Source organism: Ruegeria sp. E1 (genome assembly GCF_056534225.1).
Genome location: NZ_JBQFPE010000005.1, coordinates 1 through 56,206 on the forward strand (window position 1 = coordinate 1; position 56,206 = coordinate 56,206).

Below are 56,206 nucleotides of genomic sequence, written 5' to 3' on the forward strand. Positions count from 1 at the left end.
CGTGATCCAATGGGCCCCAGGCCTGCCCAAAACCCGCTCGGGCAAAATCATGCGCCGCATCCTGCGCAAAATCGCCGAGAACGACTTTGGCTCGCTGGGTGATACCTCAACACTCGCAGACCCGTCGGTTGTTGATGATCTGATCCAGAACCGCGCGGTGAAATGATGGGTGCGGTAACGACGACGACCCCCGCGGTTCTGATACTGCTCGGCCCTCCGGGGGCGGGGAAAGGTACACAGGCGCGGATGCTTGAGGACAAGTTGGGTCTGGTCCAGCTCAGCACCGGCGACCTGTTGCGTGACGCAGTGGCCGCCGGGACCGAGGCGGGTCTCGCCGCCAAGGCAGTGATGGAGGCCGGTGATCTGGTCAGCGACGGTATCGTCATCGCAATCTTACGCGACCGCATGGCGCAACCGGACTGCGCCAAGGGCGTTATTCTGGACGGCTTTCCGCGCACCACGGTTCAGGCCGAGGCGCTGGATGGTCTGCTGGCAACCAGTGACCAGAAAATCAATGCAGCGATCAGCCTTGAGGTTGAGGACGCCGAAATGGTCACTCGCATCTCGGGCCGCTACACCTGTGCGGGCTGTGGCGAAGGGTTCCACGATAGTTTCAAGGTGCCCGCCGTCGAAGGCAGATGCGACAAGTGCGGTCATACCGAATTCAAGCGGCGGGCAGATGACAATGCCGAAACGGTGGCTTCTCGACTGGCAGCTTATCATGCGCAAACGGCACCGCTGATTGATTACTACCAGTCTCAGGGCGTGCTGAAAGGCGTCAACGCCATGGGGCAGATTGATGAAATTGCTCGCGACCTGCATGGGCTTGTGAGCGAGGTAACGAGTTAAAGGGGATAAAGCCCCAAGGCTTTGATCCTGAAACAGAATACTTCAACGGAACCGCCCTGGCGGATCAGAGAAGTTATGCCTGATGCCACCCGGCGTCTGGCGCAAAAGAAACGCGGCCCCGCGTGCCGGAGGATTAGGATAACGGGCCGCCCTAGGAGGAAGCGAAGGAGGACCGCAATGGCGGATCAATCAACAAACTCCGCGCAGACTGCCCAAGCCGATAAGGGCTATTGGCAGGCCAACCTGCGTCTTATCTACATCAGCCTCATCATATGGGCGCTGGTGTCATTTGGATTCGGCATTCTGCTGCGTCCGCTGCTGTCGGGTATCGCCGTCGGCGGCACCGATCTGGGCTTTTGGTTCGCTCAGCAAGGATCAATCCTGGTCTTTCTGGTGCTGATCTTCAACTACGCCTGGCGCATGAACAAGCTGGACGCTGAATACGGCGTGGACGAGGAGTAACAGCATGGACCAGTTTACCATCAACCTGCTGTTTGTCGGCGCGTCCTTTGCGCTGTACATCGGCATCGCGATCTGGGCCCGTGCGGGTTCCACATCGGAATTCTACGCCGCCGGTCGCGGCGTTCACCCGGTCACCAACGGTATGGCGACAGCGGCAGACTGGATGTCTGCGGCCTCGTTCATCTCGATGGCGGGCCTGATTGCCTTTACCGGCTATGACAACTCGACCTTCCTGATGGGTTGGACCGGTGGCTACGTGCTGCTGGCGCTGCTGCTTGCGCCTTACCTGCGTAAGTTCGGCAAGTTCACCGTGTCGGAATTCATCGGCGATCGTTTCTACAGCCCGACCGCTCGCTTGGTGGCCGTAATCTGCCTGCTTGTTGCTTCGATCACTTATGTAATCGGTCAGATGCAGGGCGTGGGTATTGCCTTTGGCCGCTTCCTTGAGATCGACGCTTTCTGGGGTCTGCTGATCGGCGCTTGTGTGGTTTTCGCCTATGCAGTGTTCGGGGGTATGAAGGGCGTGACCTATACCCAGGTTGCCCAATATTGCGTGCTGATCACCGCTTATACCATTCCGGCGATCTTTATTTCGCTGCAACTAACGGGTACGCCTGTTCCGGCGCTTGGTCTGTTCAGCGATACTGCCAGTGGTGAGCCCCTGCTGACCAAGCTGGATGCGATCGTGACCGATCTTGGTTTTAACGAATATACGGCCCATCATTCGAACACACTGAACATGGTGCTGTTCACACTGTCACTGATGATCGGCACCGCTGGCCTACCGCATGTGATCATGCGATTTTTCACGGTTCCGCGTGTGTCTGACGCCCGCTGGTCCGCTGGCTGGACGTTGGTGTTCATCGCGCTGCTGTATCTGACCGCCCCTGCGGTCGGCGCTATGGCCCGACTAAACATCACTGACATGATGTGGCCCAATGGCGGCATCGACGGTGGCGCAGTTTCGGTCGAAGAAATCGATACCGATCCACGCTATGACTGGATGCAGACATGGCAGAAAACCGGTCTGCTAGACTGGGAAGACAAGAACGGCGACGGCAAGATTCAGTACTACAACGACAAGTCTGAAGCTATGACCGCAATCGCGGAAGAAAAAGGCTGGGTCGGGAACGAGCTGACCAAGTTCAACCGCGACATCCTGGTTCTGGCCAACCCCGAGATTGCTAACCTGCCGGGTTGGGTGATCGGTCTGGTTGCTGCCGGTGGTCTTGCGGCCGCTCTGTCGACCGCTGCGGGCCTGCTGCTGGCGATCTCGTCGGCTGTATCCCACGATCTGCTCAAGGGGCAGCTCACACCAAATATGTCCGAGCGTTCCGAACTTCTCGCGGCACGTCTGTCTATGGCCGCTGCAATCGTAGTAGCAGTGTTCCTGGGCCTGAATCCTCCGGGCTTCGCTGCGCAGACTGTTGCTCTGGCCTTCGGTCTTGCGGCTGCCTCGATCTTCCCGGCGCTGATGATGGGGATCTTCTCGACCCGCATCAACAACACCGGCGCGGTTGCTGGTATGCTGGCCGGTCTGGTCGTCACACTGGTCTACATCTTCCTGCACAAGGGCTGGCTGTTCATTCCGGGCACCAACTCGTTCACCGATGCTGACCCACTGCTGGGTCCGATCAAGTCGACCTCGTTCGGCGCCATCGGTGCAATGGTCAACTTCGGTGTCGCCTATGTGGTCGCCGGAATGACCAAAGAGACTCCGCAGGAGATCAAGGATATGGTCGAAAGCATTCGCATTCCCCGTGGTGCGGGCGCAGCTCAGGATCACTGAGTTTGATGGGGCCGGAACCCTCCGTATCCGGTCCCGTCTTTCGATCGACTGCTCCCGCCCGGCATTCCACCGGGCGGGGCTTTTCATTCAGACACCCGAGGCCCACCCATGCCCCTGTCCCATGATGAGATCACCCGGTTTCTGAAATCCGTACACCCCTATGACGCCCTGCCCCCAGCGGTTCTGGAGGATCTGGCTGGCCAGATCGAGGTTTGGGAACTGGATGAGGATAGCTCGATTTACGAGTTGGGCCACACGATGCCTGGGGTCTTTGTAATCTACGAAGGACAGGTCGAAATCACCGATGAGAATGACGCCGTTGTCTCTCATCTCGGGCTCAGGAATTCTTTTGGCGAACGTGGGTTGCTGAAGGATGGCAAGGCCGCCACCCGGGCTCGTGCGCATACGCCCTCGGTCCTGATCCTGCTACCGCCCGATCTGGTGCGCTCGCTGATCGACGGGCACGAGGTCGTGTCGAAATTCTTCAACCGGACGCGCGGCAACCGGGCTGGCCCGCACAGTCTGGCAACCAGCGCAATCGACATCCTGATGGCACACAACCCGGCCACCTGCCCGCCCGACACGCCGGTTCAGACCGCGGCGCAAATCATGCGCGACCTTCATATCTCATCCCTGTGTGTGACCGAAGGGGATGCCTTGCTGGGTATTGCGACGCTGCGCGACATTTCAGGCAAGTTCGTAGCCGATGCGATGCCCTCTGATACGTCCGTGGTGTCCATCATGACCGCCAATCCGATCACGCTGTCCCCCACCGATATCGGATCGGATGTGCTGCATGTGATGATGGAACGCGGCATCGGCCATATCCCGATATCCGAGGCCGGACGGCTGGTTGGTATCGTCACGCAAACCGACCTGACCCATTATCAGGCCGTGAATTCTGCCGAACTGGTGCGCCGGATTGCTCGCGCCAACACCGCGCAAGAAATGGCCGTCGTGACCGCCGAGATACCGCAGCTGTTGGTCCAGCTTGTTGCGGGCGGCAACCGGCATGAAATCGTGACGCGGCTGATCACCGACATCGCTGACACCGCGACGCGGCGGTTGTTGGCACTGGCCGAACTGGAATTGGGATCGCCACCGGTGCCTTATCTGTGGCTGGCCTGCGGCTCACAAGGCAGACAAGAACAGACCGGCGTATCGGATCAGGACAATTGCCTGATGCTGGATGACAGCGTAACCGATGGAGATATGGCCTATTTCGCAGCGCTGGCCAAATTCGTTTCGGACGGTCTGGACACATGCGGGTATTTCTATTGCCCCGGCGAAATGATGGCGACCAATCCGCGCTGGTGTCAGCCGGTGCGCGTCTGGCGCGACTATTTCAAAGGTTGGATATCCAAGCCCAACCCCGAGGCGCAGATGCTTGCCTCGGTCATGTTCGACCTGCGGCCCATCGGTGGCGCGTTCGATTTGTTTACCGACCTGCAGGCGGATACGTTGGCGGCGGCCAATGCGAATTCGATCTTCCTGGCGCACATGATCTCGAACTCGCTGAAACACACGCCGCCGCTGGGCCTGTTGCGCGGCTTTGCCACCATCCGGTCGGGCGAGCATCGCAACACGCTGGACCTGAAGCATAACGGCGTGGTTCCGGTGGTTGATCTGGCCCGCGTCTACAGCCTGCAGGGGCAACTGACCGAGGCCAACACCCGCGCGCGTCTCAGCGCTGCTGAGGCAGCGGGGGTTCTCAGCCCATCCGGCGCACGCGATCTGTTGGACGCCTACGACCTGATCGCGGAAACCCGTCTGGAACATCAGGTGCGGCTGGTGAAATCCGGCGGTGCGCCCGACAATTACCTGCCACCGGCCGAGTTGTCCGACTTTGAGCGAAGTCATCTGCGCGATGCCTTTGTCGTGGTAAAAACGATGCAATCGGCAGTGGGTCATGGCAAAGGGATGCTGGGCTGATTTGCGCCTGAGTAACGGAGAGACGACATGTTTCTGGAACTGATTGCCACGGTATTTGCAGGCTTTGCCTTTGCAGGCGTCGTGATGGTGCTGAACAAGCTGACCGGAGGCCGCCTGCCCCGCTGGGCCGCCCCCGTCGCTGCAGGTTTGGGTATGATCGGCATGACCATCGCCAGCGAATATTCATGGTTCGACCGGACCAAGGATTCTCTGCCCGACAGTCTTGCTATCGTGCAAACTGTCGAAAGCCGCGCCTTCTACCGGCCCTGGACCTACGCGGTTCCCTTCGTCGACCGTTTTGCCGCGATTGACACCATATCTGTTAGGACCAATGACAGCGTCCCCGAGCAGCGTCTGGTTGACCTCTACTTCTTCGGCCGCTGGGCCCCGGTTTCGAAAGTTCCCGTCGCCGTCAACTGCGCCGACAACAGCCGGGCCAATCTGGCCGACGGGGCCGAATTCGGCGAAGACGGGCGCTTGCTGAATGCCAGCTGGATCAAACTTGCCGCCGATGACCCAGTAATTGAGGCAACCTGCGGGGTCTGACAGTGTTAAGCCACCTGAGTCTACGCATACGAGTATTCCTGTTCTTTTGCCTGCTGGCCGCAGGTGGTCTTGTCGTCAGCTCGGGCTCTCTTTGGATCAGTTATGCCCGCGCAGATGATCCGGCGCTGATCAACGCTTATGTGTTTGCCGGAATACTTACTGCCTTTGGATGGCTTGCCTTGATCGTTGGAATTTGGCTGCTCTTTGACGACAACGTGGCCAAGCCGATTGAACGCCTGTCGGCACAGCTGCGGGCACGGGCTCATGCAGGGGTCAGCGCCGACCTTGACCTCGACGCTGCCCGATATCTTGGAGATCTGGCCCCTGCCGCTGCCGGGCTGGCTGACCAACTGACCCATACAGCACTGAACACAGCGCAGGCGGTTGCGGCGGAAACCGCGCATCTTGCCGCCGAGAAACAGCGCCTGACTGCCTTGCTAACCGAAATCCCGGTGGCCATGCTTCTGGCAAGCCCCAAACACCAGATCGTTTTGTATGATGCGCAAGCAGCCGAGGTTCTGGCCCAGATCGCGCACCCCCGGCTCAACGCTTCGCTTTTTGACTACATCGACCGCACCGGACTGACCGCTGCCTACGCGAAAATGGGCAAAACCGGGCTGGAGGTCGCATGTACGCTCAGGAGCGTTGATGGTGCACAATCCTATTCGGCGCGAATGAAACCTCTCGGTGATGCGCCCGGATATATGCTGATTTTCGATGACAACGCCGCACATATCGAACCTGATGCCTCTCGGCCCTTGATCTATGACTTTGATCTGCTGGACGCTCCGGTTGATCAGGCGTTTGATAACCGCCCCCTGAACGACCTGTGCTTTGTCGTTTTCGATACGGAAACCACAGGTCTACTGCCACACAAGGATGAGATCGTTCAGATCGGCGCAGTGCGCGTTGTAAAGGGCAGGATCGTGACAGGCGAGCAGCTGGACATGCTGGTCGATCCGGGCATTCCGATCCCCGCCGCCTCGACCCGGGTCCACAAGGTCAGCAATGCAATGGTTGAGGGTGCTCCTCATATTGCCGAGGCTGGCCGAACCCTTCATCAATTCGCTCGCGATGCTGTTATTGTTGCCCATAACGCGCCATTTGATATGGCATTCCTGCATCGCCACGCGACCCGAATGGGGGTCGAATGGAACCATCCCATTCTGGACACCGTGCTGCTGTCAGCGGTTCTGTTCGGTGCCAGCGAAACCCATACTCTGGACGCTGTGAGCGAGCGGTTGGACATAACAATTCCCGACGCCCTGCGCCATACTGCACTGGGCGATGCCACCGCCACAGCTGAGGTTCTAGTCAGAATGCTGCCTATGCTGAATGCACGCGGAATAACCACTTTCGGCGCGGTGATTTCCGAGACCCGCAAACATGGTCGGCTGCTTGAGGACCTGAACTGATCAAAAACCCCGAACAAGCGCAGCTTACCATAGACAATCCCCGCGCCGCGTGGCACCTGAGACAGGACCATTCAACGAGCACGCGATGACGGAAACAACATTCACTCCCGGTCCTGAACAAAACCTGGAATTCCGCGAAGCGCTTGGCTGTTTCGGAACGGGTGTCACCGTTGTGACGACCCAAACGTCCGACGGGCCCGTTGCGATCACGGTCAATTCCTTTGCGTCGGTATCGCTGGACCCTCCTTTGGTCCTTTGGTGTCTGGGCAAGGATTCAAACCGCTATGACGCATTCAGTCAGTGCCAGCATTATGCCATTCACGTGATGGCCCAGGAACAGCATGATCAAGCATTGAAGTTTGCCCGGAACGGGTTCGATTTCTCTCATGCAGACTGGCAAAGCGACGAAGCGGGCAGGCCGAGGCTGGCCGAGTGTCTCGCCCGCTTTGATTGCCGCCTGTCAGATATTCACGACGCTGGTGATCATCTGATTTTGGTGGGTCATGTTGAAACCGTCATGCATCGCCCGGGCCAAGGGCTGATATTCAAACGCGGCCAGTTTGGCGGGTTTGCCGATCTGATCTGATCACTCGTCCAGTGATCCGTGAACGGCCAACGCCTCAAGCTGGGTTTCCTGCGGCGTGATCACGCGAAACGCTTCGTGCACCCCTGCCCCCGTCAATTCCCGCGCAACGGTCAACAACGTGTTTGGGGCGTGATCCTCGCACATCTCAGACATATGATCGATCTCGGCCTGCGCCACATCCAGCGCCGCCTCGACCGAAGGCGCGCCGTATAGTTGCACGAAATGCTCGGCCAGATTCTGCCGGACCTGCTCGATCTCGCCGGGTTCGATTTGGGTCACCGCAACAAACGTCACGCGCCCAAAGGTCTCAAGCCCCAGCCAACCGTTGGCAAAGGCTTGTCGCGCCTTGCCTTCCAGATCACCCTCGCCCCAGTTCGAAAACTCGAAACCGCCCGATATGCACCATTCCCCGGTCCGTGCCGGAGAGTGGAAGACATTTATGTCGCTTTCATCGAAATGGATTGCGCGGGCCAGTTTCATCAGGTGTTCTCCAACAAGTCTGTCAATGGGCGCAGGCGCGTTTCACCACCATCCCGGATCAGCATTCCGAACCGCTCATCGGCCCCCACAAACACGCCATGTTCACCCAACGGTTCACCCACACCGCGCAGCAGACCCATCCATTCCCGGTGCAAAGGGGCGTTTCCTTCGTCCTGCCAACGATTGAGCCATGTCAGCATGTGACGCGACCAGCTTTCGACCAGTTGTGGGGGCGAAACGTCGGCGCATCCCTCGTTGTAAAGCGCAGTAATATCCGGGGTGGCACCGGGCGCGTCACCGGTCTGAATCAGCGCCAATTCCCAACCGACGACCAGCCAATCCGGTATTTCCGCCGCGTCGTCGGACGAAGCCGCGACCTGAAACTGACCGCATTTGGCCCCATTCACGCAAATCAGCCCGTCCCAGCCCAGATGCACAGCCACTTCGGGCGGGGCAAGCGCGCCCAGCGCATTCTGAAACCCGACAGCACATAGCGGCAGCATCGCCATTGCATCCTGCAACGGAACCTCGGGTGCGAAAACAATGGCAACGCGCAGACGGTCGGCCTGAATGTTGTAGATAACCGACCCCGCATCGCATCCCAAAGCCGCCATCGCCTGCGCGCGCTCAAAGGGATCCTCCGCCCCCTGAACCGGGTGGCCAGTCAGCAACGGAGGGAAGACCGGTTGGCTCATGCGTTGCCTTCGGCGATCAAGTCGCGGGCGATCTTGCGGAACGCCTCGGCCTGCGCACTGTCAGGTTTGCTGACAACAATGGGCGCACCTCCGTCAGCGGCAACGCGAATGTCCAGATGCAGCGGGATCTCACCCAGCAAAGGAACGCCCAGCGCTTCGGCCTCGGACTTGACGCCGCCATGGCCAAACACGTGTTCTTCATGTCCGCAGTTCGAGCAGATATGGGTCGACATGTTCTCGATCATGCCGACAATCGGCGTCTTGAGTTGATTGAACATGTCAATCCCCTTGCGGGCGTCGATCAGGGCAACGTCTTGCGGGGTCGAGACAACAATAGCGCCGTCCACTTTGAATTTCTGGCTCAGCGTCAGTTGCACGTCACCGGTGCCGGGCGGCAGATCGACGATCAGCACGTCCAGCGCGCCCCATTGCACTTGCCCCATCATCTGCTGCAAAGCCCCCATTAGCATCGGGCCACGCCAGACAACGGCCTGACCTTCGTTGGTCATCAAGCCCATCGACATCATGGTGACGCCATGATTGCGCAGCGGCAGGATCGTTTTGCCGTCGGGGCTGGCCGGACGGCCCGACACACCCAGCATTCGGGGCTGCGATGGGCCATAGACGTCAGCATCCAGCAAACCAACGCGCCGCCCTTCAGCGGCCAAAGCACAGGCAAGGTTGGCTGATACAGTGGACTTGCCCACCCCGCCTTTACCTGAAGCAATCGCAATGATCCGATCCACGCCGGGAACTGCCTGCGGCCCGGTCTGGGATGGCTTGGGTTTGGGCTTCAGGTCGGGCGGGGCCTTATCCGAATGCGCCGTCATCATGGCCGAGACATTAGAAACGCCATCGACCAATTTCGCAGCCTGCTCGGCCGCAGCACGTACCGGCTCCATGCGTTCAGCCGTTTTCGGATCGATCTCGAGAACAAAGCGCACTGTGTCGCCTTCAACGTTCAGCGCGCGTACGACACCAGCGCTTACAATATCCTGCCCCGATACCGGATCGGTAATTTTCTTGAGGTTGGCAAGAACCGCATCACGAACACTCATGCGTTATTACCTTTTACAAAGCCCTGTCCGCGGGCGTTGCGTGTCGACATTTCGTAGTCGCCGCTCATTGCATGTGTCTCCGTCTCATTCTGTTCATTTGACGCATTTGGTCATCGCCCGTTAGGTTTGGCCATGCGCCGTGTACTCTTGTGCCTGAGCCTGACGCTCGCCGCCACCCCCTCTTGGTCCCAAGAGGCACTTGGCCTTGCGGCCCCGGACGAGCTTTCGGACTCGGGTCTCTTGCAACATATTCTTCCGCGCTTTTCTCTCAAGACCGGGATACGCGTGATCGCCGACGAAAACGGCGTTATGACCCTGTCTCCGGATGCTCCGGGCGACCCGGTATTCCAACGGAGCGGCATAATCTACCATCTGCAAACGCAAGAGGACGCTCGCCAGATTCGCTTCCGCGATTGGCTGTTGTCCGATATCGGCAAAAGAACGGTCGAAAGCTTTGCACCCGCGCAAGGCGATCCGTTCAGCACCAATATCGAAGTTACAGTTACCAAAACCGAAGAGGTTCTGGACGGAGACGCGGCATTGGGTCAGAAACTGTCCTTTTCTCTCTGCGGTCGCTGTCACGTGATCGGACCCCAGAACCGCATGAACGGACTGGGCTCGACCCCGTCCTTTGCCGTTCTGCGATCCCTGCCTGACTGGTCTGAAAGGTTCGAAGCTTTCTTTGCCCTGAACCCGCACCCGGCCTTTACGCAGATCGAAGACGTGACCCCACCTTTCGCGGTGGATCGCCCGTCGCCCATTCACCCGGTTGAAATGACACTGGACGATCTTGAGGCCATCCTTGCCTTTGTCTCGGGGATGGCCGCAGCAGACCTTGGTGATCCGCTGCAATTTCAGTGATCCTTTCGTTTTGAGAAATAGTCGTCCGTTGTAACCACACGCGGCTTGGGCGCGGCCTGGAACGGGTTGTCCTGACTGTGAAACTGCGCATTTACCCTGCAATCGTCGCACATCTGGATCAATCGCGCCTGATCCGAGGTGGCAAACATCGGATGCGTTCCCGAAAGCTTCTCCATAATCCGCTCAACGGTGGATTTGACACCAAACGCCGCACCGCATTCCACGCATTCGAACGGTTCTTCTTCGTTCAGAACCTGTTGCGACAGTGCAGCGTCGGACAGATCGAATTGCGGTACAAGCTGTATCGCGTTTTCGGGACAGATCGTGCGGCACATTCCGCATTGCAGGCAGGCGTCTTGCTGAAAGTTCAATTGCGGCTTGTCCGGATTGTCGATCAACGCACCCGAAGGGCATAGCGATACGCAGCTCAGGCACAACGTGCAGGCGTCGGTGTTTACCGCAATGGCGCCATAAGGCGCCTTGTCCGGCAGTGGCAAGGGCGCGGTCGCATCTGGGTTCAGTGCTTGGGCGGCGAGCCTTGCGATTTGACGCCTATTGCCCAGCGGCAGAACAGGATCGGTCAACGGCGCTGGCACCTTCTGCGCATAGAGCAAATCAGACAAAGCGTCTGGATCACCCTCATCAATCAGGCCAAGCGCGTCGTTCCCGGCAATAGCCTGCGCCAGCGTCACTTCGCGATCCAGCGCATCGCGTTCAGTTTTCGGGGCCAGCAGTACATCGACACGGGCAAACCCATGGGCCAATCCGGCCAGTAATTCGGCATGACCAAATCCCGAGATGGTACTCAGTTCCAATGGAATGACATCCGCCGGCAAACCCCGCCCGAACCGCGCAGCCAATCGGATCATCTGCGCGCCATGTGCGTCATGCACCAACAGGCGCGGAGCGGTTCCGCCTGCCCGTCGATAGGTGCGCGCCAAGATATGCATACGCGCCAGAATGGCCGAGACCGGCGGATCCTCGTATGTGATTGCCGTGGATGGACACAACGCAGCACAGGACCCGCACCCAGCACAGACCATCGGATCGATCGCAACATGCTCACCTGCAGGCGTAATCGCTCCGGTCGGGCATACGTCAAGACAGTTGGTGCAGCCAACCTGTTCGGCTCTGGAATGGGCACACAAAGTTTCATCCAGGCGCACGTATAACGGTTTCTCGAACGTACCGACAAGTTGCGCGGCCTCAAAAGCAAGGTTTGCTACGGCCACAGCATCTCGCGGATCGGCCTTCAGATAGCCTTCGCGCTTTTCCGGGGCGCTGACAAAGGGTGTTCCTCCGGCCAGATCGATTACGATATCGCAGCGCGAGGTCGCGCCGTCGCGAGGTTCGGACCATGAAAAGGCACCGCGCCCGCCCGGCTCAAGCTGTTGCACCTGATCCAAACGCAGAGTGAACCCACCAAGCGCACCCGACAGATTGAGCAATTTCGCCCTGACCACATCATAGTCGCGGCTGAGCGGTTCTGCATCATCTGCCACCAAAACGGTCACGGCCAAAACCTGAGACAAACGCTCAGCCAGATCAAAAGCGACTGAGCCGGGGCCGATGATACAACATGTCCCCTCGCTGATGACATCGACGCTGGGCGTCACCGGTTGCGGCAGAAGGGATTCGGCCGCCAAAGCCGCCATTTTTGGTGCTGCGTTCTCAGCGTCCTCGGACCAACCCGCGCGATCCCTCAAATCAATATATCCCGGACGATCCAGACCAAGCTCGTCCGCGAGGTCATTGAAAACAGATGTTTCCTGTCCGCAGGCAATCACAATCTGATCGTCTTGATGCAACAGGTCCGCCGCCGCGCGAAGCTCGGTCGTGCATAGTGCTGTATGAACCTTCGAGCACGCAGCCTCGCAGGATTGGGAAATCTGATCCGCATCCAACGATTGCGTTCCCCCGCAATCGCATAACAAAAACTTGCTGGCCATCTCCTCCCCCGAGACTGCTTGCTGTTACCCAGCACATTAGACCTAAACGGGACGGTGGCAATGCAAACCGCGATGATCTGTTCAGATTTATGCATTATTTCACACAACCCTGACGGCGGTCGCAAAATCAAAGCGACATTTCCGAATAATATTTTGGTGAAAGCGGCATTTTCCCTCGGAAACAGGCTTGGCAGAGCGCCGCTTTGTGTAACATAGTACATCATACAGAGGACAGGCGAGAGCCTTGTCGGGGAGGAGCCAGTGGCCAAGGCCGCAAGCCAGATTGAAATGCCGGTTGGCGTCATTGTGCGCAAAACCCCGGGTGTAACCCGTTGGGCCAAATGGAACTGGCGTGCGGTTGCCGTGCTGCCCGGTGCAGGCCCCGCGGACTGGTTAGAGCTACGACGCGAAGGGGATGCGGTTGAATATCATGCAGCCACCCTGCCCCTGACCCTTTGGATCGATGAGACAGAAGCCTACATGGTTAACCTGTCCGACGGGCAACCCTCGCTTTACCTTGTGCTACGAAATGAGTTGAAGGGCGAAACGCCGTTGAATGCCGTGCTGATCACTGCCTCTCCTTTCGAAGGGCAGGACTATGCCGACACCGGCGAGGAGATCGTCGAGAAAATCCCGATGAGCGAAGGGTTGATCGCCTGGGTTCGCGACTTTGCGCTCCAGCACCACAAAGACGAAGTTTTCATCAAACGCCGTCGCGACAAGAAACGCACGGATTTGGTGGAAGACGGTAAAGGCGATGCCCGTATCCGGCAGGAGTCGGACGTCTATCGCGCGCCACGGAGGGTTCTGCAATGAACCGCCCCAGCGATTTCTGGTCCCGACGCAAAGCTGCTGTACAGGCCGAGGCCGAAGCAGAGCGGGCAGAGATCGAGGCCCAAGCGCTTGCTGAGCATCACGCAGAGATCGAGGAAAAGACCGACGCAGAAATTCTTGCCGAATACGATCTACCCGACCCCGACAACCTGCAACCTGGCGACGATGTGTCCGGCTTCATGTCCAAGGCGATCCCAGACAGGTTGCGTCGCCGTGCATTGCGTCGATTCTGGCGTTTGAACCCGGTTCTGGCGAATGTTGATGGTCTGGTCGACTATGGTGAAGACTATACCGATGCGGCCTGCGTCATCGAAAACATCCAGACCGCTTATCAGGTCGGCAAGGGAATGCTCGCCCATATCGAGGCACTGGCCGCAGCCGAGGAAGAAGACCTTGCCGAATTGGAAGCCGCACCTTCCGAGGAGGAACCTCCTGTCATTGTCGCCGATTTAGAAGACACCGTTCAGCCGGTGGAGCTGACAATAAACAATGTCGAGGACGAAGTGCCCGACACCACCCCGGCCCCGCGCCGCATGGTATTTGAATTCGAAGGATAACCGAATGACCGCAAGTGATGCGCAAACAATAGACGTCTCGGCCGAGGATCGTCTGCGTGCGGATTTCTATAACTTTCTGGGCCTTCTGCTTGCTGGCCCTCCTGATCAGATGCTGCTGGATCAGATGGCGGGATTGACCGGCGACGACACGGATTTGGGGCAAGCCATTCAAGCCATGGCCCGCGTTGCCAAGGTCACCAAACCATCCGCAGCCGAGCGCGAATTCAACGCCCTGTTCATTGGCTTGGGGCGTGGTGAACTATTGCCCTATGCCAGCTTCTATCTCACCGGTTTCCTGAACGAGAAACCTTTGGCCCAGCTTCGCAACGACATGGCCGCACGAGGGATCACCCGGGCAAAGAACGTGTTTGAACCCGAAGACAACATCGCCTCGCTGATGGAGATGATGGCGGGCATGATTGTCGGTCGCTTTGGGTCAGCCACTTCGTTGGATGAACAACGCGCGTTCTGGAACAAGCATATCGGCCCATGGGCCGCGCATTTCTATTCTGATTTGGAAGGTGCCGAGAACTCGGTTCTCTATGCATCCGTCGGCACTGCCGGTCGGGTGTTCATGGAGATCGAACGTGAGGCGTTCCGAATGACGGCGGCCTAGCTCGCCATTCGCCGGTGCCTTATGGCGCCAAACCGCAATTGGGACAGGAGGAGCCCATGAGCAAGACCAAGGAAGAAGGCGCAACCCGCCGCGACTTCCTCAAACTGGCCGGAACCGCAGCGCCTGCTGCCGTCGCCGCTGCCAGCCTGACCGGGAAAGCCGAAGCAGCCGAGCTGCCGACGGATGAAACCCGGATGCAGGATACTGCGCACACCCGCGCATACATAGAAAGCACCCGGTTCTAGGATCGGACGTTTTCACCACCCGACAGAAGGTTGCGATTGGCCCTGACGTCGGTTTTTCGAAGTACCAAGCCAGCCGTGGCTAACACGGCGCGCAAGGGAGGAAAGAAATGCTTAGGAAAAAGACCAACGGGGTTGCGAGACGCCCCCAGCGGACAAGTATCCTGTCCCAGGTCGGCGAGAAAACCGTCGATCGCCGCGCGTTCCTGCGTGGCTCGGGCCTGACGATCGGCGGCCTTGCCGCGATCAGCGCCACGGGTGGAACCGTGACGCAAGCCAGCGCCCAGACAGCGGCCAATCAGGCCGTTGAAAACATCAAATCCGTATGCACCCACTGCTCGGTCGGCTGTACGGTCGTTGCCGAAGTACAAAACGGCGTCTGGGTCGGGCAGGAACCCGGCTGGGACAGCCCGTTCAACCTGGGTGCACACTGCGCCAAGGGGGCCTCGGTCCGCGAGCACGCCCATGGTGAGCGCCGCCTGAAGTACCCAATGAAAAAGGAAGGCGGAGAGTGGAAGCGCATCAGCTGGGAACAGGCGATCGACGAGATCGGCGACGGCATGATGAACATCCGCGAAGAATCCGGACCAGACAGTGTGTACTGGCTGGGTTCTGCGAAACACAATAACGAACAGGCCTATCTGTTCCGCAAGTTCGCCGCCTACTGGGGCACGAACAACGTGGACCATCAGGCCCGTATCTGCCACTCGACCACTGTTGCGGGCGTTGCGAACACATGGGGCTACGGCGCCATGACCAACTCGTACAACGACATGCACAACAGCCGGGCCATCTTTATCATCGGAGGCAACCCGGCCGAGGCGCACCCCGTCTCGCTGCTGCATATCCTGCGGGCGAAAGAGCAGAACAACGCCCCTCTGATCGTTTGCGATCCGCGCTTTACGCGCACCGCGGCCCATGCGGATGAATATGTCCGTTTCCGCCCCGGCACTGATGTCGCACTGATCTGGGGTATCCTGTGGCATATCTTCGACAACGGCTGGGAGGACAAAGAGTTCATCCGCACCCGTGTCTGGGGTATGGACCAGATCCGCGAAGAGGTTGCCAAGTGGAACCCGGATGAGGTCGAGCGCGTCACCGGCACGCCCGGTTCGCAGCTACGCCGCGTCGCCCGGACCATGGTCAACAACCGCCCCGGCACCGTTGTGTGGTGCATGGGTGGTACGCAGCACACCAACGGCAACAACAACACCCGCGCCTACTGCGTGCTTCAGCTTGCGCTGGGCAACATGGGCACCTCGGGTGGTGGCACCAACATCTTCCGTGGTCATGACAACGTGCAGGGCGCGACGGACCTTGGTGTTCTGTCCCACACCCTGCCCGGCTACTACGGTTTGTCGAAAGGGGCTTGGGGTCACTGGGCCCGTGTCTGGGGTGAAGATCCCGAATGGCTGGCGGGTCAGTTCGCCACGATAAAGGACAAGGAAGGCAAGGATAAACCGCTCCAGAACGAGCGCGGCATCCCTGTTTCCCGCTGGATCGACGGCGTTCTGGAAGACCCGGCCAACATGGATCAGGACAACAATGTCCGCGCCATGGTTCTGTGGGGCCACGCGCCCAACTCGCAGACCCGGATGACGGAAATGAAGACGGCGATGGAAAAGCTGGACATGCTGGTCGTGATCGACCCGTATCCCACCGTTTCGGCCGTTCTGCATGACCGCACCGACGGCGTCTATCTGTTGCCGGCCTGTACGCAGTTCGAAACCCGGGGATCCGCCACAGCCTCGAACCGGTCGCTGCAGTGGCGCGACAAGGTGGTTGATCCGCTGTTCGAAAGCCTGCCGGACGAGGTCATCATGGCCAAGTTCGCCAACAAGTTCGGCTGGGCAGATCGGTTCTTCCGAAATATCGAGATGGAAGACCCGGAAACCCCGAATGTTGAAAGCATCACGCGTGAGTTCAACTCGGGCCTCTGGACCATCGGCTATACCGGTCAATCGCCGGAACGTCTAAAAAGCCATATGGCCAACCAGCACACGTTCGACAGAACCACGCTGCAAGCTATTGGCGGACCAAACGACGGCGAGTACTACGGTCTGCCCTGGCCCTGCTGGGGCACACCGGAAATGGGTCATACGGGGACACCGAACCTGTATGATATGTCCAAACCGGTGGCCGAGGGTGGCCTGACCTTCCGCGCGCGCTTCGGCGTGGAACGAGATGGTGACAACCTACTGGCCGAAGGGGTCTACAGCGTTGGATCGGAAATTCAGGATGGATACCCTGAATTCACGATGCAGATGCTGATGGATCTTGGCTGGGATGGTGATCTGACCGCCGAGGAACGCGCGGCAATCGACGCCGTTGCGGGACCAGAAACCAACTGGAAAACCGACCTGTCCGGCGGTATCCAGCGGGTTGCGATCAAGCATGGTTGTGCGCCCTTCGGGAACGCCAAAGCCCGCGCGGTCGTCTGGACCTTCCCGGATCCGATCCCACTGCACCGCGAGCCGCTCTATACCAACCGGCGCGATCTGGTGGAGGACTATCCGACCTACGAGGACCGTCAGGCCTATCGCCTGCCCACCCTTTATGCTTCGATCCAAAAGAACGACTTTTCAAAGGATTACCCGATAATCCTGACGTCTGGTCGTCTGGTCGAATATGAAGGCGGCGGAGATGAAAGCCGGTCGAACCCATGGCTGGCAGAGTTGCAGCAGGACATGTTCGTCGAGATCAACCCGCGCGATGCCAACAACCTTGGTATTCGTGACGGGGCGCAGGTCTGGGTCGAAGGTCCCGAAGGCGGCAAGGTTAAAGTGATGGCAATGCTGACCAACAGGGTCGGCGCTGGCGTGGCCTTCATGCCCTTCCACTTTGGCGGCCATTTCCAGGGCGCGGACCTGCGGGAGAAATACCCCGCCGGTGCAGACCCCTATGTCTTGGGCGAAAGTTCCAACACCGCCCAGACCTATGGCTATGATTCAGTAACCCAGATGCAGGAGTCCAAATGTACTCTCTGCAAAATCTGGGCAGCGTAAAGGAGGACGATAATGGCTAGAGCAAAGTTTCTCTGCGACGCTGAACGCTGCATCGAGTGCAACGCCTGTGTCACCGCGTGTAAGAACGAGCACGAAGTGCCATGGGGCATCAACCGCCGCAGGGTGGTGACGATCAATGACGGCAACCCGGGCGAACGCTCGATCTCGGTGGCTTGTATGCATTGTTCGGATGCTCCTTGCATGGCGGTGTGCCCGGTCGACTGCTTCTATCAGAACGAGGAAGGTGTCGTCCTGCACTCCAAGGACCTGTGCATTGGCTGCGGCTATTGCTTCTACGCGTGCCCCTTCGGCGCGCCGCAATACCCGCAAGCGGGCAACTTCGGATCACGCGGCAAGATGGACAAATGTACCTTCTGCGCTGGCGGCCCCGAAGAAACGCACTCGACCGCAGAGTTCGCCAAATACGGTCGCAACCGGATCGCCGAGGGCAAACTGCCCATCTGCGCCGAGATGTGTTCCACCAAGGCCTTGCTTGCCGGTGACGGCGACGTGGTGTCCGCCGTTTACCGCGAACGCGTTGTGGCGCGCGGCTTCGGCTCAGGCGCCTGGGGTTGGGGCACGGCCTACGATCAGAAAGACGGCTGATCACGCACCATCCGCCCCGGCGCTACACGCTTGCGCCGGGGCGAGACAAGATTTTTCGACGAAAAACTCGGCCCGCCCGGTTTCGGACGGAGCGCCATTTAACTGGCATAGAGGCTCTCATGGCATTTCTGCGACTTCTGTTCTGTCTCATAGTCCTGACCGTCCCTGCCCTTGCGCAGGACGCCCCCGACCGCGCCACAACCGGCGGCGCGACAACGCTCGAAGATATTCTGGCCCGTCAGCGCGGCGAAAAGGTGGACAATAGCTATCGGTCCCAAAATACCGGGCAAGGAAATGTCGAAGGTCTGATGGGTCAGCTGGGTACGCAAGGCGTCGCCTCGGACAGCGACGTGTACCGGGCGCTGCGGTATGGATCGGCAGATGTCACCGTGTCGTCGCAAGGCCCCGCCGCAAGCGTCCTGATTCAGGACGGCGGCATGTGGTGGCTGAATTTCCGCACGGGTCTGCTGCGGGAATATGGCACTTACATCATTGGTGGTATGCTGGTCGTGATTTTGCTGTTTTTCGTCATCCGCGGGAAAATCCGCATTGATGGGGAAAAATCCGGCCGAACGGTGATCCGCTTCAACGGGTTCGAACGGTTCGGCCATTGGCTCTTTGCGGGATCGTTCCTGATCCTCGGCATTACCGGATTGCTTACACTTTATGGCCGAGATTTCCTGATCCCGATCTTCGGCAAAGAAGGGTTCGCAGTAATCGCCCAAGGTTGCAAATGGTTGCACAACAATCTGGCCTGGGCGTTCATGCTGGGGCTGATAATCGTCACTTTGAACTGGATCGCCCACAATATTCCAAACCGCGTTGACCTGAAATGGCTTGCTGCGGGCGGTGGTCTATTCACAAAGGGCAGCCACCCACCCGCCAAGAAATTCAACGCAGGCCAAAAGATCATCTTCTGGGCCTGCATCCTGCTGGGCGTCTCGATCAGCCTGTCCGGCCTTTCGCTGCTGTTTCCGTTTGAGATGCCTTTGTTCGCCAAGACGTTCTCAATTGCCAACGCCACTGGCATCCCACAAACACTGGGCCTGAACCTGCCCGTGCAGATGTCCCCTCAAGAGGAAATGCAATACGCCCAGATCTGGCACGTCATGGTCGCCTACGCCTTTATCGCGATTATTCTGGCCCATATCTACCTGGGGTCGGTCGGCATGGAAGGCGCATTTGACGCCATGGGAACCGGCCAGGTTGAAGAGCAATGGGCGCGCGAGCATCACTCTCTTTGGCTGGAAGAGGTGCAGGCAAAAGAGGCCGGCAAAGGCGCGGCCTCACCTGCGGAATAGATGCGCAAACTGCTTCTGGCTCTGGTTCTGGTGCCCCTGCCCGCATGGTCCGAGTTCTTTACGCTCAAGGGTCATGGCGGACCAATCATGGGTATCGCTGCAGCCCCGGACGGTCGCATTGCCACGGCCAGCTTTGACAATTCGGTGGGGTTGTGGACTGGGCAATCCCCGCAATGGCTGGAAGGCCACGAGGCTGCGGTCAATTCCGTCGTCTTCAACGGTACCGCCATTTACTCGGCAGGCGATGACTTCACTCTGCGCCGGTGGCCCGGGGGGCAAATTGTCGGGCAACACAAGGGCAAGATTGTCGGCATCGCCGCATCAAAAGCCCATGTGGCAACGGCCAGTTGGGATGGCACAATCGGCTTGTGGCCTGTCGATGGCGCAATGCCCGTGACGCTGGGTCCTACAGGCAGCGGTGTGAACGCCGTTGTCTTCTCGCCGGACGGATCGCAGTTGTATTCTGCCGGAGTCGACGGTGTGCTGCGCATCTGGGATGTCGCCAGCGGTCAGGAAATCAACCGTTTGGTCGAGCACGGTTTTGGCATAAACGAACTGGTCCTGAATGCACAAGATAACTGGATCGCCTACGGAGCGGTGGACGGTGTCACACGTATTCTTGACCTGATGACGCGGGAGGAACGGGACTTCACGCTCGGTCGCCGTCCGATCCTTGCGCTGGCCCTCAGCCCCGACCGCCGGTTGTTGGCCGTCGGCGATGGCGAGGGATACATCATGGTCATCGATACGACCGAATGGCGCATCGCACAGGATTTTCGCGCGACTTTGCGTGGCCCAGTTTGGGCGCTGGCATTCTCGGCTGATGGTCAGAACATCCATGCCGGAGGCATTGACGAAGCGATGTACAGTTGGCCTGTCTCGGCGTTATCGGATCAGGATCAGATGGCCGCATCCGAGCCCAGCTATCTCAAGAATCCCGAAGAAATGGAAAACGGAGAACGGCAGTTCGTGCGAAAATGCTCAATCTGCCATAGCCTGACGCCTGACGGCCAACGCCGCGCAGGCCCGACGCTGTATCGAATTTTCGACCGAAAGGCAGGCAGCCTTCCTGAATATTTATACTCGGATACGCTACAAGACTCTGATATCATTTGGAATGACGAAACAATAAACGCTCTGTTCGACGAAGGGCCGGATCACTATATTCCGGGGTCCAAAATGCCGATGCAACGCATTGCTCAGGCGCAGGACCGTGCGGATTTGATTGCCTTTCTGCGCCGTGCTACTGCGCCCTGAAACAGAACCGGAGGAAACGATGAAGGCTTTTCTCGCCGCGGTCGCTGCAATGGCCGTGATTACAGTCGCCGCACCAATTGCTCTGGATCAGATCGGGTTCAGCGCTGCTGATACAACATCCGGCCAAGCCGTTCGTCTCGATTGAATGTCGCAATACCTGACTACCCGGGAATTGGCCGAGATGCTGCGTATCGGCGAACGCAAAGCCTATGATCTGGCATCTTCGGGCGAAATTCCCTGCGTGCGGGCGATGGGAAAGCTGTTGTTTCCAAAGGACGAGATCATCGCTTGGCTCAACGCCTCGCGTTCCGGTCCACAAGTCGCAGAACCGCCCCTGCCGCCGATCGTCGCCGGCAGTCATGATCCCCTGCTCGACTGGGCCTTACGCGAAAGCGGTTCGGGGCTGGCGACCTACTATGACGGTTCATTTGATGGCCTGACCCGACTGAGCAACCGCAGCGCACAGGCGACCGCCCTGCATATTCACGAGACAGACGGGTTCAACTCCGGGTCGTTACGAGATGCGGTCGGCGAAGCCCCGGTGATCCTGTACGAAATCGCGCAGCGTCAGCGCGGGCTGCTGCTTGCACCCGGCGTCACTGGTATCGCTGGATTTTCCGATATCAAGGGCCGCCGCGTGATCCTGCGGCAGGACAGTGCCGCAAGTCAGCACCTGTTCGACGCGCAGCTCAAAGTCCATGGCCTCACACGCGACGATCTTGAAACCCTGCCCGTCTGCGCCCGCACCGAAGAGGAACTGGCTCTAGCCCTGCGTGATGGCAAAGCCGAAATCGGCTTTGGTCTGGGTGCGTTGGCCGGGTTCTACGGCCTGAACTTTCACCCCACCCATGCCGAGCGCCTGGATCTGGCCGTATGGCGACGGGCCTTCTTTGAGGCACCCATGTTAACCCTGATCGATTTCCTGCACGGCCCTCGTTTCAGCCAACGCGCGGCAGAACTGGGCGGTTATGACCTGTCTGGCCTGGGCCAAATCCACCACAATGGTGCAAATGGCTGAATCTCTTCATCTTTTCAAAAATACTCTCGCCGAAGGCGAAACTACTGCGCGTTGGGAAAGAACAATTGCTGCCCATCCAGCGTATAAGACGCAACCGCAGCCTGTCCGTCCGGGCCAGTCAGCCAATCGATGAACCTCTGCCCCGCCGCGGCGCGTACACCCGCATGTCTTTCGGGGTTCACAAGAATCACGCCATACTGGTTGAACAGGCGCGGATCGCCTTCCACCAAAACCTCAAGATCGCCGCGATTGCCGAATGACAGCCACGTAGCGCGATCCGTCAGAACATAAGCGCCCATACCGCTGGCTACATTCAGCGTCGCGCCCATGCCCGAGCCGGTTTCCCGATACCAGGTTCCGGATGCACCTGTTGGGTCAATCGCTGCACTCTGCCAATGCGCCATTTCTGACTTGTGCGTGCCGCTGTCATCCCCACGAGATGCAAACGGAACCTCAGCCTCCGCAATCGCGGTAAGCGCAGCCACGATATCATCACCCCCTCTGATCCCTGCGGGATCAGATTTGGGCCCCACCAGCACAAAATCATTGTACATGACATCAAACCGCTCAACGCCCCAGCCATCCGCCACAAACTGCTCTTCTGCGGGTTTTGAATGCACCAGCAGAACGTCCCCGTCCCCATTGATGGCGTTCCGAATGGCCTGCCCGGTGCCAACTGCAACAACACGTACGTCAATACCGGTTTCCGCCTCAAATCCCGGAAGAATATAGTCCAACAGGCCCGAATTTTGCGTCGATGTCGTGGATTGCACCACGATAAACGGCTCTTCCGCTGCCGCAGGCAAAACCGAAAGGCCAAAGATTGCCAACATGGTCCCGATCAAATTTCGGATCATCAAAGATCTCCGTAAAATCAAAATAGACTCTGCATTATGTGACCAACCCACCGGCCAGATAGCGACGGGATGCTTCGCTTACGGGGGTGTTCAATACCTGCTGTGCTGTGCCGTGTTCAACCACATTCCCGCCCTGCATCATGACAATATCCGCAGCCAACCTACGGGCCTGACCGATGTCATGCGTAACCATCACGATACGCACCCCACGAGCCGAAGCACGCAGTACCATCCGCTCGATCATCTGCGTTGCCGCCGGATCAAGCGCGCTGGTGGGTTCGTCCAGAAACAGCGTGTCCGGTGACAATGCGAGCGCGCGCAATATCGCCAATCGCTGTGCTTCGCCACCCGACAAGGAACGGGCCGATTGTCTGGCCTTGTCAGCCAAGCCACCCTCGGACAGCAGGTCCACGATCTTCTGCTTGCGCGCTGCCCGGGCCAAACCCAGGCGTTTCAGGACAAAATCCAGATTTGCAGCCACCGATCGTCGCAATAAAACCGGCTGTTGAAACACCATCGCCTGTCTCGCTTTGTGCCCCGCATTCAGCGCGATACCACCCTGCAGAACGCGCCCGCGATCCGGTGATATCAGACCGTGCAAACACCTTAGCAACAGGCTTTTCCCCGCCCCGTTCGGCCCAAGGATCAGCGTTGGTCCCGGTTCGTCCAGAAGCAGTTCAGAGACATCCAGCAAGACCTTGCCCTTGCGGGCAATTTGCACATCGCGCACCTCAAGACGACCGATATTTTCGTGCATCAGATCACGCATGGCGCAGGCCCTCCTGCTCGGCGCGGATGGTCAAGGTGCTGACCATTGCGTTCACGGCGATGGCAATCCCGATCAGGATCGCGCCCAAAGCCAGCGCCAACGCAAGGTTCCCTTTCGACGTTTCCAACGCGATGGTCGTCGTCATCACGCGCGTGACGTGGTTGATGTTGCCCCCGACGATGATCACCGCACCAACCTCGGCGATGGCCCGTCCAAATCCGGCCAGCAGCGCTGTGACCAGCGCAAGCCGCGCATCCCACAACAGCACAGGAACCGAGGCCAACCGGGATACCCCCAGCGAGCGCAGTTGTTCGGCATATTCCTCGGCCAACATCTCAACCACCTGCCGCGTCAGCGCAGCAATGATTGGCGTCACCAGAACGACCTGCGCGATGATCATCGCGGTGGGCGTATAAAGCAGTTCAAGCACGCCCAGCGGGCCGGAGCGTGACAGCATCAGGTAAACCAACAAGCCCACCACAACCGGCGGGAACCCCATCAGCGCATTCATCAGAACGATCAGGACGCGTCGTCCCGGAAACCGGGCTACGGCAAGCGCTGCGCCGACAGGCATCCCGATCAGCGCAGAAATCAGCACCGCAAAGACGGAAACACGCAGGGAAAGCAGCACAATGGACCAAAGCTCTGCATCCCCTTGAAGGATCAGAGACATCGCCATTTTGAATTCTGATGCAAATCCCTGCATTTTCTACACACGCCCGCATTTGATGCACATAATGCGCCAAATTACAGTGAAATAGTAAGTCGTTCGGCCGTCAAGTGCAGTCACGTTTACGGCAAAACAAACAAGAAACGCGGCCCCGAAAGGGGCCGCGTTGCATTTTGCTAATGTGCTTTGGATCAGTTCAAAGCTGCATCCGTGATCTGATGCGTCCAGGCGCCTTCGGGCTCTTTGGTGATGACGGGGTCGGAACCGCCCGCCAGCAGAGTGCTGACAGTCCGATCAAAATCAGCCGGATCCAGCGCGCCGTTTGAACCAGCGGTCAACTTGGCAATTTCGCCCATCATGCGGTTTTGATGTTCTTCGGTCTGTGCACCGGTTTCATCGTTTTCCAACACGATCTCGGCGGCCTCTGCCGGGTTCTCCTCGGCATATTTCCAACCCTTCATCGAGGCGCGAACAAACCGCTCCATTTTGTCAACAAATGCGGCGTCGCTCAGGTTCTCTTCAAGAACATAAAGACCGTCTTCCAGCGTCGCGACGCCCTGATCTTCGTATTTGAATGTCACCAGTTCGTCCGGGCTGACCCCGGCGTCGATCACCTGCCAATATTCGTTGTAGGTCATCGTACTGATGCAATCGGCCTGACGCTGCAGCAGAGGATCAACATTGAAACCTTGTTTCAACACTTCGACGCCGCTGTCGCTTTTTCCATCAGTCGAAATCCCCAACTGGCTCATCCAGCTCATGAACGGGAATTCGTTGCCAAAGAACCAAACGCCCAAGGTGCGATTCTTCAGGTCATCAGGTGATGAGATACCCGCATCTTTCCAACACGTCAGCATCATGCCCGAGCTTTTGAACGGCTGCGCGATGTTCACCAACGGCAACCCCTTTTCACGCGCGGCAAGTGCGGCGGGCATCCATTCAACGGTCACGTCAGCGCCGCCACCTGCAATCACCTGCGTCGGTGCGATGTCAGGACCACCGGGAAGGATCGTGACATCCAGCCCTTCTTCTTCGTAGAACCCCTTGTCCTTGGCGACGTAATAGCCTGCGAACTGCGCTTGGGTGACCCATTTCAGCTGCAACGTCACTTCATCCGCGGCAAAGGCCGTACCGGCTGCCAGACCAAAGGCTGCAATGGCCCCGCTAAGTAGCTTGTTCATCTTCACTTCTCCTAGTTGCTTTTGGTTGCCCCGTTGTTTGGGGTCTTTGGAATTATTCCCTCTTTATCCACGTTGTGATGGGTGCCAGAACGTCACGGTTTTTTCGATCCCGGCTACCAGTCCATAGAAAGCCGTACCGGACAACGCGGCCACGACGATCTCGGCCCAGACCATGTCCAGCGACAACTGACCAACGCTTGTCGAAATCCGGAACCCCATGCCCACAGTGGGCGAGCCGAAGAACTCGGCCACAATAGCGCCGATCAGTGCCAAAGTCGTCGAAATCTTCAGGCCGTTGAAAACAAACGGCATTGCCGCAGGCAGGCGCAGCTTCAGAAAGCTTTGCCAGTAGGTTGCAGCATAGGTCTCCATCAGATCGCGCTGCATTGCGGAGGCTTCTCGCAGACCGGCAACCGTGTTGACCAGCATGGGAAAGAACACCATCACCACGACCACCGCGGCCTTTGAGTGCCAGTCAAAGCCGAACCACATAACAAGGATGGGCGCGGTCCCGACGATGGGCAGAGCGGCCACGAAATTGCCCACAGGAAGCAACCCCAGACGCAGGAAATCCCATCGATCAACAGCAATTGCCGTCAGAAACGCTGCGCCACACCCAATGACATATCCGCTGAGCGCACCTTTGAGGATCGTCTGCACAAAATCCGCCCAGAGTATCGGCAGGCTGTCGCCAAATCGATGGGCAATGACGGTTGGCGCAGGAAGGATAACCAGAGGCACCTCAAGTCCGCGCACCAGCAGTTCCCAGACAATAATGATGGTCAGACCAAAGATCAGCGGAGCAAGAAACCGAACCATTCGACTGTTTGCCTGCGGTCCGCTGGCCAGTCGCGTGTTCAGCCACCAGCCTCCAATCCAGATGAGCAGAGCGAGTAACACAAACATCATTGCGCCATTCCCATCCGCCTTAGCACCACACGCTCGATCAGCCCCAGCAGTCCCACCAGGCACGCCGCCAAAATGGCGGCACCAAACAGGGCCGACCAAATTTGCACGGTCTGGCCGTAATAGCTGCCCGCCAGCAGACGCGCGCCCAATCCGGCAACCGCGCCAGTTGGAAGCTCACCCACAATGGCGCCGACCAGCGATGCTGCAACGCCGATTTTCAGCGACGTAAACAGGTAAGGCATCGACGCAGGCAAGCGCAGTTTCCAGAAGCCCTGCGCGCGGCTCGCATTGTAAGTGCGTAACAGGTCAAGTTGCATCGCATCCGGGCTGCGCAGCCCTTTCACCATGCCCACAACGACAGGAAAAAAGCTGAGATAGGCCGAGATGATCGCTTTGGGAATAAGCCCCTGAACACCCACCGAATACAAAACCACGATAATCATCGGCGCCAGTGCAATAATCGGGATTGTCTGGCTGACAATGGCCCATGGCATGACCGACAGGTCCATCACGCGGCTATGCACAATACCGATTGCCAGCAAAATGCCCAGCCCGGTGCCTATCGCGAATCCAAGCATCGTCGCACTTAGTGTGATCCATCCGTGATAGACCAGTGACCGCTTGGATGTGATCTTCTTATTGATGGTCGAGTCCCACAGCTCCAGGATAACGTCATGCGGTGCGGGCAATCGCGGACGGTCCTGCTCCCAGGTTTCCGGGATGGCAAAGCTGTTGTCCCAAACCAGAACAATATCGTATTCCAGCAACCTTTCTTTGGCCGTCGGCGGATCAACCTCTTCCCCTGCACGTTCAGCCGCGTTCAGCGCACTGTCGATATTCATCGGGATACAAGCGATGTACCAGATCGCAATGATCGCGGCGATCACCCACATTACGGCTGTGAACTGCTTCATGCCCGCCACTCCATCCGGATGACCGGCACCGTGTCCGGCGGCGTCGGAGGCTCGGTGCCCGTCGCCATGAACCCTTCACGCCGATAGAATTTCTGCGCAGACGTATTGGGCACGTGAGTAGTAAGCCAAAGCTGATCGCGCCCGGATTTTGCCAGGTCCAACAGTTGCTTGCCAATTCCTTGACCCGTCCGCAGGCAATATAAGGCCCCAACTTTCTGCGACTTGGGATCGACCGACATATAACAATCCACCGGATCACCCGCGACCCAGATTTCGCGTTCTGGAAAAGCCTCAAGGATCAGCGCCGCCAGTTCTTCCTCCGACAATTCCTCGGGCATCCAGTCGGTCTGCGCCATCCACTTTGCGATGACATGCGCACAGGCTGGTACATCGTCCGGCGTGGCTCTTCTGATAGCGTCACCCGGCATCAGACTTCATCCCCATGACCGGCACGTAACCCTTCACGTACACGATGGGCGACCTCAATGAACTCTGGCGTGTCGCGAATGTCCAGAGGCCGCTCTTTCGGCAAAGGGCTGTCGATCACATCGGTGATCCGCCCGGGTCGCGGGCTCATGACCACAATTTTTGTGCTCAGATACACGGCCTCGGGGATTGAATGCGTCACAAAGCCGATTGTCTTTTGGGTTCGCGACCACAGCGCCAAAAGCTGTTCGTTCAGATGATCGCGTACAATTTCGTCCAATGCGCCGAACGGCTCATCCATCAGCAGAATATCCGCATCGAATGCAAGCGCGCGCGCGATACTGGCCCGTTGTTGCATCCCGCCCGACAACTGCCAGGGGAACTTACCCCCAAACCCTTCTAGATCAACAAGTTCCAGCACATTCTTGACACGCTCATCCTGCTCGGCGGCCGAATAACCCATGATCTCAAGCGGCAGTTTGATGTTCTTTGCAATCGTTCGCCAAGGATACAATCCCGCCGCCTGAAAGACATAGCCATAGGCCCGGTTTCGCCGCGCGTCATCCGGTGACATCCCGTTGACGGTCAGCGATCCACCAGTTGGCGTCTCAAGTGCTGCGATGCATCGCAAGAACGTTGTCTTGCCGCAACCGGACGGTCCGATGAAACTCACGAACTCACCCTTGTCGATACTCAGATCTACGTTCTTGAGCGCATGGACCGGCCCGTCATTGGTTTGGAAGGTGAGGTCCAGCTGCCTTGCTTCGATGACAGGCTGGGTCGTACTTTCAATTGTCATTCCATTGCCTTGAAAAGATTTGGCTTTGGGCCGCCGCGCTGGCGGCCCGTATGCATCAAACACCCGTCGCCGGAATACCCGACCGTTCTATTGGCTGCGGCGCGGTCAGTTCTTTCCAGGTGCTCAAAGCCTTGTTCACATGGCTGTTGGCTTCACGCGCAACAAACTCACCGTGACCTTCCTGCGTTCGGATTTCGCCGTCATGAACCGCGACCTGTCCACGTGTCAGGGTAAAGCGCGGCAACCCTTTGACATCTTTGCCTTCAAACACGTTGTAGTCGATCGCGGATTGCTGCGTGTCAGCGGTGATCGTCTTGGATTTCTCAGGATCCCAAACCACGATATCAGCATCCGCACCAACCAGAATGGCACCTTTTTTCGGGTAACAATTCAATATCTTGGCAATGTTTGTTGAGGTGACGGCCACAAACTCCTGAGGCGTCAACCGCCCGGTATTCACCCCATGCGTCCACAGCATCGGTAGCCGGTCTTCCAGCCCTCCGGTACCGTTCGGTATCTTGGTGAAATCACCGACGCCGTATCGCTTTTGCTCGGTCGTAAACGCACAATGATCGGTAGCCACAACGCTAAGTGTACCCGAATGCAGACCCGCCCACAGGCTGTCCTGATGCTGCTTGTTCCGGAACGGAGGGCTCATCACCCGCCGCGCGGCGTGGTCCCAATCTTGGTGGAAATACTCGCTCTCATCCAGCGTCAGGTGTTGGATCAAGGGCTCTCCCCAGACCCGCTTGCCCTGCATTTTGGCCCGCCGGATCGCTTCATGCGCCTCTTCACACGAGGTATGCACGACATAAAGCGGCACACCCGCCATGTCCGCGATCATGATGGCGCGGTTGGTCGCCTCACCCTCAACCTGCGGCGGACGGGAATAGGCGTGTGCCTCGGGCCCGGTATTCCCTTCGGCCAGCAGCTTGGCGCTGAGTTCGGCGACAACATCTCCGTTCTCGGCATGGACCATTGCCACCCCACCCAATTCGGCCAGTCGCGTGAAGGATGCGAATAGCTCATCGTCATTCACCATCAACGCACCTTTGTAGGCAAGGAAATGCTTGAATGTGTTGATCCCACGCTCCTCAACAACGGTTTTCATGTCGTTGAAAACCTGCTCCCCCCACCATGTCACCGCCATATGAAACGAATAGTCGCAATTCGCGCGCGTCGACTTGTTGTCCCAGCGCTTCAACGCATCCAGCAGGCTTTCGCCCGGATTTGGCAGCGCAAAATCAACCACCATAGTCGTACCGCCCGCCAGCGCCGCCCGCGTGCCGCTTTCGAAATCATCGCTGGAATAGGTTCCCATGAACGGCATCTCAAGATGCGTATGCGGATCAATTCCGCCCGGCATGACATAGCACCCGGTTGCGTCCAACTCCTTGTCACCTTTCAGGTTCGGTCCGATCTCAGTGATCACGCCACCTTCGACCTTCACATCTGCCTTATAGGTCAAATCCGCCGTCAGGACGGTCCCGTTCTTGATAACAGTGCTCATTTTAAACTCCCTGATGCGGTCTGCGCCGCTTGCTTCATCTGTCTAAAAATATCCCGGGGGAGTCGCCCATCGGGCGACGGGGGCAGAGCCCCCTATTCCACGATCTCCGCCGTCTCGACGACCGCGTGAAACAGAACATCCGCCCCGGCAGCAGCCCAGTCTTTGCTGATTTCTTCGGCCTCGTTGTGGCTCAACCCATCCACACAGGGGCACATCACCATCGCCGTCGGCGCAACCCGGTTGATCCAGCAGGCATCATGCCCCGCGCCTGAAATGATATCCGTGTGCGAATACCCCAACCGCTCGGCCGCGTCGCGCACAGCGGCCACGCAGCCATCGTCAAACTTCACAGGATCAAAGCCACCGACTTTCTCGAATTCGATCTGCAGACCCATCTCGTTAACGATGTCTTCTGCAGCAACACGCAACCGGTTTTCCATATCCGTAATGACCTCCAACTCGGGCGAGCGGAAATCGACCGTAACCACTGCCTTACCCGGGATCACGTTGCGCGAGTTCGGATATACGTCGATATGCCCCGCTGCACCCACCGCATGAGGCGCATGAGACCACGCGATCTCATCCACTTTCTCCAATATCCGCGCCATCGCCAACCCGGCGTTCTTGCGCATGGGCATCGGGGTCGAGCCGGTATGCGCATCCTTGCCGGTGACAGTTATCTGAGTCCAGCTCAGCCCCTGCCCATGTGTGACCACCCCGATATCTTTGTCTTCGGCTTCAAGGATTGGTCCCTGTTCAATATGCAGTTCGAAAAACGCATGCATCTTGCGCGCACCAACCTCTTCGTCACCGCGCCAGCCAATACGTTGTAGCTCATCGCCGAACTTCTTCCCTTCCGCATCCTCGCGATCATAGGCCCAGTCCTGAGTATGCATCCCGGCAAACACACCCGAAGACAGCATCGCAGGTGCGTACCGAGTGCCTTCCTCGTTGGTCCAGTTGGTCGCGACAATCGGGTGTTTGGTCTTAATGCCCAGATCGTTGAGTGTTCGGATGATTTCCAAACCGCCCAGAACGCCCAACACCCCGTCATACTTGCCACCCGTAGGCTGCGTATCCAGATGTGATCCAACATAAACCGGCAGCGCATCGGGATCCGTCCCTTCGCGACGAGCGAACATATTGCCCATCTGGTCCAGCCCCATCGAACAGCCCGCATCTTCACACCATTTTTGAAACAGTGCGCGCCCTTCGGCATCTTCATCCGTCAGCGTCTGGCGATTGTTGCCACCTGCCACGCCGGGGCCGATCTTGGCCATCTCCATCAGGCTGTCCCACAGCCTGTCGCCATTGATCCTGAGGTTCTGCGCCGGAGCTGCCATCTTGATTTTCCCTGTCGCTTGCGATTTGGCTCGCTTTTGGTGTCTTGATTTGACCATCTGGTCAAACTAACGCTATCACGGGTTCTACATCAGTCAAGAAATTGCGTGGCGTCGCTGGAAATTTCGGCATATTTGGCGCCAGCATCTCGGGAAATCAGACGATCAGGAACCATGCCCAAAGACCGCGCCCCAACCAGAATACAAAAAAAGAATCGCGCCGCGATACTCGAGGCCGCCCTGAACGTGTTTTCAGCGCATGGGTTTCGCGGCGCCACAGTTGACCAGATCGCCGCTGAATCGGGCCTGAGCAAACCTAACCTGCTGTACTATTTCCCATCGAAAGAAGCGATCCACACGGCACTTTTGTCCGGGTTGCTTGAGATCTGGCTGGCCCCCCTACACGAACTGGACGCTGATGGTGACCCGATGCAGGAAATCCTGTCCTACATTCATCGCAAGCTACAGATGAGCCGCGAGTTGCCGCGCGAAAGCCGCCTGTTCGCCAACGAACTGGTTCAGGGCGCCCCGCGCATTCACGACGCACTGTCCAACGATCTGAGAATGCTGGTGGATGAAAAGGCGACCATCCTGACAAATTGGATGGATCAGGGCAAAATCGCCAGGCTGCACCCACATCACCTGATTTTCTCGATCTGGGCACTGACCCAGCACTATGCCGATTTTGATGTACAGGTGCGGGCGATATTGGGGGAAGAAGACCCGTTTGACGGGGCCGGTCCGTTTATCGACACGCTCTACCGTAAATTGCTGACGCCATAAGCACCGGTTAACCTCGCTGCCTCAGAGTCGCAGCATGATTTCCCCACGCCCCAACCCTGACCCCTGGATTGCTCAGATGTTTTCAATAAAATCTGGCCGTCGCGGCGCGGTTGTTCGCAGGTCGATTGCTGGGTTGAGCGGGAGGTTGGGCAAGAACGGTTTCAGCAGGAAATAAGGCGGCGCGGATACCATCTGATCCGCACCGCCAATCAATACATCGTCACCCGCCACAACGGACCCATCGACATTCTGTTCTGAGAAAATTCAAAGAATTTTCTCGGTCGAGATTTTTCGACGAAGAATCTCCTATTCCGCCGCCCGCGCCATTGGGTTGTTCGGATGTGTCGTCCAATTGGCATACTCCTCCTGCACGGCGTTTCCGGTTCGCGGGTCAACTTCGCCAGCTTTCATCGGTACCATCGAGATGCAGCCCTCAACCGGGCAAACATCAACACAAAGGTTACAAGCGACGCATTCGTCGTCCAGCACCTCAAACACGCGGTCTGCAGACATCGAGATTGCCTGATGGCTGGTATCCTCACACGCGGCATAGCAACGACCGCATTTGATGCACTGATCCTGATCGATCTTGGCTTTGGCCACATAGTTGAGGTTCAGATATTGCCAATCCGTGACATTCGGCACCGCGCGCCCAACAATTTCAGACACGTTTGAATAGCCCTTTTGGTCCATCCATTCAGACAGTCCAGAAGTCAGTTCGTCGATGATCTTGAACCCATAGGTCATCGCCGCCGTACACACCTGAACCGTACCGCAGCCCAGCGACATGAACTCGGCCGCGTCCCGCCAAGTGGTGACGCCGCCGATCCCAGAAATCGGCAGACCATGTGTCGCCTCGGCCCGCGCAATCTCGGATACCATCGACAGGGCGATTGGCTTCACCGCAGGGCCGCAATAGCCGCCATGACTGCCCTTGCCATCGATCGACGGTTCGGGGCTGAACGTGTCCAGATCAACGCTGGTGATCGAGTTGATCGTGTTGATCAGCGACACCGCATCCGCCCCGCCATTTCTGGCCGCCGCGGCAGGCTTGCGAATATCTGTGATATTGGGCGTCAGTTTCACGATCACCGGACGGTCATAGTATTGCTTGCACCAACGTGTAACCATCTCGATGTATTCCGGCACCTGCCCAACTGCAGATCCCATGCCGCGCTCGCTCATCCCGTGCGGGCAGCCAAAGTTCAACTCGATCCCGTCGGCACCGGTCTCGGCGACGCGTGGCAGAATGGCTTTCCACGCCGCTTCCTCACACGGAACCATGATCGAAGCGATCAGCGCGCGATCCGGGTAGTCGGCCTTGACCCGCGCCATCTCCTCAAGGTTCACCTCCAAGGGCCGGTCGGTGATCAGTTCGATGTTGTTCAGACCCAACAGCCGCCGATCCGCGCCGTAGATTGCGCCGTAGCGCGGGCCGTTCACATTGACGACCGGCGGGCCCTCTGATCCCAGCGTTTTCCAGACCACGCCACCCCAACCGGCCTCAAACGCGCGGCGCACGTTGTATTCCTTGTCCGTTGGTGGAGCAGACGCCAGCCAATACGGATTCGGGCTGGAAATTCCCAGAAAGTTTGTCGTTAAATCAGCCATTTGTACGGCCTCCCTGATGTAAATCTACATCTTTAGATAGTGAGTTTCACGCGCTCAGGTTTGCGTGGATGTCCATTGCTGCATCGCGCCCTTCGGCGACGGCCGTAACAGTCAGGTCATCGCCACCCGCTGCACAATCCCCACCGGCCCAGACGCCTTGCAGAGAGGTCCGACCACCCTGCGTGACAGCGATTTTGCTGCCGTCCAGCGTCAAGCCGTCCGGCGTGCCTTCCAACGTCTGGCCAATCGCTTTGAGGACCTGATCAGCAGGCAAACGAACCATCTCGCCCGTGCCGGTCAAAGTTCCGTTCTGACTGGATGTATACTCCAGTTCGATCTCAGCGGACGCGCCGTTTCCGTGCACCGCGACGGGTTGAACATTCGTCATGATCCGAACGCCGTGCGAGGCGGCCAGATCCTGTTCATACCGGCTGGCCCCCATGGCATCGCGATCACGGCGGTAGGCGATGGTCACATGCTCGGCCCCCAGCAGCTTGGACTTCACCGCCGCATCAACTGCAGTCATACCACCGCCGATGACAACCACATTCCGCCCCACTGGCAGATGCGCAAGGTCACTCGCCTGCCGCACGTCCGAGATGAAGTCGACCGCGTTTCGAACACCATCCTTGTCCGACCCCGGCGCGCGCAGAGCATTTACGCCCGCAAGACCGATGGACAGGAATACCGCATCATAGTTCTCGGCCAGCCCATCCAGCGAGATTGTCTCACCCAGAACCGAACCTGTCTCAATCGCGATGCCACCGATTTTCAGCAGCCAGTCGACCTCGGCCTGTGCAAAGTCGTTGGTCGATTTGTACGCGGCAATTCCGTATTCGTTCAGCCCCCCCGGCTTGGGCTTGGATTCGTGGATCACAACGTCATGACCCAGCATCGCTAGCCTGTGCGCACAGGCAAGCCCGGCAGGGCCCGCACCCACCACCGCAACGGTTTTACCCGTCGCCTGGGCACGTTCGAACGGATGTTCACCCGAGGCCATAACATCGTCGGTTGCAAACCGCTGCAGACGACCGATCTCGACCGGCTTGCCCTCGGCAGCCTCACGCACGCACGCCTCTTCGCACAGCGTTTCGGTCGGACAGACGCGCGCGCACATGCCGCCCAGAATGTTTTGTTCCAGAATGGTTTGCCCTGCCGCCTTGGGCTGTCCGGCCTGAATCTGCCGAATGAACAGAGGAATATCGATATCCGTCGGACAGGCCGTCACGCATGGTGCGTCATAGCAGAAATAGCATCGATCAGCGGCAACCGCGGCCTCATGCGGGGCCAGTGGCGGATGCAGATCGGTGAAATTCGAGGTCAGCTCATCGCTGGAAAGCCGCCCTGGGACAATCCCGGGTGCCATCTGGCCCTGTGCCATCGCTCTACTCCCTGTAGATATGTTCGTTATGAGCTCCAGCTTGCCACAAATTGATTTTTTATCAATTGGTAAAATTTGCCAAATGGTCAAAAAATGAAAAATCCGGACGAAATGGCCCGGATTCTTATGAAGTTTGCCATATTTTGAGGCGTTTCGGCGTCAGACCATGCCGCCAAGATGACCGGATTTGATCCAGACCCGTGCGCCCGCCTCACCCGCCGTGGCGGTTGATTGGGTTCCGGGCGGCAGCCGAAGCCAATCCCATTTGCCAAATTCCTCGCCAGCTTCGGTGTAGTCACCGTCAATAACAAAAATTTCAAGCCCGTGTTCGGCATCAAGTGTCACTACCTCTCCCGCAAGCCAGTCCTGCACCTGAACATCCTCGTTCGCATCCTGAAACAGCTTCAGGTTGCCCGCTCCGTTGATCGAGCGTCGCACTTCGGTACGGTCTTCAGGATCGAACTGATGCAGCTTGACCAGTATTGTTGCCCCCTCGCTTGCGGATGGGGTATGCGACGAGGTCGGCGGGTTGCGCACATAGCTGCCAACCGGGAAATCCCCGGTCTCATCCTGAAAAACCCCATCGAGAACCAGATATTCTTCGCCACCATCATGGGTATGGGCCGCAAAGGCGCTGCCAGGTGCAAAGCGGACAATGGTCGTGGCGCGCGCGACTTCTTCTCCGATCCGGTCCAGCATCTTACGCTCGACCCCCGCCGCCGGAGAAGCGACCCATTCGTTGTCGTCAAAGTGAACCGCGACGCGTTTGCTGAAATCTGCATTGACCCGCATGAGTGATCTCCTGATTGACCGATGCTGTACTACATGGTCCCGATACCATGTTTTTCAAACCTTAGCGTGTATCGGGTTTTGACGGCTCACCCCAGTTGCTGTAATTGCGGTTCAACACTGCCCGGACAAGGCCAGAAGAAGAAAGCACGTAAATGCAGGCGAACCCCACCGAGTTTAATGTCGTCGTCGTCGGGCAGAACAACCGAGTTCAGTTCGAAGCCGTGCTATTCGCTGCCTCTCTGCGTCAGTCTTCTCCGCAGTTTTCAGGACGGTTGATCGTTGCGGTTCCGCAGGCGGGACCGCGATGGAGCAGCGATCCAAGCATCAAGAACCCGGATGTCCTGAACGCGCTTGCGCATCTCGGCGTCGAAATCATTCCCTTCGAAAACCACGTCTTTGGCGAAAGCTATCCGCACGGCAACAAAATCGAGGCATTGATGGCCCTGCCCGAGGGTGAGCCGTTTGTGTTTTTTGACAGCGACACGCTGATCACTGGTGAACTTGCAGAAGTGCCCTTTGACTTTGATCGCCCCTGCGCGTCGTTGAAAGTTGAAGGCACCTGGCCCAAGCCAACACTTTATGGCCCCGGCTATGAAGGCATCTGGCGAGCGCTATATGATCGGTTTGGGCTGGATTTCGAAAGCTCTTTGGATACCAGCCAGCCCGAAAACTACTGGCGCAGATTTCTGTACTTTAATGCAGGCTATTTCTATTACAGATGCCCGCGTGAGTTTGGCGCGCGTTATCTGGATTACGCCCGAACCATTCGCGACGAAGATATCCCCGAATTGACCGGGCAAAAGCTGGATCCTTGGTTGGATCAGGCCGCTCTGCCTTTGGTGATCCATTCATTCGGTGGTGGCCGTGATGCCTTACCAGCCAGGTATCTGGATGGTTCGGTCAGTTGCCACTATCGCCTGTTCCCCTTGCTCTATGCGCGGGAACGCGATCAGGTGATCGAGACGCTGGAAAAGGCCAGCGCACCGAACAAGATCAAGAAGGTTCTCAAGACCTATGATCCGATGAAAAAGCTGATCTATCAGGGCAAGGGTCGCAAAATCCGCGATATGTTTGACCGTGAAAACCTGCCCCAGCGCGAGCAGATCATTCGCAAGGCCATCAAGTCCAAGGGATTGTGGCAACGCTGACGCCAGCGTTGTGCGCGGCCTGCCAATGCCCTAGACATTCAAACAACACTATAATCCAACAGGAGATTTGAAGATGTCCGACGGCCCCCAATATGGCTTTGATACGCTGCAAATTCACGCAGGTGCCCGCCCCGATCCGGCGACCGGAGCGCGGCAGACACCGATCTATCAAACTACCGCGTATGTGTTCCGCGACGCCGATCACGCGGCGGCGTTGTTCAACCTGCAAGAGGTCGGGTTCATCTATTCGCGCCTGACCAACCCCACGGTTGCCGTTCTGCAGGAACGCGTCGCAACGCTGGAAGGCGGCGTAGGCGCGGTCTGCTGTTCCTCGGGTCACGCAGCGCAGATCATGGCGCTGTTCCCGCTTATGGGTCCGGGCTGCAACGTGGTGGCCTCGACCCGTCTGTATGGCGGCACGGTCACGCAGTTCAGCCAGACGATCAAACGCTTTGGCTGGTCAGCAAAGTTTGTTGACACCGATGATCTGGATGCCGTCAAGGACGCCATCGACGAAAACACCCGTGCAGTGTTCTGCGAATCCATTGCCAACCCCGGCGGCTATGTCACGGATATCCGTGCGTTGGCAGATGTGGCCGATGGTGCGGGCATTCCGCTGATCGTAGACAACACCTCGGCCACGCCCTACCTGTGCCGCCCGATCGAACATGGCGCGACGCTGGTAGTGCATTCGACCACCAAATATCTGACCGGCAACGGCACCGTCACCGGCGGTTGCATCGTCGACTCAGGCAAATTCGACTGGTCGGCAAATGACAAGTTCCCCTCGCTCAGTGAACCGGAACCCGCCTATCACGGCTTGAAATTCCACGAGACGTTCGGCCCGCTGGCCTTCACCTTCCACAGCATCGCCATCGGCCTGCGCGATCTGGGCATGACCATGAACCCACAAGCGGCCCATTACACGCTGATGGGAATCGAAACCCTGTCCTTGCGGATGGAACGGCATGTTGAGAACGCGCAAAAGATCGCGGCCTGGCTTGAGGCGGACGACCGCGTCGATTACGTGACCTATGCCGGTCTGCCCTCTTCGCCCTATCATGATCGCGTCAAATCGCACTATCCGCGCGGCGCGGGTGCCCTGTTCACCTTTGCCGTTAAGGGTGGCTATGACGCGTGCATCAAACTGGTCAATGCGCTGGAGATTTTCAGCCATGTTGCCAATCTGGGCGACGCGCGATCGCTGATTATCCATTCGGCATCGACCACGCACCGCCAGCTGACGCCGGAACAGCAAGAAGCCGCAGGTGCAAGCCCGAATGTGGTGCGCGTATCAATCGGGATCGAAGATGCAAACGATCTGATCGCTGATCTGGATCAAGCGTTGTCCAAGGCCGGCGCATAGGTCATGGCCGCGCACGACACAAACGAATTGGGCCAACCCATTGGCAAGCCTGTGCTGGGTGAGTTTCCTCGCCCAACACCGCCTTATACGCCGATGGAAGGCCGGTTTTGTTCGGTCGTGCCGCTGGATGTAAACAGACATGCGCCCGGGCTTTACCGGGCGTTTGCCAAGGACTTGGATGGGCGAAACTGGACCTACTTGCCCTACGGTCCATTTGATGCCGAGGCGGATTTCATCGAATGGACACGGTCCAACTGCATGGATGCCGATCCGATGTTCCACACCGTGCTGGACAACGATGAGGTTCCGGTCGGCATGGCGTCATATCTTCGCGTCGACCCCGCAGCCGGAGCGATTGAAGTCGGCCATATCCACTTTTCACCCCTGCTGCAGCGCAAACCGCAATCGACCGAGACAATGTTTCTGATGATGCGGCGCGCGTTCGATGAGTTGGGCTATCGCCGCTACGAATGGAAATGCGATGCACTGAACGCGCCCTCAAAACAAGCGGCCGAGCGGTTGGGGTTCACCTTCGAAGGTATCTTTCGGCAGGCGACCCACTACAAAGGCCGCAATCGGGATACCGCTTGGTATTCGATCACGGATTCCGAATGGCCCCGCATTCGTGCCGCTTTTGAAAACTGGCTGGCTCCGGGTAATTTCGATGCGACGGGCCAACAGCGACAATCGCTGCAGGCCCGCACCAACGCCTGAACTATTCGGCGATTTCAAATTCCATCGTCACGTTGACCGACACCGAAACCTCACCACCCGCAACGGGTACGCTAGCAGCGTCAGCCATGTTGATCCGGCTAAACTCGGCGACCGGTCTGACACCACCAACCTGTTCATTGATCTCCTGCACGGGACCAAGGGTCACATTGGCGGCCTGCGCCAGTTGTTCGGCCTTTGCAATTGCGTCTGCCACCGCTTTGGCGCGTGCATCCGCTTCCATGGGCTTAGGCTCCTGAACGCTGAAACTCAGCCCGCCAAAGACGTTCGCCCCATCCTCGATCACAGCGTCCATGATGCTCCCGAGGTTTTCCAGATCGCGCACCCGGACCAGAACGCGGTTCGATGCGGTAAAGCCGGTGATCTCGGGCGCTTCTCCACTTTGGCCAGCGCGATTGGCCCAAACGGGCGACAGCGACAGATCACGGGTCTGCACATCTCGCGCCTCAAGCCCCATGTCCTCAAGGCGTTTCAGGATTGCTGTGACAGCGGCCGAGGTTTCATCCATCGCCGCAGAAGCCTGTGCATCCTGGTTCGTGACACCCAAAGTGATGGTGGCCATATCCGGGGTGGCCAGCGCAGTTCCGGTGCCGCTGACAGTGATGCGACGTTCTTCCGCATGGGCGGGCAGTGTCGCCACAGCGACGGTCATCGCGGTCAAAAAAGCAAGTGTCTTCAAGGCGATCTCTCCTGATTGCTTGACCTCAACATGGGAACTTAGGACCATACACGGCAAGGGGGAAAGGTGGCTTTTTCTTTCCCTCGGCAGGTTCCTGCTCTATCCTCTTGCGGCGGACCCCAAAGCGTTTGCATTGAAACTGACAATTATGGTTCATCCGGATTATGAAACCCGCCTTTGCGCTGTCTTTTTCTGAAAACGGGATTTCACTGCATCACCAGTCGGATGGCGATTGGTACAGCATTGGAACCGTCCCGCTGGATACGCCGCACCTGGCCGAGCAGATGCAGGCGCTGCGCGATCAGGGATTCGCACTGGCCAATCATCTGGGATGCGCACTGATCATACCGCCAGATCAGGTTCGATTGCTTTCAGTCGATACCAACGATCTGGATGCCGAAGCGGCAGATCAGAAGATACGGCAAACCCTGACCGAGGCGACGCCGTATGCGTTGTCGGAACTGGCTTACACAACCCGCGCCGATGGAACCGCAACTCAGGTTGCGGCGGTTGCAAGGCAAACGCTTTCCGAGGCGCAGACCTTTGCCGCGTCGCACGGGTTTATCGCCGAGACCTTCTGCGCAAGTGCAACTGGCGAGGATGCGCTGAGCGGGCCGGTCTTTGAATGGCCGGTTGATACGTCGGACATAATTGCACCCGAGAGCGCAATTCAGGACGCATCAATTGGGGATAGCGAAGAATTTGACGCCCCGACCCCGCTGCCGGACCCAGCGGTCGAAGATCAGCCTGATAAAGCAGAGACAACGACCGGCGATGAAACTGAGGATGCGCCCGCGATTGTCACCGCGCCTGAAGCACCGAAGCAAGAAGTAGTAGAAGACGCGCCCGAGGCATCAGAGCCTGAGCAGGCAGAAAACACTACATCGGAAGCACTTGCAGAACCCGAGACCGAAAGCGTGCCAGAAGCGCCGGTAGCCGAGGATCCGGTCACCGAAGAAGCAGCGCCCGAGATCAAAGCGGAAACGCCTCCGGACGCATTGCCTGAAGCGGATGGAACCGAGAACGAGCCCGACATGCCGGTTCACGCGATTGCCGGGGCCGCCGATCCGGCAGCGTTCCGGTCCACGCCGCAAGCCAAGCCGGAATCGACAGCATCGTCCCAGGGCTTAAAGCGATTTGCCATTCCAGCCGTCGCAGCTTCGGTCCTTCTGGGCATGGCTATCGGGGCGTGGTCTGTCATAGGACCGGACGCTACGGTGCCCGAGCAAGACACAGCGCAAGCCCCGCCCGGGGTTTCAGCACCCGAACCTGAAGCCATTGCTGCGACCGAGCAACCGGATCCCGCGCCTCAAGCGGCGACGGATGAGAGCGATGATCTGTCGCCAACCGATACTGCCATCCTCGAAGCTCTGGGCGTCAGCCCAGAAGCGCAGCCCGAACAACCCGGCGATACCTCGGCAACCGATGTTGCCATTCTTGAGGCGCTTAAGGTCGAACCGGAACAGGTTGAACCGATCACGCAGGTACCCAGCGCTGATGCGATATTCAACGATTTCACCGGAACTGCGCCGTCGGCACCGCCCGCACTAACCCCACCTGCACCGGTTGAGGCGGACGATATATACCTGACCTCGATCGACCCGACGGATCTGTCGCTGGATGCTTTGGCCCTGCCCACCGTTCAAAGCCTTGATACGGACCGGCCCTTTGATGACAGCACCCTGCCCGGCGGCAGTCAGGCGCAGTTCGAATTGGACGACCGCGGCCTTGTCACAGCCAGCCCAGACGGTACGCTGAACCCAGATGGCATCATGATATATGCGGGCCGCCCGTCGAAGGTGCCGCCAGAACCGCCGGTACGGTTCGAAGCCGAGCCCGAACCCAATCAGGCTGATCAGCGCCTGGCGGGTCTACGCCCCAGGCCTCGTCCCGACAATCTGGTTGATCAGTTCGAAAGATCGCAACTGGGCGGACGCTCGCGCGAGGAATTGGCCATCGTGCGCCCCAAAGCGCGCCCCGAATCTTTGAAGGTCGAACCACAGGTCGACCATACGCCCACCGCGCTGGCGGTTGTGCTTGTTCCCCGGCCAAAGGCAAGACCGGCCAACCTGCGACCACGAACGGCAAGTGCAGGAACGGCGACGCTCGGCTCAACCGCAAATGTCGCCACTGGCGGGGATGAAGCCGGTTCGTTTCAGCCCAAAACGGTCAAGCCTAAAATCCCGACCACTGCCTCGGTCGCAAGGCAGGCAACGATTGACAACGCAATCAACCTGCGTCGGTTGAACCTGATTGGCGTCTATGGCACACCCGCCAACCGCCGAGCGCTGGTGCGTCTGCCCAGCGGACGATACAAAAAACTGAAAGTGGGCGACAGGCTCGATGGCGGCAAGGTGGTGGCGATCGGGGACAGCGAATTACGCTATCAAAAGCGCGGCCAGAACGTGACCCTGAAGATGCCGCGCGGCTAAAAAACCAGAGCATCGACAGACGACGCTCTGGCCTTTGCAAGTACTACGATGAGGATCAGGCAGCCGAAATCTCGCCGCTTTCGATCTGCTCACGCTCGATGGATTCGAACAGGGCCTTAAAGTTGCCCTCACCAAAGCCGTCATCGCCTTTGCGCTGGATGAACTCGAAGAAAATCGGACCGATCACGGTTTTCGAGAAGATCTGCAGCAAAATCTTGGTCTCACCGCCATCCAGGACACCTTCGCCGTCGATCAGGATGCCATGCTTCATCAGACGATCTTTAGGCTCATCATGGCCCGAGACACGATCATAGGACATGTCGTAATAGGTCTCGTTCGGGCCGGGCATGAATTTCAGACCCTTCTCGGCAATCGCATCGGTCGATGCATAGATGTCGTCGCTGCCCACCGCGATATGCTGGATGCCTTCGCCGTTGTACTTCTTCAGATAAGACACGATCTGACCGGTTTCGCCCCGATCTTCGTTGATCGGAATACGGATGCGGCCACAGGGCGAGGTCAACGCACGGCTATACAGCCCGGTATGCTTGCCCTGAATGTCGAAAAAGCGGATTTCCTTGAAATTGAACAGATCGCCATAGAACTTGAACCACTTGTCCATGTTGCCCTTGAACACATTGTGGGTCAGGTGATCGAGGTAAAAGAACCCGTCGCCGCGCGGTTTGGATTGCTTGAGCCACTCGAACTCTTCGTTGTAGGGCGATGTGTCGTAATATTGGTCGACGAAATACAGCAACGACCCGCCAATGCCCTTGATCGCAGGCACTTTCATGGTTTTGTCTGCCCCTTCATAGGGCTCGGCCCCCATGGCAACCGCATGATCGAACGCCTTTTGCGCATCCACCACCCGCCAGCCCATCGACGGGGCACAAGGGCCATGATCAGCCACAAACTTGGCAGCAAAGCTGTCGGGGTCAGCGTTCAGGATATAGGTTACGTCGCCCTGCTGCCACAACTCGACCTTGGGAGAATTGCGGTGATAGCCGACATAGTCGAACCCCATCCGTGCAAACAGATCACGCAACTCCTGCGGATCGGGGTGGGCGAATTCGACAAATTCAAACCCATCTGTACCGGCGGGGTTATCATCGCTGATGACTGATTTCGGGGCGTTATGCGGGAAAGGGCCCATGGCGCGTCTCCTTGGAAAACAGGAATTTCTTTGCTGATTCAAAAATACGCCTTAACGCACGCTGTTTCTGCGCGTTGTTTTCGTGTAACCTGAATGGCAGCGCGGACAAACCGCATGATTTGAGCAGAAACCGGAGATTCACCGCACATGCTGGATGCAACCGATACGCGGCTGTTGTCAGCTTTGCAAAAAGATGCACACCTGACCGCGCATCAACTGGGCGAGATGCTGAACCTGTCGGCCAGTCAGGCGGGACGCCGACGACAGCGGCTTGAGGCCGAGGGCTACATCACAGGTTACACCGCGAAGCTTGATCCGGTGAAGCTGGGCCTGCAGGTGCAGGGCTTCATTCAGGTTCATCTGGGCACACACGGGCCCGAACAATCCGCCAGCTTTGCCCGTATGGTCAATACCCGCCCCGAGATCAGCAGCGCCTGGACCATGACAGGCGAGGCCGATTACCTTTTACATGTCTATTGCGACGACCTGTCCGCCCTCAACAGCTTGCTTCACGAGGTCATCCTGCCGCATCCTGCGGTTGCGCGGGTGCAAAGCCAGATCGTGATGGATCAACTAAAGCGCGACGCACCATTGCCGACATAACGGCCCAGAAAGGACAGAGATGAACGAGTTCCTTTATCAGGCATCCATCTACCTCGCCGCTGCCGTGATCGCCGTGCCCCTATCGGCGCGCCTGGGGTTGGGATCCGTGCTGGGCTATCTGGCGGCAGGTATTGCGATTGGCCCGATCCTCGGTCTGGTCGGGGCCGAAACCGAGAACCTTCAGCATGTCGCAGAATTCGGCGTTGTCATGATGCTGTTCCTCATCGGGCTCGAGCTGGAACCTCGCGCCCTGTGGGACATGCGCGACAAGCTTCTGGGCCTTGGTGGTTTGCAGGTCGGCCTGTCGACGCTGTCCATCGCGGCCGTTGCGTTTTATGCCGGTCACCCTTGGTCGGTTTCGCTGGCGGTTGGGCTTACATTGTCGCTGTCCTCGACCGCGATCGTGCTGCAGACCCTGTCGGAAAAGGGCCTGATGCAGACGAATGGTGGTCGCGCGACCTTTTCGGTTCTACTGACGCAAGACATCGCGGTGATCCCGATTCTGGCCTTCCTGCCTCTTCTGGCACTCCCAGCCGTGGTTCACCTCAATCAGGATGGTTCAATCGACCGCGGGGTCGAGACAAGCCATGGTCATGACGCGCACCACGCTCTGTCGCTGGTCGATGGCTTGCCTGGTTGGGCCGTTACCCTCGTCACGATCGGAGCGATTGTTTTCGTGGTTCTGGCGGGCATCTACCTGACCCGCCCCCTGTTCCGCTTCATCCACACAACGCGCCTGCGCGAGATGTATACGGCGCTGGCACTGATGATCGTAGTTGGCATTTCCTTCCTGATGACGCTGGTGGGACTATCCCCTGCCCTCGGCGCGTTTCTGGCGGGCGTTGTTCTGGCCAGCTCCGAGTTCCGGCACGAGATGGAAAGCGATCTTGAGCCCTTCAAAGGGCTATTCCTCGGGCTCTTCTTCATCACCGTCGGTGCGGGCATCAATCTGGGATATTTCTTCGACGATCCACTGGATTTGCTGGGGCTTGCGCTGTTGGTCATCCTCGCCAAGGGAATCATCCTGTTCCTTGTCGGGCGCGCTTTCAAATTGCGCGGACGCGATCATTGGTTGTTTACGCTGGGCTTGGCGCAGGCGGGTGAGTTCGGCTTTGTCCTGCTGGCATTTTCGACGCAGCAGAACGTCATTCCGCCGGATCTGTCGCAAAAGCTGCTGATGATCATTGCGCTGACCATGCTGATCACGCCAGCCCTGTTCATCATCTATGACCAGATCTCCCGCTTCACCGGCGAATCCGGCCCCGCTGTTCAGGCCGATGAAATCGATGAAAAAGGCCCCGTCATCATCGCCGGGATCGGCCGCTTTGGTCAGATCGTGAATCGCCTTGTGCAGGCCAGCGGCTTCAAGACGATCGTCCTGGATCATGACATCGAAACCATCCAGCTTATGCGACGGTTCGGCGTCAAAGGGTTCTTGGGTGACCCAACTCGGCCCGAACTTCTGCGCGCCGCCGGGATCGACAAGGCATCCGTTCTGGTTGCGGCCATGGATGATCGGAAACAGGTCACGCGGCTGGTCGGCTATGCCCGCCGTCAGCGGCCCGATCTGCATATCGTCGCCCGCGCCCGCGACCGGACCCATGTTTACGAGCTATATCAGGCAGGCGCGAATGACATCGTTCGCGAAATGTTTGACGGGTCACTGCGCGCGGGCCGCTACGTGCTCGAGAATATCGGCCTCAGCGATTACGAGGCCGCACAGGCCGAGCAGACTTTCTACCACCACGACCGTAGCTCGGTGCGGGAGCTGGCCGAGCTTTGGATTCCCGGAATGCCAACCGCAGACAACAAAAAGTATATCGAGCGGGCGCAGAAGCTTGAAAAAGATCTGGAAACCGCACTGCTGGAACTGGCCGAGGAACACGCCAAGAAATCGGCCTGACCCAGCGCACCCCTGCTTCTTCTGTTTAAAAATACCTCGGGGGAGTCGCCGAAGGCGGCGGGGGCAGAGCCCCCTGCCTTGCCTCAGCCGTCCGAAACTCCCGCCTCGGCAAAGGTCGCCATGCCCGAATGGCAGGCTACTGCGCTTTTTAGAATGTTGATCGCCAAAGCCCCTCCGGACCCTTCGCCCAAACGCAAACCAAGGCTCAGCAACGGCTCTTTGCCAAGCTTCGCCAGCATCTTGCCATGCGCGCCTTCTGCGCTTTGATGCCCCGCTACGGCATGATCCAGAGCCGAGGCTGACACATTCGCCAAACAAGCCGCCGCCGAGGAACAGATAAACCCATCCAGAATGACCGGAATACGCAGGACACGCGCAGCCGCAATCGCACCGGCCATCGCCGCGATCTCGCGCCCGCCAAGGCGGCGCAGGATCTCAAGACCGTCACCGGACTGACCATGCAGGGCAACACCTTCGGCCACCACGCGCGTTTTGTTTGCCAAACCGGCATCATCGACACCCGTGCCGCGCCCGGTCCAGTCCGCGGCCTCGCCCCCGAACAATGCGCAGGCGATGGCGGCAGCCGGAGTGGTATTGCCAATCCCCATCTCGCCCACAACCAACAGGTCGGATTGCTGATCAACGGCGTTCCATCCGGTTTGCAGCGCGGCCAGCAATTCATCTTCGCTCAACGCCGGACCTTGGGTGAAATCGGCTGTGGGCTGATCCAGATCCAGCGCGTGCACATCCATTTTGGCGCCTGCAGCCATTGCCAATTGGTTGATCGCGGCACCGCCATGTTCAAAATTCATGACCATCTGCACCGTCACCTCGGGCGGAAACGCGGAAACGCCTTGCGCGGTAACGCCATGGTTTCCTGCAAACACGATGACCTGCGGCGCGTTGATCTGAGGCCGCGCAGCCCCGCGCCAGCCCGCATACCAGATCGCCAGATCCTCGAGCCGCCCCAGCGCCCCGGGTGGTTTGGTCAACTGGCCGTTTCGATCCTGTGCGGCTTGAATGGCACCGGCATCTGCGCCGGGTGCGCTGGTCAAAGCATCGCGGAAACTGTTCAGGTCATTGAGTTCAGGCAGCATTCAAAGCCTCGTTGCATCAGAGTGGTCCTGTGTGTTTAACCAAAGCTGGTAAAGCAACAAGACCCTGAAAGGCCCGGAAGTGCACAAAAACGACACCTCTGTGATTTCCGCGCTGGATATTCCGCTGGCGCTGGTCCTTCTGACCCGGCTACCGGTGCCGAAACTGCCTCAACGCCTGTTTGACCGGCAGGCGCAGGCAGTATGGGCTTTTCCTATCGTCGGACTGATTGTTGGAGCACTGGCATCCGCCGCAATTTGGATCGCATTGCACCTTGGCCTCTCACCCTTTGTAAGCGCCAGCCTCGGAGTGACCGTTCTGATCGCCACGACCGGAGCCATGCACGAAGACGGTCTGGCCGACACGTTCGACGGGCTATGGGGCGGTTTTACAGCCGAGCGACGGTTGGAAATCATGAAAGACAGCCACATCGGCACCTACGGCGTACTGGCGCTGGTCATATGCCAATTGTTGCGGGTTTCCGCAATCGCGACACTGATTGGCGCTGGCTGGGTCGGCGGCGTCGTGGCTGCGTGCCTGTTTTCCCGCGCCTTGATGCCCGCACTGATGCGCCTGTTGCCAAATGCCCGGAAATCAGGGCTCAGCCACTCTGTTGGTGCCCCCAAATCCAACGCCGTCTGGATCGGACTCTTGCTGGCGCTTGCGCTAAGCCTAAGCCTTTTGGGCACGAACGCCTTGCTTCCGATGACCTGCGCGATCACGATGGCCGTAGCAGTCGCCCTGATCGCCAAGGCGCGCATCGGCGGTCAGACCGGCGACATACTGGGAGCAACCCAACAGCTGGCCGAGGTCGCCTTTCTACTGGCGCTGTCGACAGTGATTTAGGGCAATACCGCCAATTTCTATCCGCACTACCAACAATCCGACACCACGAACATCCAGACATAAGAAAAGCCGCCCCAAAATGGGGCGGCTGATTAAATTTCAGGTCTGCGATCAGGCGGCGCGCGAGGTCAGGACATCGCCAACCTGCTTGGCCGCAGAAATCTCATCCGCGCCGGACACGGCGGCCACTTCGCGGGTCAGACGCTCAAGCGCGGCTTCATACAGCTGGCGCTCGGAATAGCTCTGTTCGCGCTGATCGTCGGTGCGGTGCAGGTCGCGAACCACTTCGGCAATCGAGATCAGATCGCCCGAGTTGATCTTCTGTTCATATTCCTGCGCCCGGCGCGACCACATGGCACGTTTGACCTTGGCCTTACCCTTCAGCGTTTTCATCGCCTGAGAGATCACATCAGGCGAGCTGAGCGAACGCAAACCGGATTCTGTCACCTTGTTGGTCGGTACGCGCAGGGTCATCTTGTCTTTCTCAAACGAGATAACAAACAGTTCCAGCGAGAAGCCTGCAACGTCCTGCTCTTCGATCGATATGATCTGGCCTACACCATGGGCTGGGTAGACAACATAATCGTTCGGGCGGAACTCAAGCTTTTTCGACTTTGACATACAGGTCTTCCTTGGTTGTGAACGGGAGGCGGACAACAAAAAACCACACGCGGCGCCCGATCTGGCCCCGACAAGCGGCTTGTGTGTCATAAAATCAGAACTCCAAAGCAAACATACTTACGGAGTACATCCCATCTCAGTCATCATTCAGGTTGGGATTATATCACAAAAATGCGACATCCAAAAGCTCTATCGGATCAAAGGCCCTTAAAGCCCTTATGTTTCAAAGCGATAGGGTCTGTATCAGCCAGATATACGCCTCACTGCGGCGGCGAATCGCTTAACCGCCTTCGCCCGGCGCTTCCGAGAAATACTTCTCCATCTTGCCCTCTTCACCGTCGCGCTCTTCAGCCTCGGGAAGGGGATCTTTCTTGGTTACGATCACCGGCCACATTTCCGAGAACTTCCGGTTGAATTCGACCCACTGCTCCATCCCCGGCTCGGTATCGGGGCGTATCGCATCGGCGGGGCATTCGGGTTCACAGACGCCGCAATCGATGCATTCGTCGGGATGAATGACCAGGGTGTTCTCGCCTTCGTAGAAACAGTCCACCGGGCATACCTCGACACAGTCGGTGTATTTGCAGCCAATGCAGTTTTCGGTGACAACGTAGGTCATGTCGGATTTCCCGTTTGCGCTTTGGCGACTAGCTAATTCAGTCTGCCCGCCTCTTCAAGAGAAGATCATCCCTTTGGGGTGCGAGAAAGATCAAGCGCACGCCGTTCTTTCTTGGTTGGACGACCTTTTCCCTCGAATCCCGGATTTTTGGGCAGTGCGTCCCGCTTTTCGGTCATATCAAAGTACAGCGCCTGCGCCTCGGGGGCCGGGCCCCGCCGTTCGCCCAGTGCTTCGATACGAACTACCCGGACAATCCGGCCTTGCGGAAAGGTCAGAACGTCACCGGGGGCCACGGCCTGCGCCGGTTTCAGCACCCGGTTCCCGTTCAGTCTGACATGGCCGCCGCTGACCTGTTTGGCAGCCAGGCTGCGGGTCTTGAAGAACCGCGCCTGCCACAACCATTTGTCGATCCGCAGCTTGGCCTCGGCCATCAACTTTTAGTTGCCGTCCTTCAGACCCATCAGCGCGGCGGCAAACGGGTTGTCAGGATCGATAGCCTTTTCCTTTTTCGGAGGCCGCGATGAGAACGACTTGGCACCCTGAGGCTTGCCGCCCTTCTTACCCTGAGGTTTCCCACGCGGTTTACCTTTGCCCTGCCCCTGCTCGCGGCGCGGGCCGCGGTTCGGCTGGCGCTGTCGGCCCCATGTGAAGGTATAGAAGACCTCAACCTCGGGTTCGTCCGATGCAGGTTCCGCCAGCTGTTCTGCCGCCGGAGCCTCGGCTGCCGCCTCGGTGCTGTCGGTGGCCTCGGCTGGCGCCTCGGCGGGTGTGGTCACATCGTCCGTCGCCACTGCGTCTGTCGGGGTTTCTTCGGCGACCGGTTGCTCGGGCGCATCAGCCGCAGGCTGTTCCGCCGGTGCGGGTTTGACCTTTTCACGCTCGCCACGCTCGGCCTTGTAGCCCAGCCCCTGCATCAGGTCGGCGAATTGTTCCAGCGTCATGCCGGTGATCGAGAGCATGTCGGGTTTGGCCTCGAACCCACCCCGGCTGTCCTCGGCGCGCAGCATGTCTGCCAAACGCTCCAGCATGTCGATGCGGATAGACCGCTCGCCCGCGTCGCGGTAACCGCACATGGTGTCATAGCCCTGCGGCGCATCCTTGGCGACGGGCACGGTGACCAGACCCGGAGGCGGCGCTTCGGGGAATTCCTGCAACCCGCTGGACAGCGCCCACAGAACCAGACGCAGACGCGTCGGCGCGGGTTTCAGCAGCAGCGGCATGAAGATGGTGAACTGGCCAAAGCGGATGCCGTGCTTGCGCAGCGCGCCGCGGGCGTCCTGATCCAGATCCTTGACCTCTTGCGCGACCTGCGCGCGGGGCAGCACGCCCAGCGCCTCGACCATACGGAAGGCAAAACCTTTGGCGAGACCCGACAGTTCCTCATCGCGTGATAAGTTCAGAAGCGGTTCGAACAGCGCAGCCACCTTGCGGTCGATGAAATGTTGCAGGCGGCGCTGTACTTTCTGTTCGACGTCCGGGCCTGCGGCTTCATCTACAAAGACCTCGACAACCGGTTTCAGCGGCTCGGCACCAGCAACCAGCTTGCCGACGGCATATTCGCCCCACATCAGGCCGCCCTGATCGGTGAAATCAATTTCGGTATCGGGCGCGTTGTAGAAACGGTCGGCACGCAGATGGAATTGCGGCGCGAGTGCTTGCAATGACGCAGATTTCAAGGCCTTCGCCTCGGTCCCTTGCGCAGCTTTGTCCGGAATGAACCGGAACCCTTCCAAACGACCGACGAATTCGCCTTCGACGGTCACTTCACCCTTGTCATTTACTTCGGCCAAAAGGGCCTCCTTCTGTTTGAGCCGGCGCAGCAACACGGATGTGCGCCGGTCCACAAATCGTTGGGTCAAACGGTCATGCAGAGCGTCCGACAGCCTGTCTTCTACAATGCGCGTTTCCTCGCGCCAATGGGATTCGTCACGCACCCAGCCGTTTCGTTGCGCAACATATGTCCAGGTGCGAATATATGCCAGCCGTTTGGACAGCGCATCAATATCTCCATCTGTCCGGTCGATCCGGCGGATTTGCCGCGCCATGAAGTCATCAGGGATCGACCCGCGTTCATGCAGGTGGCCATAGATCACCTCAAGCAGGCTGGCATGTTCAGCATGGCTGATGCCGCGAAAATCAGGGATCCGGCACACATCCCAAAGCAATCGAACCGATTGCGGTTCGCTGGCACGGGCCAGTACCTCGGTCACGTGCGACAGGGATTTCAGCACGTTCAAGTCATCAGCGGGCCGCGCTTTGATCAGATGTTCGTCATTCGGACTAACCTCCAACGAGTCTATCAGCGCCTCAATGGAACCAAACCGCAAAGCGGCATTCCGCCAGTTCAGCTTTTTCATCGGCGTAAAGCGGCTGTCCATGATCGCCTGAGCTATGCCTTCATCCAAGGGCGGAGCCTCGCCAGTCACGCCAAACGTGCCGTCTGACATGCCACGCCCTGCCCGGCCGGCGATCTGAGCCAGCTCATTCGGGGCCAAAGGGCGCATCCGCCGCCCGTCGAACTTGGTCAGGGAGGAGAACGCCACATGATTCACATCCAGGTTGAGCCCCATTCCGATGGCATCTGTGGCGACCAGATAATCAACCTCGCCGTTCTGATAGAGGTCCACCTGAGCGTTCCGCGTGCGTGGGCTGAGTGCGCCCATCACCACCGCCGCCCCGCCCTTTTGACGGCGCAGTAGCTCAGCAATCGCGTAGACATTGTCGACCGAGAACCCGACGATGGCGCTGCGCGCAGGCATTCGGCTGATTTTCTTTGAACCGGAATAGACCAGTTGCGACATCCGCTCGCGCCGAACGAACTGCGCCTCGGGCACCAGCGCTGCGATTGCGCCGCGCATTGTGTCAGAGCCCAGAAACAGAGTCTCATGCGTTCCCCGGGCGCGCAGAAGACGATCAGTGAACACATGACCGCGTTCGGGGTCGGCGCATAGCTGGATTTCATCAATGGCGACGAAATCCGCGCCCATACCCTCGGGCATCGCCTCGACCGTGCAGACCCAGTATTGCGTACGGGGCGGCACGATGCGTTCCTCGCCCGTGACCAGCGCCACGACCGAGGGTCCGCGAATGGCAACGATCTTGTCATAGACCTCGCGCGCCAGCAGACGCAGCGGCAGGCCGATCACGCCGGACCGATACCCTAGCATACGTTCAATTGCGTAATGGGTTTTGCCTGTGTTCGTCGGGCCAAGTACGGCCACTACCCGGGATGACCCGCTCACCTTTGCCCCCTGCGCCCTGAGACTTACAGCGCTTTGCCTTCAATCTGAGGCTTCAGCCGATTCATGGCATTGGTTACTTCTTCGTGATGGGGATGTATAGACAGTGCACGCGTGTAGGCATCGTAGGCTTGTTGCGGACGATCCAGAATTTCGAAGATCAGGCCAAGGCCATAGATCGCGTCGTAGTTGTTGGGGTTCAGCGTCAGCGCATGTTCCAGATCGGCGGCGGCCATACCAAAGCGTTCAAGACCAAAAAACGCTGATGCCCGTACATGCCAGCCCTCGGCAAATTCCGGCGCGTGATCCGTCAGGGCGGTCAGATGATCCAGCGCGGCCCCGACATCGCCGTCATCCAACGCTTCGCGCCCGCGTTCCAGCAGCAAGTCAGCCGAGGCTGAGCCTGATTGCGACCACAAAGCCTGCAACTGCCGATCGATGCCGATTGCCTGCTCGGGCGTCGCGTCGATCAACTGTTCCAGCAACGCGGATTCGTCACGCAAATCGGCCTGCTGTGCCGATGAAGTGGTGGAAAACATGACTATCGCGACAAGTGCCGCAACGGTACCTTTGAGATTGTTTGTTGCAATACCCATAACAATGGTCAGTGTAGCGTTGCGACCGGGGATGTCCATTCACGGCGCACAAACAAAATGAGGAAGACCATGAGCGACACTTTGGAAAAGGCCGCGGCCGCGCTGAACGAAAAACTCGCGGGCGGTGCCTTTGACGCCTCGGCCAAGTTTGCCATCGCCGATCTGGGCGCCATCGTTCTGGATGCGGACGGCGCGCGCGTCAGCGATGAAGACGCGGATGTAACCCTGAGCGCGGACGCCGATACTTTTGAACAAATCCTCAGCGGCGAGATGAACCCGACAGGTGCCTTCATGTCCGGCAAGCTGAGCGTTGACGGAGACATGGGTGTCGCCATGCAACTCGCCTCGGTGCTGGCCTGATGACAATATCGCCGGCCCCCTTGTTCGAAGACGTGGCCGGCGCACCCGCCGGTGGTCAGGCCCACTGGCTGACAACCGCAGACGGTACGCGCATCCGTGTCGGGCACTGGCTGCCCGATACCGCGCCAAACGGCACCGTGATGTTGTTTCCGGGCCGCACCGAATACATCGAAAAATATGGAAGCACTGCCGCAGAATTTGTTGACCGGGGCTTTGCCTGCCTGTCTGTCGATTGGCGTGGTCAGGGGCTGGCCGACCGCCCGCTGAACGACCCGCGTATCGGTCACGTCGATCATTTCCCGGAATATCAGAAAGATGTGCGGGCTGCATTGGATCTGGCTGCCGAGCTTGGCCTGCCGGAACCCTGGTATGTTGTCGGGCACTCGATGGGTGGCGCGATCGGGCTGCGCGCCGTGCTCGAAGGTCACGATTTCACCGCCTGTGCCTTTACCGGTCCGATGTGGGGTATCTTTTTCACGCCCATCATGAAACCTCTCAGCCGGTTGACGGCCTATTGGGGACCGCGCGTCGGCCTGGGGGAGAAAACACCGCCCACCACGTCATTGGAAAGCTACGTCGCCTCGCAACCATTTAAGGGCAACGTGCTGACCCGCGATCCGGCGATGTACCGGATGATGCAGGATCAACTGGCTGCACATCCCGAATTGGCCCTTGGTGCACCGTCGACAATCTGGCTGCGCGAAGCACTGGATGAATGTGCGTGGCTGATGGAACAAACTGCGCCCACGATCCCGTGTCTGACCTTCCTTGGAAGTCATGAACAGATCGTGGACCGCAAAGCGATCCGGGCGCGAATGGCGAACTGGCCCAGTGGTACTCTGGTCGAAATCCCCGATGGCGAACACGAAGTATTGATGGAAGCGCCCGAAGTGCGCGGTCCTGTTCTGGACCAGCTTGCAGCGCATTTTATGGCCGCCTGCCCGGACAAACGGCCCGAACCGGCCCTGTCTCATTAAGCCCGGCCCCGCAAGGCCGCTTGTGATCCAGACGGCCTGCGCCTAGATAGTGGCAAACCCAAATAATCCGAGGTGTTCCATGCGCGACCTTCCCTTTCCCGTCCGTGACGCAAACGCAGTCGGGGGCACCGACAATCTTGGTAACCTGCCTGAATGGGACCTGAGCGATCTGTATGCGTCCGAGGATGCGCCCGAACTGTCGCGCGATCTGGACTGGCTTGAGGGCGAATGCGCATCCTTTGCGGCGGACTACGAAGGCAAGCTGGCCCAGTTGGACGCGGACGGTCTGCTGAACTGCGTGCTGCGCAATGAAAAGATCAACGCCATCGCCGGGCGCATCATGTCCTTTGCCGGACTGCGCTATTATCAACTGACCACTGATGCTGAACGCGCCAAGTTCCTGTCGGACATGCAGGAAAAGATTACGATCTTCACCACTCCACTGGTGTTTTTCACGCTTGAGATTAACCGCCTCGACGATGACGTGTTGTCCAGGCATTTCGAAATAAATGCCGATCTGGCCCGGTACGAGCCCGTTTTTCGCCGCATCCGCGCGATGAAGCCCTATCAACTGTCTGACGAGCTGGAAAAATTCCTGCACGATCTGGGCGTTGTCGGCGATGCATGGGAACGTCTGTTCGACGAAACCATCGCAGGGCTTACCTTTACCGTTGACGGCGAAGACCTGAACATCGAAGGCACCCTGAACCTGCTGACCGAGCAGGACCGTACCAAACGTGAGGCTGCCGCGCGTGAGCTGGCGGAGGTCTTTCAAAGCAATATCAAAACCTTCGCGCGCGTTCATAACACGCAAGCCAAAGAAAAAGAGATCGTTGATCGCTGGCGCAACATGCCGACTGCACAGACCGGTCGCCATCTGTCGAACGATGTTGAACCCGAAGTGGTCGAAGCCCTGCGCGAAGCAGTCGTGGCCGCCTACCCGAAGCTGAGCCATCGATACTATGAGCTAAAGCGCAAGTGGCTGGGTCTGGACGTGATGCAGGTCTGGGACCGCAACGCGCCCCTGCCGATGGAAGACACCCGCATCGTCGGCTGGGACGAGGCCGAAAAGACGGTGATGAGCGCCTATGACGCCTTCGACCCGCGCATGGGTGAAATCGCAGCACCGTTCTTTTCCAAAGGCTGGATTGATGCGGCTGTGAAACCCGGCAAGGCTCCGGGCGCGTTCGCCCATCCGACCGTCACTGACGTGCACCCCTATGTGATGCTCAACTATCTGGGCAAACCGCGCGATGTAATGACTTTGGCGCATGAACTGGGACATGGCGTGCATCAGGTGCTAGCCGCCGATCAGGGTGAGATGCTGTCATCAACCCCACTGACCCTGGCCGAAACCGCCAGCGTATTCGGCGAGATGCTGACCTTCCGCAAGATGCTGGATCAGGCCGAGACACCAGAGCAGCGCAAAGTGCTGTTGGCAGGCAAGGTCGAGGACATGATCAATACGGTCGTCCGCCAGATCGCCTTCTACGACTTCGAATGCAAGCTACACGCCGCGCGCTGCGAGGGTGAGCTGACCCCGGACGACATCAACGCCTTGTGGATGAGCGTTCAAGCCGAAAGCCTTGGACCCGCGTTCGAGTTCATGGAGGGCTACGAGACCTTCTGGGCCTATATCCCGCACTTCGTCCACTCACCCTTCTATGTCTACGCCTATGCCTTTGGCGACGGATTGGTGAACGCACTGTATTCTGTCTACGAAAGCGGCTCGGAAGGGTTTGAAGACAAATACTTCGAAATGCTCCGCGCCGGTGGATCGAAACACCACAAGGAACTGCTGGCCCCCTTCGGCCTCGACGCCAGCGATCCCAAATTC

54 protein-coding genes (1 of these 54 cut by a window edge) are annotated in these 56,206 nt (G+C 58.5%); 29 read left to right on the forward strand and 25 right to left on the reverse strand.

Annotated features, from left to right (window positions below; all coding sequences use genetic code 11):
• The first annotated feature begins 165 nt into the window (after window positions 1–165).
• The 7 genes from ACR0FG_RS07210 to ACR0FG_RS07240 all read left to right on the forward strand — a co-directional run bounded on the left by ACR0FG_RS07210 (window position 166) and on the right by ACR0FG_RS07240 (window position 7,579).
• Entirely contained in the window at window positions 166–849 is a 684-nt protein-coding gene (locus ACR0FG_RS07210) for an adenylate kinase (protein ID WP_480891509.1), read from the forward strand.
• Between the two features lie 177 nt (window positions 850–1,026).
• Window positions 1,027–1,311: a DUF4212 domain-containing protein gene (locus ACR0FG_RS07215; RefSeq protein ID WP_480891512.1), complete on the forward strand. Its 285-nt coding sequence runs from the start codon at window positions 1,027–1,029 to the stop codon at window positions 1,309–1,311.
• A 4-nt stretch (window positions 1,312–1,315) separates the two neighbouring features.
• Window positions 1,316–3,100 carry a sodium:solute symporter family protein gene (locus ACR0FG_RS07220; RefSeq protein WP_480891515.1) on the forward strand — a complete coding sequence of 595 codons (1,785 nt, stop codon included), beginning with the start codon at window positions 1,316–1,318 and terminating at the stop codon, window positions 3,098–3,100.
• A 108-nt stretch (window positions 3,101–3,208) separates the two neighbouring features.
• The gene (locus ACR0FG_RS07225; protein ID WP_480891516.1) at window positions 3,209–5,032 is read left to right on the forward strand and encodes a DUF294 nucleotidyltransferase-like domain-containing protein; all 1,824 of its coding nucleotides are present in this window, start codon (window positions 3,209–3,211) and stop codon (window positions 5,030–5,032) included.
• A gap of 27 nt (window positions 5,033–5,059) precedes the next feature.
• Window positions 5,060–5,578 carry a hypothetical protein gene (locus ACR0FG_RS07230; protein WP_480891518.1) on the forward strand — a complete coding sequence of 173 codons (519 nt, stop codon included), beginning with the start codon at window positions 5,060–5,062 and terminating at the stop codon, window positions 5,576–5,578.
• 2 nt (window positions 5,579–5,580) lie between these two features.
• Window positions 5,581–6,993 (forward strand): 3'-5' exonuclease, encoded by a 1,413-nt coding sequence (locus ACR0FG_RS07235; RefSeq protein ID WP_480891520.1) that lies wholly within the window; start codon window positions 5,581–5,583, stop codon window positions 6,991–6,993.
• Window positions 6,994–7,078: 85 nt separating this feature from the next.
• Window positions 7,079–7,579 (forward strand): flavin reductase family protein, encoded by a 501-nt coding sequence (locus ACR0FG_RS07240; protein ID WP_170716747.1) that lies wholly within the window; start codon window positions 7,079–7,081, stop codon window positions 7,577–7,579.
• Here ACR0FG_RS07240 and ACR0FG_RS07245 read toward each other — a convergent pair whose 3' ends face one another.
• From ACR0FG_RS07245 to ACR0FG_RS07255, 3 genes are read right to left on the reverse strand one after another with little or no spacing between them, the layout of a single operon-like run.
• Window positions 7,580–8,059 (reverse strand): DUF6505 family protein, encoded by a 480-nt coding sequence (locus ACR0FG_RS07245; RefSeq protein ID WP_480891523.1) that lies wholly within the window; start codon window positions 8,057–8,059, stop codon window positions 7,580–7,582.
• The gene (locus ACR0FG_RS07250; protein ID WP_480891526.1) at window positions 8,059–8,754 is read right to left on the reverse strand and encodes a biotin/lipoate--protein ligase family protein; all 696 of its coding nucleotides are present in this window, start codon (window positions 8,752–8,754) and stop codon (window positions 8,059–8,061) included. The genes ACR0FG_RS07245 and ACR0FG_RS07250 overlap by 1 nt, the downstream gene beginning before the upstream one ends.
• Complete coding sequence (locus ACR0FG_RS07255; protein ID WP_170716753.1) at window positions 8,751–9,812, reverse strand: Mrp/NBP35 family ATP-binding protein; 1,062 nt, start codon at window positions 9,810–9,812, stop codon at window positions 8,751–8,753. Before ACR0FG_RS07255 ends, ACR0FG_RS07250 begins: the two co-directional genes overlap by 4 nt.
• 132 nt (window positions 9,813–9,944) lie before the next feature.
• On the opposite strand from ACR0FG_RS07255, the gene ACR0FG_RS07260 reads away from it, so the two are divergent.
• Complete coding sequence (locus ACR0FG_RS07260; protein WP_480891529.1) at window positions 9,945–10,673, forward strand: hypothetical protein; 729 nt, start codon at window positions 9,945–9,947, stop codon at window positions 10,671–10,673.
• Here ACR0FG_RS07260 and ACR0FG_RS07265 read toward each other — a convergent pair.
• Window positions 10,667–12,622: a 4Fe-4S dicluster domain-containing protein gene (locus ACR0FG_RS07265; protein WP_480891531.1), complete on the reverse strand. Its 1,956-nt coding sequence runs from the start codon at window positions 12,620–12,622 to the stop codon at window positions 10,667–10,669. The genes ACR0FG_RS07260 and ACR0FG_RS07265 overlap by 7 nt on opposite strands.
• 261 nt (window positions 12,623–12,883) lie before the next feature.
• On the opposite strand from ACR0FG_RS07265, the gene ACR0FG_RS07270 reads away from it, so the two are divergent.
• The 10 genes from ACR0FG_RS07270 to ACR0FG_RS07315 all read left to right on the forward strand — a co-directional run bounded on the left by ACR0FG_RS07270 (window position 12,884) and on the right by ACR0FG_RS07315 (window position 22,058).
• On the forward strand, window positions 12,884–13,438 hold the full coding sequence (locus ACR0FG_RS07270) for a DUF3305 domain-containing protein (RefSeq protein ID WP_480891534.1): 555 nt from the start codon (window positions 12,884–12,886) through the stop codon (window positions 13,436–13,438).
• Window positions 13,435–14,013: a DUF3306 domain-containing protein gene (locus ACR0FG_RS07275; RefSeq protein ID WP_480891536.1), complete on the forward strand. Its 579-nt coding sequence runs from the start codon at window positions 13,435–13,437 to the stop codon at window positions 14,011–14,013. Before ACR0FG_RS07270 ends, ACR0FG_RS07275 begins: the two co-directional genes overlap by 4 nt.
• A gap of 4 nt (window positions 14,014–14,017) precedes the next feature.
• On the forward strand, window positions 14,018–14,629 hold the full coding sequence (locus ACR0FG_RS07280) for a molecular chaperone TorD family protein (protein WP_170716766.1): 612 nt from the start codon (window positions 14,018–14,020) through the stop codon (window positions 14,627–14,629).
• A 56-nt stretch (window positions 14,630–14,685) separates the two neighbouring features.
• Complete coding sequence (locus tag ACR0FG_RS07285; protein ID WP_039535039.1) at window positions 14,686–14,874, forward strand: ubiquinol-cytochrome c reductase iron-sulfur subunit N-terminal domain-containing protein; 189 nt, start codon at window positions 14,686–14,688, stop codon at window positions 14,872–14,874.
• A gap of 107 nt (window positions 14,875–14,981) precedes the next feature.
• Window positions 14,982–17,876: a formate dehydrogenase subunit alpha gene (locus tag ACR0FG_RS07290; RefSeq protein WP_480891539.1), complete on the forward strand. Its 2,895-nt coding sequence runs from the start codon at window positions 14,982–14,984 to the stop codon at window positions 17,874–17,876.
• A 12-nt stretch (window positions 17,877–17,888) separates the two neighbouring features.
• Entirely contained in the window at window positions 17,889–18,482 is a 594-nt protein-coding gene (fdh3B, locus tag ACR0FG_RS07295; protein ID WP_010439472.1) for a formate dehydrogenase FDH3 subunit beta, read from the forward strand.
• 119 nt (window positions 18,483–18,601) lie between these two features.
• The gene (locus ACR0FG_RS07300; RefSeq protein ID WP_480891542.1) at window positions 18,602–19,783 is read left to right on the forward strand and encodes a formate dehydrogenase subunit gamma; all 1,182 of its coding nucleotides are present in this window, start codon (window positions 18,602–18,604) and stop codon (window positions 19,781–19,783) included.
• Complete coding sequence (locus ACR0FG_RS07305; protein WP_480891545.1) at window positions 19,784–21,040, forward strand: c-type cytochrome; 1,257 nt, start codon at window positions 19,784–19,786, stop codon at window positions 21,038–21,040.
• Window positions 21,041–21,059: 19 nt separating this feature from the next.
• Window positions 21,060–21,185, forward strand: coding sequence for a hypothetical protein (locus tag ACR0FG_RS07310; protein WP_480891547.1), 126 nt, complete (start codon window positions 21,060–21,062; stop codon window positions 21,183–21,185).
• Window positions 21,186–22,058: a substrate-binding domain-containing protein gene (locus tag ACR0FG_RS07315; RefSeq protein WP_480891549.1), complete on the forward strand. Its 873-nt coding sequence runs from the start codon at window positions 21,186–21,188 to the stop codon at window positions 22,056–22,058.
• Between the two features lie 41 nt (window positions 22,059–22,099).
• Here the strand turns inward: ACR0FG_RS07315 and ACR0FG_RS07320 are convergent, their stop codons facing one another.
• The 10 genes from ACR0FG_RS07320 to ACR0FG_RS07365 all read right to left on the reverse strand — a co-directional run bounded on the left by ACR0FG_RS07320 (window position 22,100) and on the right by ACR0FG_RS07365 (window position 31,436).
• The gene (locus ACR0FG_RS07320; protein WP_480891551.1) at window positions 22,100–22,915 is read right to left on the reverse strand and encodes an ABC transporter substrate-binding protein; all 816 of its coding nucleotides are present in this window, start codon (window positions 22,913–22,915) and stop codon (window positions 22,100–22,102) included.
• A gap of 34 nt (window positions 22,916–22,949) precedes the next feature.
• Window positions 22,950–23,684, reverse strand: a complete 735-nt coding sequence (locus ACR0FG_RS07325; RefSeq protein WP_480891553.1) for an ATP-binding cassette domain-containing protein — start codon at window positions 23,682–23,684, stop codon at window positions 22,950–22,952.
• Window positions 23,677–24,390 (reverse strand): ABC transporter permease, encoded by a 714-nt coding sequence (locus ACR0FG_RS07330; RefSeq protein WP_170716783.1) that lies wholly within the window; start codon window positions 24,388–24,390, stop codon window positions 23,677–23,679. The genes ACR0FG_RS07325 and ACR0FG_RS07330 overlap by 8 nt, the downstream gene beginning before the upstream one ends.
• A gap of 155 nt (window positions 24,391–24,545) precedes the next feature.
• Complete coding sequence (locus ACR0FG_RS07335) at window positions 24,546–25,535, reverse strand: ABC transporter substrate-binding protein (protein WP_480891556.1); 990 nt, start codon at window positions 25,533–25,535, stop codon at window positions 24,546–24,548.
• Between the two features lie 63 nt (window positions 25,536–25,598).
• Complete coding sequence (locus ACR0FG_RS07340) at window positions 25,599–26,444, reverse strand: ABC transporter permease (protein ID WP_480891559.1); 846 nt, start codon at window positions 26,442–26,444, stop codon at window positions 25,599–25,601.
• Complete coding sequence (locus tag ACR0FG_RS07345; protein ID WP_170716788.1) at window positions 26,441–27,358, reverse strand: ABC transporter permease; 918 nt, start codon at window positions 27,356–27,358, stop codon at window positions 26,441–26,443. The genes ACR0FG_RS07340 and ACR0FG_RS07345 overlap by 4 nt, the downstream gene beginning before the upstream one ends.
• Complete coding sequence (locus tag ACR0FG_RS07350; protein ID WP_480891562.1) at window positions 27,355–27,786, reverse strand: GNAT family N-acetyltransferase; 432 nt, start codon at window positions 27,784–27,786, stop codon at window positions 27,355–27,357. The genes ACR0FG_RS07345 and ACR0FG_RS07350 overlap by 4 nt, the downstream gene beginning before the upstream one ends.
• Window positions 27,786–28,583: an ABC transporter ATP-binding protein gene (locus ACR0FG_RS07355; protein ID WP_480891565.1), complete on the reverse strand. Its 798-nt coding sequence runs from the start codon at window positions 28,581–28,583 to the stop codon at window positions 27,786–27,788. Before ACR0FG_RS07355 ends, ACR0FG_RS07350 begins: the two co-directional genes overlap by 1 nt.
• Before the next feature lie 55 nt (window positions 28,584–28,638).
• Window positions 28,639–30,093, reverse strand: a complete 1,455-nt coding sequence (gene hydA / locus ACR0FG_RS07360) for a dihydropyrimidinase (protein ID WP_480891567.1) — start codon at window positions 30,091–30,093, stop codon at window positions 28,639–28,641.
• A gap of 92 nt (window positions 30,094–30,185) precedes the next feature.
• Window positions 30,186–31,436 (reverse strand): Zn-dependent hydrolase, encoded by a 1,251-nt coding sequence (locus ACR0FG_RS07365; RefSeq protein WP_480891570.1) that lies wholly within the window; start codon window positions 31,434–31,436, stop codon window positions 30,186–30,188.
• A 171-nt stretch (window positions 31,437–31,607) separates the two neighbouring features.
• On the opposite strand from ACR0FG_RS07365, the gene ACR0FG_RS07370 reads away from it, so the two are divergent.
• The gene (locus tag ACR0FG_RS07370) at window positions 31,608–32,216 is read left to right on the forward strand and encodes a TetR family transcriptional regulator C-terminal domain-containing protein (RefSeq protein ID WP_480891573.1); all 609 of its coding nucleotides are present in this window, start codon (window positions 31,608–31,610) and stop codon (window positions 32,214–32,216) included.
• A gap of 306 nt (window positions 32,217–32,522) precedes the next feature.
• Here ACR0FG_RS07370 and preA read toward each other — a convergent pair whose 3' ends face one another.
• From preA to ACR0FG_RS07385, 3 genes are all read right to left on the reverse strand, one after another.
• On the reverse strand, window positions 32,523–33,827 hold the full coding sequence (preA, locus tag ACR0FG_RS07375; RefSeq protein WP_480891575.1) for an NAD-dependent dihydropyrimidine dehydrogenase subunit PreA: 1,305 nt from the start codon (window positions 33,825–33,827) through the stop codon (window positions 32,523–32,525).
• A gap of 46 nt (window positions 33,828–33,873) precedes the next feature.
• On the reverse strand, window positions 33,874–35,208 hold the full coding sequence (locus tag ACR0FG_RS07380) for an NAD(P)-dependent oxidoreductase (RefSeq protein ID WP_480891577.1): 1,335 nt from the start codon (window positions 35,206–35,208) through the stop codon (window positions 33,874–33,876).
• A 159-nt stretch (window positions 35,209–35,367) separates the two neighbouring features.
• A complete protein-coding gene (locus ACR0FG_RS07385; protein ID WP_480891578.1) occupies window positions 35,368–36,000 on the reverse strand; it encodes a cupin domain-containing protein in 633 nt (210 codons plus the stop codon).
• Between the two features lie 152 nt (window positions 36,001–36,152).
• Between ACR0FG_RS07385 and ACR0FG_RS07390 the strand changes: the two genes are divergently transcribed.
• The 3 genes from ACR0FG_RS07390 (at window position 36,153) to ACR0FG_RS07400 (ending at window position 39,228) form a co-directional block, all read left to right on the forward strand.
• Window positions 36,153–37,148: a hypothetical protein gene (locus tag ACR0FG_RS07390; RefSeq protein ID WP_480891580.1), complete on the forward strand. Its 996-nt coding sequence runs from the start codon at window positions 36,153–36,155 to the stop codon at window positions 37,146–37,148.
• Window positions 37,149–37,221: 73 nt separating this feature from the next.
• The gene (locus tag ACR0FG_RS07395; protein ID WP_480891582.1) at window positions 37,222–38,514 is read left to right on the forward strand and encodes an O-acetylhomoserine aminocarboxypropyltransferase/cysteine synthase family protein; all 1,293 of its coding nucleotides are present in this window, start codon (window positions 37,222–37,224) and stop codon (window positions 38,512–38,514) included.
• 3 nt (window positions 38,515–38,517) lie between these two features.
• Complete coding sequence (locus tag ACR0FG_RS07400; RefSeq protein ID WP_480891584.1) at window positions 38,518–39,228, forward strand: GNAT family N-acetyltransferase; 711 nt, start codon at window positions 38,518–38,520, stop codon at window positions 39,226–39,228.
• A gap of 1 nt (window position 39,229) precedes the next feature.
• On the opposite strand, the gene ACR0FG_RS07405 is transcribed toward ACR0FG_RS07400, so the two are convergent.
• Window positions 39,230–39,925, reverse strand: a complete 696-nt coding sequence (locus ACR0FG_RS07405) for an SIMPL domain-containing protein (protein WP_480891586.1) — start codon at window positions 39,923–39,925, stop codon at window positions 39,230–39,232.
• Window positions 39,926–40,089: 164 nt separating this feature from the next.
• Here ACR0FG_RS07405 and ACR0FG_RS07410 point away from each other — a divergent pair, with 164 nt between their 5' ends.
• The gene (locus tag ACR0FG_RS07410; protein ID WP_480891588.1) at window positions 40,090–42,357 is read left to right on the forward strand and encodes a hypothetical protein; all 2,268 of its coding nucleotides are present in this window, start codon (window positions 40,090–40,092) and stop codon (window positions 42,355–42,357) included.
• Between the two features lie 55 nt (window positions 42,358–42,412).
• On the opposite strand, the gene hppD is transcribed toward ACR0FG_RS07410, so the two are convergent.
• On the reverse strand, window positions 42,413–43,510 hold the full coding sequence (gene hppD, locus ACR0FG_RS07415; RefSeq protein WP_480891590.1) for a 4-hydroxyphenylpyruvate dioxygenase: 1,098 nt from the start codon (window positions 43,508–43,510) through the stop codon (window positions 42,413–42,415).
• Between the two features lie 147 nt (window positions 43,511–43,657).
• Here hppD and ACR0FG_RS07420 point away from each other — a divergent pair, with 147 nt between their 5' ends.
• Together ACR0FG_RS07420 and ACR0FG_RS07425 are read left to right on the forward strand one after the other, a co-directional pair.
• Window positions 43,658–44,113, forward strand: a complete 456-nt coding sequence (locus ACR0FG_RS07420; protein WP_170716895.1) for an Lrp/AsnC family transcriptional regulator — start codon at window positions 43,658–43,660, stop codon at window positions 44,111–44,113.
• A 19-nt stretch (window positions 44,114–44,132) separates the two neighbouring features.
• A complete protein-coding gene (locus tag ACR0FG_RS07425) occupies window positions 44,133–46,016 on the forward strand; it encodes a cation:proton antiporter domain-containing protein (protein ID WP_480891592.1) in 1,884 nt (627 codons plus the stop codon).
• A gap of 83 nt (window positions 46,017–46,099) precedes the next feature.
• On the opposite strand, the gene cobT is transcribed toward ACR0FG_RS07425, so the two are convergent.
• A complete protein-coding gene (gene cobT, locus ACR0FG_RS07430) occupies window positions 46,100–47,113 on the reverse strand; it encodes a nicotinate-nucleotide--dimethylbenzimidazole phosphoribosyltransferase (RefSeq protein ID WP_480891594.1) in 1,014 nt (337 codons plus the stop codon).
• Between the two features lie 79 nt (window positions 47,114–47,192).
• Between cobT and cobS the strand changes: the two genes are divergently transcribed.
• On the forward strand, window positions 47,193–47,957 hold the full coding sequence (gene cobS / locus ACR0FG_RS07435) for an adenosylcobinamide-GDP ribazoletransferase (RefSeq protein WP_480891597.1): 765 nt from the start codon (window positions 47,193–47,195) through the stop codon (window positions 47,955–47,957).
• A 111-nt stretch (window positions 47,958–48,068) separates the two neighbouring features.
• Here the strand turns inward: cobS and ACR0FG_RS07440 are convergent, their stop codons facing one another.
• From ACR0FG_RS07440 to ACR0FG_RS07460, 5 genes are all read right to left on the reverse strand, one after another.
• Window positions 48,069–48,578: a CarD family transcriptional regulator gene (locus ACR0FG_RS07440; protein WP_170716906.1), complete on the reverse strand. Its 510-nt coding sequence runs from the start codon at window positions 48,576–48,578 to the stop codon at window positions 48,069–48,071.
• A gap of 280 nt (window positions 48,579–48,858) precedes the next feature.
• Window positions 48,859–49,197, reverse strand: coding sequence for a ferredoxin FdxA (gene fdxA / locus ACR0FG_RS07445; protein ID WP_170682977.1), 339 nt, complete (start codon window positions 49,195–49,197; stop codon window positions 48,859–48,861).
• 65 nt (window positions 49,198–49,262) lie between these two features.
• Complete coding sequence (locus tag ACR0FG_RS07450; protein WP_170716907.1) at window positions 49,263–49,628, reverse strand: RNA-binding S4 domain-containing protein; 366 nt, start codon at window positions 49,626–49,628, stop codon at window positions 49,263–49,265.
• A 6-nt stretch (window positions 49,629–49,634) separates the two neighbouring features.
• Window positions 49,635–52,439: a helicase-related protein gene (locus tag ACR0FG_RS07455; protein ID WP_480891601.1), complete on the reverse strand. Its 2,805-nt coding sequence runs from the start codon at window positions 52,437–52,439 to the stop codon at window positions 49,635–49,637.
• Window positions 52,440–52,462: 23 nt separating this feature from the next.
• Entirely contained in the window at window positions 52,463–53,071 is a 609-nt protein-coding gene (locus ACR0FG_RS07460) for a tetratricopeptide repeat protein (protein ID WP_480891603.1), read from the reverse strand.
• A gap of 30 nt (window positions 53,072–53,101) precedes the next feature.
• On the opposite strand from ACR0FG_RS07460, the gene ACR0FG_RS07465 reads away from it, so the two are divergent.
• The 3 genes from ACR0FG_RS07465 to ACR0FG_RS07475 form a co-directional block, all read left to right on the forward strand.
• Window positions 53,102–53,392, forward strand: a complete 291-nt coding sequence (locus ACR0FG_RS07465; RefSeq protein ID WP_170716913.1) for an SCP2 sterol-binding domain-containing protein — start codon at window positions 53,102–53,104, stop codon at window positions 53,390–53,392.
• Window positions 53,392–54,369: an alpha/beta hydrolase gene (locus ACR0FG_RS07470; protein ID WP_480891606.1), complete on the forward strand. Its 978-nt coding sequence runs from the start codon at window positions 53,392–53,394 to the stop codon at window positions 54,367–54,369. Before ACR0FG_RS07465 ends, ACR0FG_RS07470 begins: the two co-directional genes overlap by 1 nt.
• Before the next feature lie 79 nt (window positions 54,370–54,448).
• Window positions 54,449–56,206, forward strand: the 5' portion of a protein-coding gene (locus ACR0FG_RS07475; RefSeq protein ID WP_480891608.1) for a M3 family oligoendopeptidase. 63 nt of this gene lie beyond the right edge of the window; 1,758 of the gene's 1,821 nt are visible here — the first part of the coding sequence; its start codon is at window positions 54,449–54,451; the stop codon falls past the right edge of the window.

Excerpts from the sequence above, each read along its gene's own strand:
- ACR0FG_RS07355 (WP_480891565.1), bottom strand. The coding sequence starts at position 28,583 with ATGACAATTGAAAGTACGACCCAGCCTGTCATCGAAGCAAGGCAGCTG.
- ACR0FG_RS07470 (WP_480891606.1), top strand. The coding sequence starts at position 53,392 with ATGACAATATCGCCGGCCCCCTTGTTCGAAGACGTGGCCGGCGCACCC.
- ACR0FG_RS07385 (WP_480891578.1), bottom strand. The coding sequence starts at position 36,000 with ATGCGGGTCAATGCAGATTTCAGCAAACGCGTCGCGGTTCACTTTGAC.
- ACR0FG_RS07290 (WP_480891539.1), top strand. The coding sequence starts at position 14,982 with ATGCTTAGGAAAAAGACCAACGGGGTTGCGAGACGCCCCCAGCGGACA.
- ACR0FG_RS07465 (WP_170716913.1), top strand. The coding sequence starts at position 53,102 with ATGAGCGACACTTTGGAAAAGGCCGCGGCCGCGCTGAACGAAAAACTC.
- ACR0FG_RS07330 (WP_170716783.1), bottom strand. The coding sequence starts at position 24,390 with ATGCAGGGATTTGCATCAGAATTCAAAATGGCGATGTCTCTGATCCTT.
- ACR0FG_RS07380 (WP_480891577.1), bottom strand. The coding sequence starts at position 35,208 with ATGGCACAGGGCCAGATGGCACCCGGGATTGTCCCAGGGCGGCTTTCC.
- ACR0FG_RS07390 (WP_480891580.1), top strand. The coding sequence starts at position 36,153 with ATGCAGGCGAACCCCACCGAGTTTAATGTCGTCGTCGTCGGGCAGAAC.
- ACR0FG_RS07410 (WP_480891588.1), top strand. The coding sequence starts at position 40,090 with ATGAAACCCGCCTTTGCGCTGTCTTTTTCTGAAAACGGGATTTCACTG.
- ACR0FG_RS07215 (WP_480891512.1), top strand. The coding sequence starts at position 1,027 with ATGGCGGATCAATCAACAAACTCCGCGCAGACTGCCCAAGCCGATAAG.
- ACR0FG_RS07275 (WP_480891536.1), top strand. The coding sequence starts at position 13,435 with ATGAACCGCCCCAGCGATTTCTGGTCCCGACGCAAAGCTGCTGTACAG.
- ACR0FG_RS07325 (WP_480891553.1), bottom strand. The coding sequence starts at position 23,684 with ATGCGTGATCTGATGCACGAAAATATCGGTCGTCTTGAGGTGCGCGAT.
- ACR0FG_RS07365 (WP_480891570.1), bottom strand. The coding sequence starts at position 31,436 with ATGGCAGCTCCGGCGCAGAACCTCAGGATCAATGGCGACAGGCTGTGG.
- ACR0FG_RS07440 (WP_170716906.1), bottom strand. The coding sequence starts at position 48,578 with ATGTCAAAGTCGAAAAAGCTTGAGTTCCGCCCGAACGATTATGTTGTC.
- ACR0FG_RS07220 (WP_480891515.1), top strand. The coding sequence starts at position 1,316 with ATGGACCAGTTTACCATCAACCTGCTGTTTGTCGGCGCGTCCTTTGCG.
- ACR0FG_RS07210 (WP_480891509.1), top strand. The coding sequence starts at position 166 with ATGGGTGCGGTAACGACGACGACCCCCGCGGTTCTGATACTGCTCGGC.
- ACR0FG_RS07285 (WP_039535039.1), top strand. The coding sequence starts at position 14,686 with ATGAGCAAGACCAAGGAAGAAGGCGCAACCCGCCGCGACTTCCTCAAA.
- ACR0FG_RS07335 (WP_480891556.1), bottom strand. The coding sequence starts at position 25,535 with ATGAACAAGCTACTTAGCGGGGCCATTGCAGCCTTTGGTCTGGCAGCC.
- ACR0FG_RS07425 (WP_480891592.1), top strand. The coding sequence starts at position 44,133 with ATGAACGAGTTCCTTTATCAGGCATCCATCTACCTCGCCGCTGCCGTG.
- ACR0FG_RS07315 (WP_480891549.1), top strand. The coding sequence starts at position 21,186 with ATGTCGCAATACCTGACTACCCGGGAATTGGCCGAGATGCTGCGTATC.
- ACR0FG_RS07240 (WP_170716747.1), top strand. The coding sequence starts at position 7,079 with ATGACGGAAACAACATTCACTCCCGGTCCTGAACAAAACCTGGAATTC.
- ACR0FG_RS07280 (WP_170716766.1), top strand. The coding sequence starts at position 14,018 with ATGACCGCAAGTGATGCGCAAACAATAGACGTCTCGGCCGAGGATCGT.
- ACR0FG_RS07245 (WP_480891523.1), bottom strand. The coding sequence starts at position 8,059 with ATGAAACTGGCCCGCGCAATCCATTTCGATGAAAGCGACATAAATGTC.
- ACR0FG_RS07340 (WP_480891559.1), bottom strand. The coding sequence starts at position 26,444 with ATGATGTTTGTGTTACTCGCTCTGCTCATCTGGATTGGAGGCTGGTGG.
- fdh3B (WP_010439472.1), top strand. The coding sequence starts at position 17,889 with ATGGCTAGAGCAAAGTTTCTCTGCGACGCTGAACGCTGCATCGAGTGC.
- fdxA (WP_170682977.1), bottom strand. The coding sequence starts at position 49,197 with ATGACCTACGTTGTCACCGAAAACTGCATTGGCTGCAAATACACCGAC.
- hydA (WP_480891567.1), bottom strand. The coding sequence starts at position 30,093 with ATGAGCACTGTTATCAAGAACGGGACCGTCCTGACGGCGGATTTGACC.
- ACR0FG_RS07225 (WP_480891516.1), top strand. The coding sequence starts at position 3,209 with ATGCCCCTGTCCCATGATGAGATCACCCGGTTTCTGAAATCCGTACAC.
- ACR0FG_RS07450 (WP_170716907.1), bottom strand. The coding sequence starts at position 49,628 with ATGGCCGAGGCCAAGCTGCGGATCGACAAATGGTTGTGGCAGGCGCGG.
- ACR0FG_RS07345 (WP_170716788.1), bottom strand. The coding sequence starts at position 27,358 with ATGAAGCAGTTCACAGCCGTAATGTGGGTGATCGCCGCGATCATTGCG.
- ACR0FG_RS07260 (WP_480891529.1), top strand. The coding sequence starts at position 9,945 with ATGCGCCGTGTACTCTTGTGCCTGAGCCTGACGCTCGCCGCCACCCCC.
- ACR0FG_RS07400 (WP_480891584.1), top strand. The coding sequence starts at position 38,518 with ATGGCCGCGCACGACACAAACGAATTGGGCCAACCCATTGGCAAGCCT.
- ACR0FG_RS07420 (WP_170716895.1), top strand. The coding sequence starts at position 43,658 with ATGCTGGATGCAACCGATACGCGGCTGTTGTCAGCTTTGCAAAAAGAT.
- preA (WP_480891575.1), bottom strand. The coding sequence starts at position 33,827 with ATGGCTGATTTAACGACAAACTTTCTGGGAATTTCCAGCCCGAATCCG.
- ACR0FG_RS07310 (WP_480891547.1), top strand. The coding sequence starts at position 21,060 with ATGAAGGCTTTTCTCGCCGCGGTCGCTGCAATGGCCGTGATTACAGTC.
- ACR0FG_RS07320 (WP_480891551.1), bottom strand. The coding sequence starts at position 22,915 with ATGATCCGAAATTTGATCGGGACCATGTTGGCAATCTTTGGCCTTTCG.
- ACR0FG_RS07255 (WP_170716753.1), bottom strand. The coding sequence starts at position 9,812 with ATGAGTGTTCGTGATGCGGTTCTTGCCAACCTCAAGAAAATTACCGAT.
- ACR0FG_RS07370 (WP_480891573.1), top strand. The coding sequence starts at position 31,608 with ATGCCCAAAGACCGCGCCCCAACCAGAATACAAAAAAAGAATCGCGCC.
- cobT (WP_480891594.1), bottom strand. The coding sequence starts at position 47,113 with ATGCTGCCTGAACTCAATGACCTGAACAGTTTCCGCGATGCTTTGACC.
- ACR0FG_RS07460 (WP_480891603.1), bottom strand. The coding sequence starts at position 53,071 with ATGGACATCCCCGGTCGCAACGCTACACTGACCATTGTTATGGGTATT.
- ACR0FG_RS07230 (WP_480891518.1), top strand. The coding sequence starts at position 5,060 with ATGTTTCTGGAACTGATTGCCACGGTATTTGCAGGCTTTGCCTTTGCA.
- ACR0FG_RS07265 (WP_480891531.1), bottom strand. The coding sequence starts at position 12,622 with ATGGCCAGCAAGTTTTTGTTATGCGATTGCGGGGGAACGCAATCGTTG.
- hppD (WP_480891590.1), bottom strand. The coding sequence starts at position 43,510 with ATGGGCCCTTTCCCGCATAACGCCCCGAAATCAGTCATCAGCGATGAT.
- ACR0FG_RS07350 (WP_480891562.1), bottom strand. The coding sequence starts at position 27,786 with ATGCCGGGTGACGCTATCAGAAGAGCCACGCCGGACGATGTACCAGCC.
- ACR0FG_RS07305 (WP_480891545.1), top strand. The coding sequence starts at position 19,784 with ATGCGCAAACTGCTTCTGGCTCTGGTTCTGGTGCCCCTGCCCGCATGG.
- ACR0FG_RS07250 (WP_480891526.1), bottom strand. The coding sequence starts at position 8,754 with ATGAGCCAACCGGTCTTCCCTCCGTTGCTGACTGGCCACCCGGTTCAG.
- ACR0FG_RS07300 (WP_480891542.1), top strand. The coding sequence starts at position 18,602 with ATGGCATTTCTGCGACTTCTGTTCTGTCTCATAGTCCTGACCGTCCCT.
- ACR0FG_RS07395 (WP_480891582.1), top strand. The coding sequence starts at position 37,222 with ATGTCCGACGGCCCCCAATATGGCTTTGATACGCTGCAAATTCACGCA.